Source organism: Maribacter sedimenticola, from assembly GCF_900188415.1.
Taxonomy (GTDB): domain Bacteria; phylum Bacteroidota; class Bacteroidia; order Flavobacteriales; family Flavobacteriaceae; genus Maribacter; species Maribacter sedimenticola.
This window is the reverse complement of the sequence record NZ_FZNV01000001.1, coordinates 230,686-280,836: the sequence shown is the minus strand read 5'-3', so window position 1 is coordinate 280,836 and position 50,151 is coordinate 230,686. Positions and strand designations below refer to the sequence as shown.

The window sequence follows — 50,151 nt, the reverse complement described above, 5'->3', positions numbered from 1 at the left end:
TAGGTTCCTGCAGGGGTGTCCGCAGGTACCGTCAACGTACCGTCGGCAGCTATCGTTACGCCCGTCAGTCCGTCGATATCCGTAATCGTAATGTTGATATCGTTGTCATCGACGACAACTCCGTTCAACGTGTCGTTCGTCGTTACATCGCCTGCAATACCGCCATCCTTGCCGTTTACGGCGGTAAGGTCCGCTGGGGTGGCATCGTCGTTCGCCACTATGGCGGCCGCTTCTACCACTATCGTTGCGATGGCCGTATCACAATTGGATGTGTTCAGCTTTTCACAGATGCTGTATTCTACGTTATAGGTTCCTGCAGGGGTGTCCGCGGGTACCGTCAACGTACCGTCGGCAGCAATCGTAACGCCTGTCAGTCCGCCGATATCCGTGATCGTAATGTTGATATCGTTGTCGTCAACTGCGACTCCGTTCAACGTATCGTTCGTCGTTACATCGCCTGCATCGCCTCCCGTGAATCCGTTTACGGCGGTCAGCTGCGCTGGTGTGGCATCGTCGTTCGCCACAATTGCGGCTGCTTCCACAGTTATCGTTGCGATGGCCGTATCACAATTGGATGTGTTCAGCTTTTCACAGATGCTGTATTCTACATTATAGGTTCCTGCAGGGGTGTCCGCGGGTACCGTCAACGTACCGTCCGTTGCTATCGTTACGCCTGTCAATCCATCGATATCCGTAATCGTAATGTTGATATCGTTATCGTCTACCGCAACTCCGTTAAGAGTATCGTTCGTCGTTACATCTCCTGCATCGCCTCCCGTGAATCCGTTTACGGCGGTCAGCTGCGCTGGTGTGGCATCGTCGTTCGCCACTAGTAGAAGTGTACTTACAGTTACAGTAACTGTAGCTGTAGAAGAATCATTATTGGCATCTGTAATAGTATAGTCAAATGTATCATCACCTACGAAATCTAGTGCAGGTGTGTAGATAATGGAATCGTCTGTAGGGTCTGTTGGCGTGCTATTATCATTTACTGATACCGTACCACCATTTGCTGTAGTAAATAAAGGCAATGTAATCGTACTTGAGTTAGGTCCATCAAGACCGAAATCATCAGCTCCGTTACCATTATCGGCTAAAACATCTAAATCATTATTTGAACTATCTTCATTCGCGGTGAATGCATCATCTTCTGCAGTTGGCAGGTTATTTGGACCAACGGTTATGGTTACAGTTGCAATATCACAATTTGTTGGATTAGAAGCATCACATATTTGATAGTCTATTGTATAAATATTAGGAGCTGTATTGCTGGCTACATCCACCGAGCCATCTCCGTTTACACTCAATGGACCATTGGTTACAGGAGTAATGGTTACACTAGCTGGATTAAGAGCGGCTCCATTAAATTCATCATTATCGTATACATTCAACACATCTGTTGCTCCAAAAAAGCCTTGGACCGCAGTAATTGTTTCATCATCATTAATGGCATCTACCTTGTTGATTACCGTTAATGTAGCCTGTGCTTCTTCTGGACATGCATTGTTGGTTTGTTTGACCAAAACCTTATAAATATTACCATCCATAATAGGGGTAACATCTTGGACGGTTAAGCTAGCATTTGTTGCACCTGAAATATCTGAAAAACTAGCTCCAGAATCTGTACTTACTTGCCATTGGTAAGTTAATTTCGGATTTGCGTTAATATCATAGGAAGGTGTACCACCTATAATGGCAGAAGCCTCTAAAGCAGATGCTACTACCGTAAAAACCGCATCATCACCTACACGTTCCTCTTGGTCTGATGGCGCAGTATCTATAGTGGTTTCTGCCGCAATAGTTACACCGGCGGTTGTTCCCGTATAAGATGTAGTTGCACCTGTAACCCTACCATTTGTACCATAGCCTGTACCATCCACTTCACCATCATTATTATCATCAATATGACCGGCCTCAATGACATCATTACAACCATCGTTATCACTATCCGTATCCAAGTAATCATAAATATCATCATTATCCGTATCCTGTGAATCACAAGCAAAAATTATAAATTCTATACCATCTTGGGTGCCACCCGGTCCAGTAGTTGCCTTAGGCATAGATAAGGTAAAAGTACTTACCGTACCCATTATTTGTAAACTACCCGAAGCAGTACCATCTATATCATTTTGTGAAGATTCCGAAGTATAACCATTTGCTGCAATACCTTCCGTTCTGCCGGCGCCGCCATCCCTAACCGTAGTTAGCGTTGATTGAAAATCATCGGTACCTGCAAGTTGGGTCCAATTTAGCCCTCCTTGTAGCGTAATTTCTGCTGAATTCTGCGTTGTGCCATCAGAGCCACCTATACGATCAAAATGAATTATTGGACTATCAATAAATACCGGATTTCCTAAATCATCTTCAAAACTAACCGTAAGACTTTGACCAAATGTAAAAACACCTTCTATTGAGGTATTTCCTGCCAAATTCTCTGACCAAAAACCTGTACCACTTGCATTAAAACTACCTGTACCTAAGCTATTTGAAGCCGTAGTCATACGAACAATTAAGCCATCTCCATAATCATATGTTCTATCTGATGTAGAACCTACCCAAGTACCTGACTGTTGGGGTGTACATATACCTTCGTTGACATCTAAAATACCATCATTATCGTCGTCGTCGTCACATTCATCAAAAATGCCATCATTATCCGTATCCACTGACCCACATTCATCAAAGGGGTCACGAAAATCTACTTCGGCAGTCGCTGAATTTTGATTGTTGGGTAAGGCAGAAGGAGTATTAATAGTTCCGTTTGCATCTGTATAACCTACCGAAGTATCTATATTTTCATCCAGACCATCGTTATCTGTATCTGTATTCGATAATGACAAGCCTGCTTCTACGGTGTCATTAACGCCATCATTATCACTGTCCAAATCCAAAAAGTCTTCATTATCTACCCCATCATTATTAATTGGAGTAAGTCCGTTTGGATAAGCCGTATCTACCCCATTGGCATCATAAACCCCATTAGGTGCTATATAGCTAAAAGTTGTTTGTGCCTCCACATTATCAGGAATACCGTCCCCATCACTATCAAGGTCCAAATGATTTGGCAAAGCATCCGCATCTGCACTAGCTTCAAAAATATCTGGAACTCCATCAGAATTTGCATCGGTATAATCTGTTTGTGTGCCATCTGCATTATTGATATAGGTAATGGATTCCCCTGTATTATCCGCAGTATCCAAAAAATTTGGTAAACCATCACCGTCATGGTCACCATCCGGGTCATTACCGTTAGCTTCCACAACATCCAAAATTCCGTCATTATCATCATCATCGTCATCAATATCGTTTATTCCGTCACCATCGGTATCTTTTAAGCAAACAGAATATAACGGGGTATTAATAAGCAATTCATCATTTAAGTCAAATATTTTCAAAAATCCGTTATTGGCATAATTAAAAAGTACAACAGAGGAGATATCATTAAATTCTAACATAACCCTACTTGGGGCACCATTACTTTCTGTTTGTGTACCTATTGCAAAAGTGTTTACCCCATCCGTATTTTGAATGTCCAAATTGGTGGGGTCGGCAGTGGCAATAAAACGTAGTCCGGAAGTACATGTAGTACCCAGGGCTTCATTATTTGGTCCATCTATATCGTTAACCTTAAATCTAAAATCAGTAGCAGCTATAGGAGTTAAACCGTCCGATTGCAAAAAAGTAAATTGTATTTGGGAAAGGTTATTTGCAAAACCGGAACCTGCTGCATTTGAAGTAAATTGTATATCATTTCCACTTTGAATAAATTGTCCAGGTTGACCAGCAATTACCTGTGCCCTGACCCTGGTCAATGAAGGTTCAGTTGAAGTAACCGCAAAAAGAGCATTGGAAGTACCTGAACCTGAAATGACACTTTGCACCGCTACGGATTCAAAATTTTGAGCATTGGCCGTGGTATTACCCATCAATACAAATAATAAGGCCACAAAAGAGAATTTCAACCAATTATTTTTATAAATGGATGAAATATTACTAGGGAACAAATGGGAAATTTTTTTTGACATAGACTTTTGGGGGTAAGTACACATCTTTACTTTGGTAATGATGAAATGATAAAATGTATTGGATGAAATCGCCAAATTGGATTTTTTTGCGATTGATTTATTGAATGTTACGTTTTTCATTTAAAAATATTGTTAGAGTTCCCACACTGAAGTATAAAAGTATTGTATGGTGTAGGCAGGAATCACTTTTTTGTTGTGTATCGTCGAAATTTGTATGTCATTCGTCGATTAACCAAAGTAGATGTAGTCTTTTACTTACGTTTTAATTAAGAATTGTATTCTATTTAAAATATCATTTTCTTATTTTACAACTATAAAATAATCATGCAAAATCATACCTATATATTTATTGCCTGCTTACTATAACGTTTGCGTAAATATCAAAATCCAAAAATTTATAATTACCCATAAATTAAGACTCACAGAGAACATACATAAAACACAAAATGACTTTTTAAACCTCTTAATAGCCCTGTATTTTATGTGTATTATCGATGTATAACACGTTTCCATTTTATAGTGATTTCTATAAAAACCAAGAGGATGAAAAATAATATTCTAATATGTCAAGCATTAGTAGCTAATACATTTTACACTCATTTCATCACATGAAAAGTATAATAAAACACAGTAACAGCAGAATAATTATATTATTTTTCCTACTTTAATAACCTTATTGAATAATATATTTAAGATTATTTTAACTAAAAAAAATCAAATTTTTAGCCTTATCTAAAAATTTGATTTTTGTGGTGTAGATTATTAATGAATTATGACCATAATGTATTTTTCAAGAGTCCATAAATTCATAAAATTGTTACCCTAAAATTTCTATACCCATAATTATCCTCTCATCATAAGAATATACAAGGAACAAGTTTTTATTATTGTGGTCCTTTCGCTATATTGTAGCTAGCCAACCAATTACATTTCATGACCACCAAACAAAAAAACTGTTGTATAGGTACACCTAATTTTATTTTCCGTTTTTTTTATAAAAGCCAAAATCCTATAAAGTGTACAATATTTACATGTCTGTTTTCATTCATGTTTATTACCGCTGTAAGTCAGGAAACCAAAACCTTGTCCGGTAATTATAACAATATCCCCTTAGTGCAGCTTTTAATGGATATTGAACGTAAGACCACTTATCAATTCTATTATTTAGACCCATGGATCGAGAATGATTCGGTCACTCTGGCATTTGACGATTTGGACCTACAGAATATTCTTGATTTGGCCCTTAACAAAACCTCATTGAACTATTATATAATTGAAGATGAACAGCGTATCGTACTTTTGGAGAATACAATAATTTATGACGAACTACCTGCAGGTTTTTTCGGAAACAAAACAAATACCGACCAAATTGGTACAAACGAACCAAAAGTTAAGGCTCCACCACCCCCTCCTTTCTATACCACTTCGCAAACCAAAAAAACCTATCCTGTTGCAAAAATTGGCAAAAGTGACTTAAACGACCTTCAAGAACGTTATGTATTAACCGGTAAGGCTATAAATGCCAAGAGCGGAGAACTTATACAGGATTTGACCATACGCGTTAAGGGCACCAATTTAGCTACGGTTACAGATGCTACCGGAACCTATACCTTATTATTACCTGTGGGATATCATATATTAAATATTAGGGCCATGGGTATAGCATCTACGGAAAGGGAGATCATCATGTACAATAATGGTTCTTTAAATTTATTTCTTGAAGAGGGACTGCAGCAATTGGACGAGGTTGTAGTAGAGGCCGATGCATTTAAAAATGTAGAAGAGGCCATTACAGGTAGCGAACAGATAGATTCCGAAACCTCCAAAAATATACCATTGGTACTTGGAGAACGTGATATTTTGCAAGTTGCGAAAGCTTTACCCGGAATTTCATCCGCAGGGGAAGGTGCCACTGGCCTAAACGTACGTGGCGGTAAAACGGACCAAAATCTTGTTCTGCTAGATGATGCCGTCATATATACCCCACAACATTTCTTTGGCATATTCCAAGCTTTAAACCCTTTTACGACGAAAGGTGTAGAAATTTACAAAGGAGCAATCCCGGTAGAATTTGGAGGAAGACTATCATCTGTATTTGATATACGCACTAAAAATGGAAATGTTGAAAAATTTTCAGGAGAAGGTTCCATTGGGCCCGTCACCGGAAATTTAGCATTGGAAATACCCTTAAAGAAAGACCGTTCATCTTTAATCATAGGAGGTAGGGGCGCCTATGCAGATTGGATTTTAAAATCCTTGGACGAGGAATCTTTAAAGAATAGTAATGCATCTTTTTTTGACGGTATAGTAAAATACCATGATAAATTGGACGATAACAATGAAATAAAGGCCACCGCATATTATAGCCGTGATGCCTTCAGTATAACCTCAGACTCTCTTTATAATTATAGTAACCGACTATTTTCCGCCAGATGGGATCACAGAATTAATGACAAGACCACAAATGCTTTAATAATAGCCAATAGTAACTATGGGTTTGGAATTGATTATGAAAGCTCCTCCAATACAGATTTTGATTTGGACTACAGTATAAATGAAACGGAAGTAAAATATAAAATACGCAAGACAGCAAATGATAAACATACATTGGATTACGGTATCTCCGCCAAATATTATGGTGTAAACCCAGGCAGTTTGGAACCTAAGGACAATTCCTCTGCAATATCCCCAATTTATATTGATGAGGAACAAGCTGTAGAGGGCGCCCTTTTTATTGGGGACGAACTTAAAGTTAACGATAAGTTGACCATTAACATGGGAGTAAGACTTGCAGGCTTTGCCGCTCTAGGTTCTGCCACCCAACGTACATATGAAGAGAATTCGCCAAAAAACGAATCTACTGTTCAAGATACCCTTTCATATGGAAGTGCAGAAGCCATTAAAACATATGGTGGACCAGAAGCTCGAATTTCTGCCCGATATCTATTGGCCCCGGATTTTTCGGTAAAGGCTAGTATCAATAATTCATATCAGTTTTTGCACACCCTATCCAACAATACCACAGTTTCGCCAATTGATACCTGGAAGTTATCAGATTTAAATATTTCACCACAAACTGGTTATCAAGCTTCATTAGGTTTTTATAAGAATTTAAAGGACAATATGTTTGAAATTAGTTTGGAAGGCTATTATAAGCGAATGCAGAACGTACTTGATTTTAAAACCGGCGCCAATCTTTTTTTGAATGAAAATGTAGAGACCCAAGTGTTACAAGGTGATGGAAAAGCGTATGGTGTGGAACTTTTATTAAAAAAGAAATCCGGAAACTTAAACGGGTGGTTGGGCTATACGTATTCTAGATCGTTTTATAAATTTGATAGTGATTTTAGCGAAGAACGTATCAATAATGGCAACTACTTTCCATCAAATTTTGATAAGCCCCATGATGTAAGTTTAGTGACCAATTATAAGTTTTCAAGAAGGTATAGTGTATCTGCCAATTTCGTGTACCAAACCGGTAGGCCCATTACTTACCCTATAGGTACATTTAGATATAACAATTCCGATTATGTAGCCTTTAGCGATAGAAATGCTTTTAGAATTCCTGATTTCTACCGGTTGGACCTGGGGGTGAATATTGAGGGAAACCATAAAAAAAATAAGTTGGCGCATAGTTTTGTAACCATTTCGGTTTATAACGTTTTAGGGAGAAATAATCCGTACTCCGTATTTTTTGTTACAGATGATGGTGAAGTCAAAGCATTACAAAGTTCAATTTTTGCAATCCCCATACCATCTATCACCTATAATTTTAAATTTTAAAAATAGCGTTAATAAGTCCCTCTGATATAAACAATATTCAATGAAAAGAATAGCGATCATCATAACCCTTTTTACACTATTGGTTTCCTGCATTGACGAGGTAGACCTAGGAATTGGTTCCAATGACACTACCAATAAAATCCTAATCGTAGAGGCTACGTTGACAAACGAACTCAAAACACATCGTGTGGTCCTGAGCAGAATGGATACCCTAACGGACCTTGGCATAGATTCCATTTACAATCCATATGTTCCTATACGTGATATCAACAGGGATTTGGTCCCTTATGAACGTAATGCCACGGTATCCATAGTAGATGGATCTGGAACCCTATATGGCTTTAATGAAACTAGCCCGGGAATTTATGAAAGCAGTACTGAATTTGCTGCCGATCCTACTAATACCTATGCATTGAACATAGCAACGACAGATGGAGCAACCTATTCATCCAAAGCCATGAAAATTGAAGGAATTTCCACTATTGCAGATGTTTATGCCGCTAAAACCACCAATGCCTCGGGCATTGAAGGCATTGGCATTTTCCTGAACAATTCCGGGGTTGAGGGCAATGTAAAAAACTTACGCTACACCTATGAAGAAACCTATAAGATTATTGCTCCAAACTGGACCCAGAAAGATTTTAAATTAACCAATTACGATCCTTGTGCTTTACCTGTACCAACTTATGACCTAGAAATCGTGGACCGGGTAAACGAACAACAAACCTGTTACGGCTATGCATCGTCCAATACCATTATTCAGACTCAAAATACCAATACGAACAGTAGTGGTATAAATAATTTCATGGTTCACTTTGTAGCCAAGGACAATTACATATTAACCCATAGATATAGTATAGAGGTTACACAGTCCGTCGCAGGTTCAGAATCCTACGGTTTTTACGAACAACTAAATAATTTTAGTCAGTCCGGCAATATTTTTTCACAGGTACAACCGGGATTTTTAGAAGGAAATCTCTCCTTGGATGATGGCAGCCAAGGAACGGTTATTGGATTTTTTGATGTTGTTTCTGTTTCCAAAAAGAGAATGTTCCTTAATTATACGGATTTCTATGAGGGACAACCTTTACCTCCTTATCCTTTTAACTGCGAAGTAAAAACTGCGCCAGAGTCTCACGAATCGTATTGTTATAGTGGTCCTTCTGGGCCCAATCCCTGCCCACAATCCATTATAGAACAGGTAAACCTTGATTTAATCAGTTATGTAGGCCCTAATTCTGATACGGAGCAATGCTTTGGACCTCATCTATTTGTACCAAAGATATGCGGAGATTGTACACTATTAGGGAGTAATATAGTACCCGATTTTTGGGAAGAATAAATTAATGATATGAAAATAAAAACTATAGCCATCTTATTTCTGTTGAGTGTTTTTTATGCTCAAGCCCAATATGTAATAAAGGATGGTGCCGATCTTTTAAAACTTAAAAAAGTACCCCAAGAAAAAGCCTATATTGATCACAATGGACCTATTCTTCTATCTGGTGAATATTTGTATTATAGTGTACACTTTTTCAATGCACAGACCAATAAACTTACAGATGTGAGTAAAATTGGTTACGTGGCATTGGTCAACGAATCCAAGCAATTCATTTTTGAACACAAGATTAAACTGGCAAAAGGCCATGGTGCAGGAGATTTTTTTGTGACCACTGAAATTCCATCTGGTAAATACAAATTATTAGGGTATACACAATGGATGAAAAACGCTGGTCTATCCCAAGTCTTTAAAGATGATATTATTGTTATAAACCCTTATTTAGCGGACCAAACTGCCCTACTTCCCATGTCCAATACGCATTTAGAAAATTATGTGGATGAAAAGGAAACAAAAAAAAGCATAGATTCTGCCACAATAGCCCTTTCTACCAATAAATCTACCTACCAAACAAGGGAAAAAGTAGGGTTGACCATTAAAAATTATAAAGGTCCATTAGGCTATGGAACCTATAGCATAAAAGTCAAGAAAATTGATGAACTTAACAGTACGCCCGCTTTAGAGGCTACCACGTATGCCACAAATTACTTTAATGCCAATAAACAGATTACACAAGCGGTAGGTGATAGTATTTTTTTACCGGAACAGCGTGGTGAACTTTTCTTTGGAAAAGTTGTGGATAAGGAGACTAAGGTACCTGTACCCAATATACCCGTGGTCATCTCAATACCTGGTAAAGAGTTTTTACTGAAGTTTTCACAAACGGACGATAAGGGTAATTTTTATTCCTATTTCATTAAGGACCACAAGCATGCCATGGCTATAGTTCAAATAGAAAATCAAGATAAAAGTTATACGGTTGAAAAATCCAGTACAAGAAAATTGGACCTTACAGGTTTATCATTTTCAGATTTTGTACTCACCGAAAAAATGGCACAATCAATAAAGGACCGTAGCATTGCAAACCAAATAGAAAACCAGTTTTTTACCGCAAAACCAGACTCTATTCTGGCCAGCGATCCCATTGACCCATTTGACGGAGGAATACCAGAGGTAGTTCTTTTAGAAGAGTATACCCGTTTCCCTACTTTTGAGGAAACCCTAAAAGAAGTGGTCGAATACTCCGGTTATAGAAAGAACGACCAGGTTAAGGATTATATAAAGGTTTCCCAAGATTTTAAGGACTATAATGAGCAGTACAACGATTTTCCCGCTATTGTTTTGGTGGATGGCGTATTTATTCCCCAACATAGTGAAATACGAAATATGGATGCCCGAACTATTGAAAAAATTAGTTTGATAAGAGATCAGTTTCGTTTGGGCCAAAAAGACTATCAAGGAATTGTATCTATTGAAACCTTTAAGGGAGATTACGTTGAAGGTTATAGCGCTCCCAATAGTACCGTAGTTCCTTTTGAAAGGCCAGTGTCCAAAAAAAATTATTTTGTACAAAAATATCTAACGGAAGATACCTCTTATGAACGTATACCAGACTATAGAAACTTATTGTTTTGGCAACCGCAATTAAAGATTAACGAAAGTACGTATGAATTTGAATTCTACACTTCTGACCTTGATGGGGATTTTGAAATAACATTAAACGGTTTTACATCATACGGTAAGCCGCTAACCGTATCCAAAAAAATTACGGTAGTGGCACAACAACTAGATTAGTCCGTAATGACCAGTTACCCTTATCTTATTACAGCACAGCATAAAACAAAAAAGCCTTATCAAATTTGATAAGGCTTTCGCTTTTTGCTCCCCCTCTTGGGCTCGAACCAAGGACCCTCTGATTAACAGTCAGATGCTCTAACCAACTGAGCTAAGGAGGAAAATAACCCGTTTTAGTTTCCTAAAGCGGGTGCAAATATAGTAGTTTTTTGAAATTCGCCAAATAAATAATAATTGTTTTTTTATTTAAATAACCATTTATAAACATCGTTACCATTTGCGAACAGTAAAAGTGCTACCAAAATAAAGAAACCCGTTATTTGGGCATACTCCAAAAACTTATCACTAGGCTTTCTACCTGTAACCATTTCATAAAGCAGGAACATCACATGACCACCATCTAGGGCAGGAATAGGAAGTATGTTCATAAACGCCAAGATAATGGATATAAAAGCCGTTGTTCCCCAAAAGGCGGGCCAGTTCCATGTATCTGGAAACATGCCTCCAATCGCCGCAAAACCACCTACTTCTTTATAAGCACCAGTATCAGGATTGAAAATCTTTTTCATCCCCTTAATATAATCGGTCAAGGTTTTTACCCCTTTGTTCCATCCCGCAGGTATAGACTCCAAAAAAGAATAATTTAAGGTCTCCACTTTAAAATATCCCTTTTCACCATATTCTTGATAAGTATCAAATCCTAGACTAACGCCCAATTTTCCTTCATCGGAAACTTTTGCCCGTAAAGGAACCCTGGTTCCGTTTCTATTGACTACAACATCCAAGGTTTTACCTTTATTCGCTTCTAAGTATGGAGATACCTGATCAAGATATTCAACCGGGTTGCCCTCAATTTCAACAAGCGCATCTCCCTTTTCAAAACCTGTTGTAACATTAGGAGATTTTTTAGGGATATTATTAATGATAAAGGGACTTCTTTGGCTTATAAAACGTGCATTCACCTTATTGTCAGAAATTGTTTCAATAAAATCTACCGGAATTTCCTTTTCAATGATAGCACCATCACGTTCAATAGTAATCGTTTCACCATAAACCAATTCAGGAACAATTCTGTTCAGGGCTTTAATTTTATTGCCGTCTACGGCAAGAATCTTATCCCCGGTCTGTACGCCCAAAGCATCTCCTAGAACAGGCTCTGTCACCCAAATACCATCTTTAAGACTATCGTTGGCAATATACTCCTCACCATAGGTAAAGACTAAACCAATAAAGATAAATACCGCCAAGATGAAATTTACGGTAACACCCCCCAACATGATGATTAAACGTTGCCAAGCCGGTTTGCTTCTAAACTCCCATTCTTTCGGCTCCTCTGCCATGGCTTCCTTATCCATGCTCTCATCTATCATCCCGGATATTTTTACATATCCGCCTAAAGGCAACCAACCAATACCATATTCGGTCTCCCCTATTTTCTTTTTGAAAAGCGCAAATTTTACATCAAAGAACAAATAGAATTTCTCTACTCTGGTCTTAAAATATTTTGCTGGGATAAAATGGCCTAACTCATGTAGGACTATAAGCAATGAAAGGCTTAAAAAAAATTGTATTGTCTTAATTATAATGGGACTCATTCTTTCTTCGTGAAAATTAAAATCGGACAAAAGTACATTTTTACGGCCGCTTAAAAAAAGAAACCGTTCACACTCAGCATTTTTTATGAATATTTTGGCAGCCATTAGTCCTAGTTTTCTTGAAATCCTGCATAGGCTAACGTACCTTTACACAAAAAAGATAATGCGTTCTTTTTTCGGTAAATTCAAGCTTTTTGGTGCGGTACTCATTGGAGTCTCTGGAGTGATTATTTACCTATTTTATAATGCTTTGACACCTAAAGAGCTTTTACCGGTGTATACCCCTGCCATGGTCAATGCAGAATTAGTACCACAAGAAATACAACATGTACGTAAATACCATACAATTTCCAATTTTTCCTTGACCAACCAAAATGGTCAGACTATTACACAGGAAAACTATAAGGATAAAATCTATATAGCCGATTTCTTCTTTACCACCTGCCCAACAATTTGCCCTATTATGACCAAGAACATGGCTTTGATACAGCAACGATTAGGAAACGATAATGAGGTATTATTGTTATCACATACCGTTACGCCAGAAATAGATAGCGTAGCACAGCTTAAAAAATATGCAATAGAAAAAGGAGTTGACGATAGTAGATGGAATTTGGTTACCGGAGACAAAAAACAAATCTATGAACTTGCCCGTAAATCCTATTTGGCGGTAAAGACCGATGGGGACGGAGGCCCTTTTGATATGATCCATACCGAGAATTTCATTTTGGTGGATAAGGAAAAAAGAATTAGGGGCTTTTATGATGGTACAAATACTGAGGACATTGATCAACTTATGACAGACCTTGATATATTAAAGGCTTCTTACAAGGACTAAAACAGGGCGGTACTTTATACCATTTGGGGCTATTTATAGGTTATAATAATTTATTAATTGGATTATTTCCGTTACTTTTGCCTTACTTATAATGAATCTAAATAAAGATTGGAAACTACCGTAGCACATTTAAGGAGAGGTCAGAAGGGAATCATTAAGGAATTTACCGAAGATTTGCTGCCCATAAAGTTATTGGAAATGGGTTGCCTGCCCGGAAATATGGTAGAATTGGTACAGGTGGCTCCGTTAAAAGACCCTATTTACATCAACGTTAACGGGTCTCATATTGCCATTAGAAGGGAAATGGCGCTTCATATAGCTTTGGAAATCATTGAAGACAATGTGGTTATATGAGCAAACAAATCAATGTAGCCCTAATAGGGAATCCCAACACAGGTAAAACATCCGTTTTTAACCAATTGACCGGACTAAACCAGAAAGTTGGTAATTATCCCGGTATTACGGTAGAAAAAAAAGAAGGTATTTGTAAGCTTCCCAGAGGGGTAAAGGCCCATATTTTGGACCTGCCCGGCACCTATAGCTTAAATACAACGTCATTGGATGAAAGCGTAGCCGTAGAATTGTTGTTGAATAAAAACGACAAGGACCATCCAGATGTAGCCGTAGTGGTCACAGATGTAGAAAACCTTAAAAGGAACCTACTCCTCTTTACACAAATAAAAGATTTAAAGATACCTGCCATTTTGGTCATCAATATGGCCGATCGTATGTCCAGAAAAGGTATTTCTATTGATATTGAGCTTTTGGAAAAAAAGCTCAACTCCAAAATTGCTTTGGTCAGCACAAGAAAGGGTACGGGTATTGAAACCTTAAAAGTGTTGATTGCAGATTACAAGAACCTGTCAAAGGCACAAAATGTAGATGCATCTGTTATAGACCCAGAATATTTTGAGCGTTTAAGGGCAGCATTTCCCAAAGAAGATGTTTATAAATTATGGTTGGTCATTACCCAAGATGTCAACTTTATGCCTATTGAAAAAACATTGATCAAGGACACTTCTTCGTTTGCTACAAAATCTAAATCTGAACTAAAGCGACTTCAACAAAAAGAGACCATATTAAGATATCAGTTCATAAATGGTATTCTAAAGGAAACGTATAAGGTAGACGTCAATGCGGCAAAAGGTTTTAGGGCAACTTTAGACAAGATATTGACCCATAAAGTTTTTGGGTACCTGATTTTCTTTTTGATATTATTGACCATTTTTCAGGCCATCTATGGTTGGAGCGAATATCCCATGGATTTAATTGATGGCTTTTTTGCCTCTGCCACGGAATGGGTCAAGGAAACCCTACCACCCGGGGTGTTCACCAATTTAATAGCAGAGGGCATATTGGCAGGTATTGGTGGTATTGTCATCTTTATTCCACAGATAGCGTTTCTATTCTTGTTTATAGCTTTACTTGAAGAAACGGGCTACATGAGCAGGGTCGTTTTTTTAATGGACAGAATAATGAGGCCTTTTGGGTTAAGTGGCAAAAGTGTAGTTCCTTTAATATCCGGTACGGCATGTGCCATACCTGCAATTATGGCAACTAGGACCATTGAAAATTGGAAAGAACGGTTGATCACTATTTTAGTGACCCCGTTTACCACTTGCTCTGCAAGATTACCCGTGTATTTAATTATAATTGCCCTGGTCATACCGGAAGGCAGCTTGTTTGGCTTAAGCTACAAAGCCTTGACCTTAATGTTATTGTATTTGTTGGGATTTGGAGCTTCTATTTTAGCGGCCCTAGTGTTGAACAAGGTCATGAATATTAAAAGCAAGTCGTTTTTTGTGGTTGAAATGCCAAACTATAAATTACCGTTATTAAAAAATGTTGGTTATACCGTTTTGGAAAAAACCAAAAGTTTTGTTTTTGGGGCGGGTAAAATCATTTTGGCAATTTCCATTATTTTATGGTTTCTTGGTTCTAACGGATTTTCAGATGAATTTAAAAATGCGGAAAGCATTGTAACCACTCGTGTAAAGGAAGAGGGTTTTACTACATTTAGCGAAGACTACATCAAAAACAAACAGCAAACTCTTAGTACCAACACTGCCGATAATGAGATTCGTGCACAACTTGAACTTGAGGAACTGAAAGAACGGGCCCTTAACCAAGAAATTGCCAGTTATAAACTGGAGCACTCCTATATGGGATATATGGGCAAGGCTATTGAACCTATCGTTAGACCTTTGGGCTATGATTGGAAAATAGGTATTGCGGTACTAACTTCCTTTGCGGCAAGAGAGGTCTTTGTAGGTACCTTGGCAACGATTTATAGTGTTGGCAATGATGAAGAGGAAACCATAAAATATAGAATGGCCGCAGAGGTGGACCCAAGAACGGGCAAACCATTGTTCAATTTGGCTTCGGGTATTTCCTTACTATTGTTCTACGCATTTGCCATGCAGTGTATGAGTACATTGGCAGTGGTGAAAAGAGAGACCAATTCATGGAAATGGCCAGCAGGACAATTGGTAATTATGAGTCTATTTGCTTATATTGTTGCATTCATCGCCTATCAATTATTAAAATAAAATGGATATGCTACAGCACATTTTGGTATATATAACATTGTCGATTTCAATTGTCTATCTCGTCAACAAATTTCTGATTCCTAAATCTTTATGGAATCCCAAAAAAAAGAATAACAAAGCGTGTGGCCAAAATGATTGTGGCTGTCATTAAATGCGCTTGATTTTTCCGCAATTTTATTTAAAAAGTTAAATAAGGCCTAAATAACTCCCAACAGTATGTAAAATAGTAACGTTTGTTGTCTTGGTTCGTTTAGATTGCGAGAGCATAACCCATAACCATGAGCAAAAAACTACTATTTATTCTTCCCGTGTACTTTTTATTGTGCAATAGCGATATAGTTAAAGCACAAAATTTAAGCGCCAATGTACTTGACAGCATAACCAAAGCCCCTATACCTTATGTAACGGTACTATTGAACAATAAAGGCGTAATTACCAATGAAGACGGTAATTTTAATTTCATGTTAGATAAAACCGTTCAAGAAACAGACTCTCTTTTTATCTCCTGTATAGGTTATAAATCCGTAGCCAAACCTTTGTCGCACTTTACCACTAATACCATTTTACTAAGTCCCAAAGCCATAGAACTAAGAGAGGTTATAGTATCTAACAAAAACTACACTGCAGATGAAATTATGGAGTTGGTCAATGACAACCTAAATAGCAATTATAATTTTGATTATACCAAAAAACGCCTTTTTTACAGGAATTCATCGTACAATCGTATGGTAAAGACAGATTTTAAGGTCAAAGAATCCACTATAAAAGCATTAAACCAAAATTTTATAGATAGTATAATTTATACGGTACCCAAATCCAACAGTTATTATACGGAGATCCTTGGTGATCTTTATGGCAGTTTTGAGGAAGATGAACAGAAACTTGAACTTATAAAAGCATCTGAACTTTATGATAAGAGCAAGGAAATGGATATGGAAAAACTTGAGGAGAAGTTTAACGACATAATTAAAAAAAATGTGAGGACAGATTCCTATTTTAAGATTAAATCTGGCCTTTTTGGCACAAAGCTAGATGCGGACGAACTTTTTGAGGCAGATATAGATTCTACGGATATTGCGGCCGTAAATCAAGAAATTGAACGCAAACAAGAAAATAGCAAGAAGCGCAAAATAAATTTTGCCAACTATAGGAAAGGAATCTTGGGCAAATTACTACAGAACTTGCCCATACACGAGGATACCGACTTAAATTTTATCATCAAACCCAGAAAATATACGTACACTCTAAAAGAATTTACCTATTTGGGCAATGATGCTGTTTATGTTCTGGAGTTTCAACCGGATGGTTCCGCAGACTATAGGGGAACATTATATATCAATGCCGATGACTTTGCTTTGTTACGTGCCGATTTTGAGAACATAAAACCCGTTCATTCATTTAAGCTTTTAGGGGTTTCTACCAATACCTACCTTACCAAGGGAAAGGCAATTTTCCATAAACAAACATTGGGAAGATACGCACTGCAATATTTTGAGACAGAGACCGGCACACGAATTGGCGTTAAACGACCTCTTAAGATAATAGAAAAGAATAAAGTCGTTAAGGGAAGAAACAAACAAAATGAACTATCGGGAAAAATGGACCTTGTTTTTACCGATATTGAAAAAAATGAACTAGTGGTATTCGATACGAAACAAATAAACGAAACCCAGTTTAATGCATTTGAGGAAAACCATAATGTGCTACCTACCTATATGCCAAAATACGACCCCAATTTTTGGAAAGGCCATACCATTATGGAACCTAATATGGCCATTAAGGAATTTACTTCTTCTGAATTGGATGATTAAATAAAATTTTTAATGAAGTAGTAACACAAAAAACTCCAACCTAGAACCAGAAATAATCCCCCAATAGGTGTTATAGGACCTAATAGCCTGATTTTTTTTCCTGCGGATGCGCTTATACAGAGGCCATATATACTGAATGAAAATAGGAAAGTGCCTATTATGAAAGAATAGACCATATTTTTTTCCAGGCTGGTATCCAAATTAAGATTAAAACTTAACATCAATAATACCAAAGCATGATACATTTGATATTTCACTCCGTTTTCAAAGCTGTTTAATTGTTCTTCGGTAAACTTTTTCTTTAATAAATGTGCGCCAAAGGCACCGAATATGATAGCTAAAACTCCAAAAATAGCGCCAGCCAATTGTGCTATTAAGACCATAATTTTTTTATAAAGATACCTTCAATTTTCTTGGAATTACATATCCGGTCCTTTGGTCAAAAAATAATTTCGTAAAATGCGTATATTTATTCTTATGGACAAAAGAACATTATATTATCTATTTGTAGTGATGATGACCCTATATTCCTGTAGTTCTTCTCAGAACACCATTACCGAGAAAGGCAATGTAGCAGAAGAATTAGATGAAAAGAACCGTACTAATTTCACCTTGTTGGAACGCATTTCCAAAATGCCGGGTATCGTTAGCAGAAATGGGGTGCCAGTTCTATCAAAAACCTCAAATTCCTTTAGCAACCAAGGCAGGCAAGAACCTCTATATATCTTGGATGGTTATGAAATAGGTACCTCCTTTGCATCTGTAAACGAGGCTGTAGATAGTTTTAACGTAAAAAAAATAAGGATCCTTACAAGTGCAGAGGCAGGTATGTACGGATCTAGAGCTTCTAATGGAGTTATAATTATTACTACCTATAAGTAAGGAAATAATAATGCATTATACTACTCTAAGGTAACGGTCAAGTCAAGATTGGAATCCAGTATAAAGGCACATTCCTTAAATTTAGGCGGTCCAAACATTTTTAGTCTTCCTTTGGTAAACGCCACTTGTTCTTTTGGTATACCCAGCATATTGGTATCCAGTTTTTTGTTAGAATTAGCATCATGAAAAATTGCTACGGCATATTCTCCGTCGGGCAGGTCGTTGATTTCAATTGTGGTCTTACCCTCTTCTGCTTTTTCCATACCGGATTTATACACCTTATCAAATTTTAAGAACGAGCTTTCATTGGTATATACTGCATAACATATGGTACCTTTCTTGGTAGGAACACCTTCTACATTTAATTGAAGTTTATGTTGGGCGTAAACTAAAGGAGATAATGCTAAAAATATTAAAATCAAGATATATTTTCTAAGGTTCATAAGATACATTGAATAGTATAGATTGATTTCAATTTTAATGCCAAAATATAATCCTCATTTGTGCCTTACTCCACATTTGGAATTTTTGCACTTAAGTTATTCATTAATTGTATGGTTTCAACTGAATCCTTTAAGTTAAGGTATATATAAACAGAATCCCTATATACGAGTTTAATCTTCTGATGACCAATATTATCTACAAAAACATGCACTCTTTTATTGGTCAGGGAATCCTTAAACTCCCTAAAAATGCCTTTTTCCTTTTCCAACGCAGAAAAACCGTTTATGCGTTGCATAGGGGGTATTCTATCCACCAATAGTACACTATCCAATTCTTGGTAGGGAACATGAACACGGTAAAATCCTGACCGCAAGTTTAACCCGTCATCATCGGCACCTATCCAATTCTTAAAATGCATGGCCAAAACCATTGCACAAATTATCAAGGTCAATACTAGAATGATGTTCCAAAACCAATTATTCCGTAACAATCGCATAAATTAATACTATAGATATCTTTTAGTCAATCAAGTTAAAGGTTGAAACGTAAAAAACGGCCATAAATTACCAAAGCGGTAAAACAATCCTTTACCATAAATCAATGATCTACAAAACGGCCTTTATCCCAACCCAACATCCAAGGTCATCATAATGATAAAGCCCGCTATGAAACCCATTGTTGCTATGTCAGTATATTTATCTTGTTGGGTTTCCGGAATTACCTCTTCCACAACAACAAAGATCATTGCTCCTGCAGCAAATGAAAGTGCATAAGGCAATATGGGCTGAAAGGTCATTACTGCCCAAGCTCCTAGTACGGCGGCAATAGGCTCCACTATTGCCGATGCCTGACCATATAAAAAACTTTTGGTACGGCTAAGCCCCTGTCGCCTTAATGGCATGGCTACCGCAAAACCTTCAGGAAAATTCTGCAAACCTATCCCTAATGCCAAAGCTACGGCGCCGCCAATGGTAGCACCGTCAAAACCAGCCGCCACACCACCAAATAGGACACCTACGGCCAATCCTTCGGGAATATTGTGCAAGGTTATGGCCAAGGTCAACAAGGTAGTCCTGTGCCATGGGGTCTTTACCCCTTCCGCTTCACTCTCCTTAAAATTAATGTGTAAATGGGGTAGCACCTTGTCCAAACCAAAAATAAAGGCAGAACCCAATAAAAAACCTACAGCGGCGGGTATGACCTTAACAAAACCTTCTCCAGGACTCATCTCAATACCTGGAGCCAAAAGACTCCAAAAACTGGCCGCTACCATTACACCGCCCGTAAATCCTAACATACCATCTAACAAGGCACGGTTCATTCCCTTAAACAAAAAAACCAAAGCCGCTCCTGCGGCCGTAAGTCCCCACGTAAACAAGGTAGCATAAAATGCCGCCAAAACGGGGTCAATAGATTCAAAGTAATTAATTATGTGTTGCATATGTTGTTGGTCTTTACTCCGTATCGGAAATTTCTAAATATAAATTAGACGCTATTTGTTCAGATATTCTAATGGTTCCACTTCTGGTTGATATGGATACTGAACCATCAAACTCCTCACGATCCAAAATTTTGAAGGTATCGCCCAAGGCAATTTTATTTTTGTCCAAAAATTTTAAGAAGGATGCTGAAGAATCATTGACTCCTACGCATACACCTTCGCTTAGCACGGGCAATTCACTGATCAGTTTTTTAATTGATTTTTTAAAAGTGCCGTCCTTGGTAGGAATGGGATCGCCATGGGGGTCTACTTTTGGAAAACCTAAATGGGCGTCCAATTTATCAATCAGTGCATCACTTTTTATATGTTCCAATTGCTCTGCAACCTCATGGACCTCATCCCAGGAAAAATTAAGTTTATCCACCAAAAACACCTCCCATAACCTATGCTTTCTAATAATGGACAGTGCCACCAACCTTCCCTTCTCGGAAAGTGATACGCCTTGGTACTTTTTATAATTGACCAATGACTTTTCCGATAGTTTCTTAACCATATCGGTCACAGATGAAGGTTTGGTCTTCATTTGTTCCGCTATAGCATTGGTAGCCACTGATTTATTATCGATCTGGCTTAAATGATAAATAGCTTTGATATAATCTTCTTCTGATAAGGTCATCTCAAAATATTAGAATGTAAAAATACATTTTTATATGTAAAAACAATTTTTTAGGTTTGCCTAAATTTATTTTTAGATGATTAAAATAGTGTTTGGTTTACTCTTAGGACTTACCCTTACCATGGGGTATGCACAAAATGCTACCATAAAAGGCCAAATAGTAGCAGAGAGTAACACTGTGGCTTTTGCCAATATTTATTTTAAGAATACCCAAATAGGCACTACGTCCAATGAAAATGGAAGGTATATTATCAATGAAATACCTCCTGGTGAATATATGCTCATTGCCTCTAACATTGGCTTTTTTCCCTTTAAAAAAAAATTGTCCCTATCTAAAAACGAGGAACTGGTGATAAATATAGTGCTGGAACCCAATGTGGAGTCGTTGGAGGAAATGGTGGTTACCGGAACCTTAAAACCGGTCAACAGATTGGAAAGTCCGGTGCCCGTTGAAGTATATAAACCAACATTCTTCAAGAAAAACCCCACTGCCAGTATATTTGAGGCATTACAGAACGTAAATGGCGTAAGACCGCAAATTAATTGTAATGTTTGTAATACAGGAGATATCCATATAAACGGCCTTGAAGGTCCGTATACACTGGTCCTAATAGATGGAATGCCTATTGTCAGCGGTTTGGGAACGGTATATGGCTTATCCGGTATACCTAATTCCTTGATCGAGCAAGTTGAAATTATTAAAGGGCCTGCATCTACATTATATGGCAGTGAGGCAGTAGGTGGTCTAATTAATATAATTACTAAAGACAATTTATCCGCACCGCAATTGGTTGTGGATAGTTTTATAACGGATTGGGGAGAATTTAACCTAGATATAGGAACTAAATTTAATCTAGGTGAAAATACCAATGTGCTTTTAGGGATCAATTATTTTAAATATGACAACCCAATTGACAATAACGAAGATAATTTTACGGACCTAACCCTACAGGACCGGATTTCCATTTTTCAAAAATGGAATTTTAAAAGAGACAATGCACGTGTTCTATCCATTGCCGGTAGGTATTTTTATGAGGACCGTTGGGGCGGAGAACTACAATGGACACCTAAATTTAGGGGAGGTGACGAAATTTATGGGGAAAGTATTTATACAAAAAGATGGGAGATTTTGGGCAAATACCAGCTTCCTGTAGAAGAGCAATTAATGCTATCATTTTCATACAATGACCATAGCCAAAATTCAGTTTATGGAAATGTGCCCTACCTAGCGGACCAACGAATTGGTTTTACACAGCTTACATGGGACAAGACCTTTAACACCCATAATCTTCTTGCAGGAACTGCACTGAGATACAACTATTATGATGATAATACTACCGCTACGATGGATCTTAACGGCAACCTGCCCAACGAAGTGCTTATTCCAAGTATTTTTATTCAGGACGAAATTGCCTTTAATAAAAAACATGCGTTGCTTGGCGGTCTTAGATATGATTTTGATAAAAGACATGGTAGCATTTTTACCCCAAGAGGGGCTTACCGTTACAAATTTACCGACAATGACATCTTACGTATAAATGCAGGGACCGGCTTTAGGGTCGTTAATTTATTTACCGAAGAACATGCCGCTTTAACCGGTGCGCGCGATGTTATCATTGCCGAGGAACTTAAACCGGAACGTTCCTTTAATATCAACCTCAACTATCTTAAAAAGATATATAGTGACAATGGTACTTTCGCCGCATTGGATGCGTCTATCTTTTACACAAATTTTAAAAATGCCATTATACCCGATTATGACACCGATCCAAATCAAATTATATATGATAATTTAAGGGGTAAATCCGTTTCCAAGGGCCTGAGTACCAGTTTGGATATTTCTTTCCACAATGGTCCTAAAATAATGTTGGGAGCAACCTTCCAGGATGTTAGCACAACAGAGAACGGGGCTACTACAAGGCAAATTTTAACGGAAAGTTTTGCAGCAAACTGGGGAGTTAGCTACACCGTTAATTCTTGGGATATGACCATAGATTATACGGGAAATCTTTATGGGCCAATGCGCTTACCAACTTTGGGTGCAAATGATCCTAGAAGGGAATATTCTCCCACTTGGAGCATTCAAAACATTCAATTTTCGCATAAAGGCCTTACAAATATTGAGATATACGGTGGCGTAAAAAATATTTTAAACTGGACACCGAATAAAGGCAATCCGTTCATAATAGCGCGCGCAAACGATCCTTTTGATAAAGAAGTAACCTTTGATAACAATGGAAACGCGGTACCTACACAGAACAATCCCTATGGCCTAACTTTTGACCCGTCTTATGTTTATGCGCCAAACCAAGGTATAAGAACATTTTTTGGCTTGCGTTACACAATCAATTAGACTATAAAAGACGTTTGGTATTTTGTATTTTTGAGGTAATAACTAGTATCCGCTACCTACCACTAAATTCATGGATAAATACGATTATATTATTATAGGTGCCGGAGCCTCTGGACTTTTATTGGCCAACGCCATGGCCAATGACTCCTTTTTTAATTCCAAACGAATTTTACTTTTAGATAAAAATGCCAAAAAAACCAATGATCGCACATGGTGCTTTTGGGAAAAAGGTCCCGGTCAATTTGATACAATCGTAAAGAAAGAATGGAACACTGTCCATTTTGAAAGCAAAAAATTATCCCAGCGTACTTTAATAGCTCCCTACACTTATAAAATGATACAGGGAATTGATTTTTACACCCATTACTTAAACAAAATCAACAACAGTCCTGCTATTACATTTATTCAGGAAGAGGTAATAGACCTTGTAGAAAATTCAGAAATAGTAACTGTAAAAACAAGAAATAACAGCTACACAGGTTCTTATATCTTCAATAGTATTTTTAACTTTAGCATGACCAAGAACCAAAAGCGGTATCCTGTTTTACAACAACATTTTACAGGTTGGGTAATACAAACTCAAAAACCGGTTTTTGACCCCAAGGAAATTACTTACATGGATTTCTCAGTTCCTCAAAAAGGGAATACTAGATTTATGTATGTTTTACCCTATTCTACCCATACGGCACTAATTGAATACACACTGTTTTCAGAACATCTATTGGACAAACAGGAATACGAAGAAGAACTGAAAATTTATATAAAAAGCAGGTTTTTATGCGATTCCTTTGAAATCGTGGAAAAAGAATATGGCAGTATTCCCATGACCAGTTATGATTTTAGGGAAAACCATACCAATAGAATACGCTATATAGGAACCGCTGGCGGATGGGCAAAACCTAGTACGGGTTATACCTTAATGAGTACGGCCAAAAAAATACCTTTAGTAATAGAGTTTATTAAAAACGGAAAACCTTTGTCAAAACTTAATTTAAAGAATAAGTTTTGGTTTTACGATCTTTTATTTCTTGATGTGCTATATGCTAAAAATGCAAATGGCCATAAGGTATTTGAATCATTGTTCAGCAAATTGAAACCGCAGAAAGTTTTTAAATTTTTAGATGAAGAAACCAACTTAAAAGAAGATATCACTTTTATAAACGCATGTCCAAAACTACCTTTTATTAAGGCGTTTTTTAACCGGCTATTTTAAACAGTTCTGTTCATTAGGTTTTCACCGAATGTTCTGAGTAATTTCTTTTTTTGTTCTTGAATATCTATCTTTTCAAGGACCTTAAACGCTTTTTCGGTATAATCCGCTATAGCGTTTTGTGTTGCCTCATCCGCTTTGGTCTTTTTAAATATTGATCGCACTGCATTTACCTTTGCTTCCGTTTCAACCGGTTGAATGGAATATAAATGCTCCAACTCTTTAGAAGTGGCCTCTGATCCTGAATTCATGGCCTTAAGATAGAGATACGTTTTTTTATTCTCTATAATGTCACCGCCCACTTGTTTGCCAAAGGTTTTAGGATCACCAAAAACATCTAGATAATCATCCTGCAATTGAAAAGCAATGCCCAAGTTTAATCCAAAGTCATACATATGCTCTTGGTCAGTTGCGGAAGCTCCTGCAACTATTGCACCCATTTTAAGGGCTGCTGCGACCAAGACCGCAGTTTTATATTCGATCATTTTAAGGTATTCGGGTAACATGACATCATCGCGAGTTTCAAAATCAACATCATACTGTTGCCCTTCGCAAACTTCTAAAGCGGTTTTACTAAATAGTTTGGCCAATTCCCTAAACACAAGAGGCTCATAATTTTCAAAAAGTTGGTAGGCAATGATCAACATTGCGTCTCCGGAAAGAATACCGGTATTAATATCCCACTTTTCATGTACGGTAACTTTTCCCCTCCTTACCGGGGCATCATCCATAATATCATCATGAACCAAGGAAAAATTATGAAATACCTCAATAGCAAGTGCGGCATCCAATGCCTTTTTATACTGGGAATTGAATATTTCCGCGGTCATTAAAACAAGTACCGGTCTAAGTCTTTTACCGCCAAGGCTTAAAATATAGCTGATTGGTTCGTATAAATTCCTAGGCTCTTTGGTTAGTTTTTTAGAGTTTAGATATGCCACAAACTCCTCTCGGTATTCACTAATGGAATGCATGCGCTCAATTTTCTTCAAAAATAGAACAAAATGCCTAGTAATAAACCATTTCTATTGAATCACACCATAATTAAGACCATATCCTGCTAAGGTAAAACATGATATAAAATTCACTACTGGTACAAGTACGTATTACAAGGAATTTCTCTTAATTAATGTAGATGGCATTATACATTGGGTTAGGTCATCATTTTTAATATGTCTGGCCGCTTTTTTGGCCATTTCCTTAAAATCGGTTGAGATTGTGGTAATGCCTCCAAATACAATCTCTTTGGCTACATTATCATTCTGTGAAAGTATACCGATATCCTCGCCTATTTTATACTTTTTTCTAACACAGTCCCTTAGAACATGCCATAATATAGTATCCCCTAAAATAAAATACAGATTGCCTTTTGTGGCGGTACCAAAAGAATAATTGGTCTTGACACTACCCTTGATATCGTAGTTTTCCAAAAATCTTTCAAAAGCGTTGCGAATAGATATTGGACTATAATCGCTCTCTTCATTAAAATACAAAATGACCTTATTATACTTTTTTATCTCAGGAAGCAATTGAACCAAAGAACTGTAAATAACCTGTTCAAATTCCTGTGAGATATATGAAAAAGGGGTGCCCAAATCCAAATATCTATCTACCAACAACAATTTTTTTGGCTCTATAGTTTGTAATAGCGGAACTACTTTTGGGTCTTGTATTGGGGCTATAACATACATTCCGTATTTACCGTTAATATTGGTAAGAATGGTTTCAAAGATGGTTAGATTATTATGATGAAAAAAAACATCAATTTGAAAACGCTTGCCCATTTCCTTTCTAAAGGTCTTATAGAATTCCTCTTGATAACTTTGAAAAGCAAACAATAACAAAGCCATCCGTTTTGTAATGTTTGTTTCTTGGCTGATTACAAAATATCCTTTTAATTGCCTAGACTCAATCAACCCTCTATCTTTCAGCTCTTCATAGGCTTTGAAGATGGTTTTCCTTGCATAACCAATTTCATCGACCATATTGTTAATGGATGGTAACTGGTCACCAATGGCCAATTTTCCTTCCTCAATTGATTCTATAACACCTTGTACTAATTGCTCGTGCTTAGAGAGGTTTTTGTTCTGTGTTAATTTTAAAATTTTTCCAACAACGGGCATAAAGAAGAATACAATTATAACGGTCCAATATACAATTTAATACATTATGTCAAAATTGACCTTTATCAATACATACATAATCTGTGCAGTTACAATATGAAATTCCGGTCATGAAAAACAACGGCAAGAATCTAAAAAACAACTAAATATCCTTAATAATCCCCATAATTCATTATCAAGAACCACATTGACATTAACACCTTAAAGCTAGAAAAATAAAGGATTCTATAAGCAGCAGGTAAATATGATATTGATAAAAAAACACAATTATATTAACATATTGAAAATTTATATAATATTAATTTAGATAATTAACATTTTATTATATATTTGTTTACAGTAGCATAGTGTATCATAGTCTTTGTATAAATCAGTGTAACCTTCAAATTGACGGCCGGTACCTTTACTATTTAAATTAACTAACAACTCATTAGAACCTAATTTTATGAATTATCAATTTAAATTCCCTAAGCTTTTCATGATTAGAAATCGTGGAATCTTAACGATGGTTTTATTTTTTGGCGGTATGCTCCTAACGAGTGTATATGCCCAAGAAATAACGGTATCAGGTACGGTTACGTCTGCCTCTGACAACATGCCGCTACCTGGTGTATCTGTTATAGATGCCAATAATCCAACCAAAGGCGTGCAAGCAGATTTTGATGGAAATTTCACAATTACATTAGACGACAATAATACGAGTCTACGGTTTAGCTACATTGGTTTTAAGCCTGCAGTGGTACCCGTAAACAATCAAACTACCATAAACGTAACACTTGAGGAAGATGTTGCAAACTTGGAAGAAGTTGTTGTTGTTGGGTATGGTACCCAAAAGAAGGCTACGGTGACCGGTGCGGTAACGGCAGTTCAAGGACCTGTTTTAGAAAGTTCTCCTGCAATTAGTGTATCTAACTCCTTAGCTGGAAGATTACCTGGTGTAGTCATTGTTCAAACCAGTGGTGAACCAGGGAATGATGAATCTAATATTAGTATTCGTGGTACCAATACCCTTGGCAACAATCAGCCGCTAATCGTAATAGATGGAATTCCTGACAGGGATGGCGGTATTGCAAGAATCAATGCCGATGATATTGCGAACATTTCAGTTCTGAAAGATGCATCCGCGGCAATTTATGGTGCAAGAGCGGCAAACGGGGCGATTATCGTTACCACAAAAACAGGTAGTGTTGGTAAGATGAAAATCAATTACAAAGCAGATTTTGGACTTACAAGGCCCACCAGGGTACCGGAAATGGCCAGTGCCGTGGAATACCAGACCATTATGAATGAATTGGCCATTTACAACAGTAATATTCCTGCCAGTCAGTGGGGTGCCGCAAGTAGTGCTTTTCAATCTACCGGAAGCTACACAATACCGGGAGGTTCAGAAACCGTAAACGCAGCGTTTAGTCCAGAAACCATAAACAATCACAGAACAAATGCAGATCCTTGGTTATATCCGGATACGGATTGGTTTGGCGCTACTTTTCAAGATTGGGCAGAACAGCAAAGACATAATCTATCCATTAGTGGTGGTAGTGAAGATTTAAAATACTATGCCTCTTTGGGCTATTCCGATCAAGGTGCTATCTATAAGAATTCTGCCAACAGATATCAACAGTACAATTTCAGGTTGAATACGGACGCCAAGATCAACGATTACATCTCTACCAAATTAGGTATGGGATACAGAAAGGAATATAGAACTTTCCCTACAGAAGGGGCCGGAGCTATATTTAGAATGTTGATGAGAGGAAGACCTAATGAACCGGCAGTATGGCCAAATGGACTACCAGGTCCTGATATTGAAAACGGACAACAACCAGTGGTTGTAACCACTAATGAAACGGGTTACGACAAACAACCTACGGATTATTTACAGTTTACAGGTTCCGTAGACATTACCAACCCTTGGGTAGATGGTTTAAAGCTAACCTTAATGGCGGGTGTAGACCAAAGCCAGTTACGTAGAAAACTTTGGCAAACGCCTTGGACTTTATATTCATTGGACCGTGCCAATTATATTGCTACCGGCAATCCTGTTTTGAGCGGAGCCATTAGATCTAACTTCACGGATCCTAGATTGTTGCAATCATCCAACAATGTACTGAATACCAACCTAACCGGTTTATTGGCCTATGACAAAACATTTGGCGAAGACCATACAATTGGCTTATTGGCGGGTGTAACCCGTGAAAATTTTCAAGGGGAATTTTTCTCTGCATTCAGAAGAAACTTTTTGTCGACAGCCGTAGACCAATTAGGAGTTGGTGGTGAGATTGCCCAAGAAACGGATGGTTACGCATATAACAGGACCAGATTGGGTTATTACGGCCGTGCTCAATACAATTATAAAGAAAAATATTTGGCAGAGTTTATCTGGAGATATGACGGTTCTTATATTTTCCCGGGAGATGATCGTTTTGGATTCTTCCCTGGTCTATTGGTAGGTTGGAACATTAATAATGAAGATTGGTTTAACGTAGATTCTATCAGCTACCTAAAACTTAGAGGATCCTACGGTGAAATGGGTAACGATCAAGTTTCCTTTGACAGTAATGGCGATGGTGAAATTACGGATGACGAATTACAGGAATATGCATATAAGTCAATTTATGAATTTGGGCAGTATCCAATAAATGGGCAAGTACAGACCATTCTTAACGAGCCTTTATTGGCCAACCCAAGCTTTACATGGGAAAGGGCCAAAAATTTCAACGTTGGTTTGGACGGTATTGTATTAGATGGTAAACTTAGTTTTACATTGGAATATTTCCTGAACAAAAGAGACCAGATATTAATTCAAAAAACAGGTTCCACTCCGGGGTCTTCAGGTATCTCTGATCTATTGCCTCCTGTAAATGCAGGTAAGGTAAATAACGAAGGTTTTGAATTTGCTTTGAATTATTATGGTGGTAGTGTAGAAGGATTTAAATGGGATGTTGGTGTAAATGGTGGTTATGCACAAAATTCGGTAGAATTTTTAGATGAGATTCCTGGCGCACCAAGTTATCAATTACAGGAAGGTAAGCCAATAGGATCATATTTGGTGTACGAATATGACGGAGTCTTTAGGGACGAGGCAGCCATTAGCGCCAATACGTTAGATTATAGCGCGGTAAAACCGGTACTAGAGCCCGGGGACATGAAATTTAAGGATATAAACGGAGATGGTGCCATCAATGACTTAGACCAAGTGAGGTTGTCCAATAGTATTAATCCTAACTTTAACTTTGGTGTAACCTTCAATGCTTCTTACAAAAACTTTGATTTATCCGTATTATTACAAGGTGCCACCGGTGCAAAATTGTTTATACAGACAGAATCAGGGGATATCGGAAATTTCCTAAAATATAGCTTTGATAACAGATGGAGTCCAGATAATCCAAGTAGTGTAGACCCAAGGTTGGCAAGCCGTGGTGACACATATTACACAGGAGGTGATTATGGTAACAATACATATAACCTATTCAGCAAAGATTATATTAGACTTAAGAACGTGCAATTGGCCTATAACTTTCCTAGTTCAATGATAGAACAGTTTGGACTTTCAAATTTTAGAGTGTATATGAGTGGTCTTAACTTGGCCACATGGGCAGCACAAGACATTTATGATCCAGAATCAACGAGTAATAGTGGGCAGTTTTATCCGCAGCAGTCAATTATTAACACAGGTTTTAGTTTAACATTTTAAAAAAAAATTATGAAGAAAAGGAAATTAGTACTCTTAGGTTTATTGACCATTGCGTTGATACCTATATCGTGTAACGAAGACTTTTTGGAAACACAACCTTTAGATTCAATTTCAGCAGATGCCACTTGGGCAGATGGTGCACTTGCTCAAGCTTTTGTTTTCAATGTCTACGCATCCCTTGGCTATGGAGGGTTTGAAGAAGAAGGTTTGGCCTCATTGACAGATGAAGCCATGTTTACGCATTCCGGTAGAGGAATTAATGTAATTACAGAAGGGGCATTATCACCTTCTGGTACCGGTAACGTTAATATTATTCCACAGTGGGACGAATTATATTCAGCCATAAGAAAAGCTAATATTGCTATTCAAGAATTGCCAAATGCCACATTTGACGATCAGGTATTAAAGGACCGTTTACTTGGCGAAGCACATTTTTTAAGAGCTTATTATTACCATCAATTAATGAGATACTACGGTGGCGCTCCCTTAATTGATAGGCCATATGGTCTAGATGAGGATTACTCCATCGCCAGAAGTACATATGCGGAAAATGTCGATTTTGTAGTCGCAGATTTGGATAATGCCATTTCATTATTGGACGGTAAGGAAACTACCCCTGGAAGGGCGTCTCAATTAAGTGCAATGGGTCTAAAATCCAGGGTATTGCTATATGCGGCAAGTGACCTAAGAGATGCAACGACTGCTGCACAAAAATCGGCTACAATAGGAAGCTATGCAAATCAAGACTTAATCGCCTATACTTCTGGAGATAGGGAATCAAGATGGATTTTAGCTAAAAATGCGGCAAAGGCAGTTTTGGACAGTGAGGCCAGCGGATATAAATTGGACTTAACTGAACCTGCTTCTGCAGAAGAAGCAACAGAAACCTACATCTCTATTGCTATGGGAGGTGGAAGTGCTGTTGGTGATGCTGCCGCTAGATCTGAACTTTTATTTGAAAGAACGCATTCACCGCTATTTACCCAAGAAAGTAACTGGCCTTTGGGAGGTATTCACCAAGGAATCAACAATGGTCCAAACGGGTACCACAACTGGGCAGGTAATACACCTATTCAACAATTGGTGGATGATTATCAAATGATGGACGGTTCTGAATTTGACTGGAGCAATCCTGATCATGCCGCCGCACCCTATGAAAACAGGGACCCTAGGTTGGCAGCTACCATTCTATATGATGGCGCCCCATGGAAACCAAGACCTGATGATGTAGCTTCCATTGACCCTTATGATGAAATACAGACCGGTACCTATGATAACGGTAGTGGAGGAATTATCCCTGGTGTGGATATGCGCGATTCTCCAATTGAAAACTGGAACGGAAGTAGAACTGGATATTATGTAAGAAAGTTTATTGATCCGGACCCGTCCTTGGTAGATAATCAGTCCAGTGCACAAGTAGTTCCTTGGCCATTTATTAGATATACTGAAATTGTATTGAACTATGTTGAAGCCTCTATTGCAACCGGTGATGAAGGTGAGGCAAGAAATTGGCTCAACAAAATAAGGTTTAGGGCAGGAATGCCGGCAATTACAGCATCTGGTGACGCTTTATTGGAGGCATATATAAACGAAAGAAGAATAGAATTGGCCTATGAAGAGCATAGATATCATGATGCCAGAAGGTGGATGATAGCCGATCAGACTTTAGGCAGGGGAATCAAGGTTATGAAAGTTTCCGCCAAATTAAAGCCGGGTGCTACGCCAAGAAGCCCTTACCAATACGATCCAGAGGTGTATGACTATACCTATAATGTAGTTGACAACACCGATAATGAAACCAGAATTTGGGATGATAAGATGTATTTCATGCCTTTAAGTAGAGATGAAATTAATCGTAATGAATTATTGATCCAGAACCCTGGCTATTAAGTTAATTTAATTTTGAGTTATTCGAAAAATCTATCCCTTTGTGGGATAGATTTTTTACATTTAAGCAAATGACAAAAAAACAATTTACACTTCTTTCTTTTTGTATTGTTCTATTGATTGGTTGTAATGAAAGGCCAGAAAAGAACCCTGTTGAAGTTGCGGATACCCCTATAAAAAAATCTCACCTTTTTACATTATTGACCCCTGAACAAACGAATATAACATTTGAAAACACCCTGAACGAAGGTTTAAACGCCAATGTACTGGTTTATGAATATTTGTATAATGGTGGCGGTGTGGCGGCAGGAGATTTTAATGGGGATGGTTTAGAGGACCTGTATTTCTCTTCCAACATGGGTAGCAATAAACTATACCTTAACCAAGGTAATCTAAATTTTAAGGATGTAACATCAATAGCCAAAATTAACGGTAGGCCCGGGCCATGGAAAACAGGGGTTTCTTCAGTTGATGTAAACGGTGATGGAAAATTGGATATATACCTTTGTTATTCAGGTGCGTTGCCAGATGCAAAAAGACAAAATCAACTTTTTATCAATCAGGGCAATGATGAGAACAACGTTCCTATATTTAAGGACGAAGCTGCTCAATATGGATTGGCAAGTGCTGCATTTAGCAATCAGGGATATTTTTTTGACTATGACAAGGATGGGGATTTAGATATGTTGTTATTAAACCATAATCCAAAATCCTTACCCGTTCTCAATGAGGTAAGTACAAAACAGTTCCTTAAAAAAGATGACCCACTACAAGGCACCCGACTTTTTGAGCAAAAAAATGGAACCTTTATAGATGTAACCGTTGAAGCCGGTATCAGTGGTTCCGCATTATCATATGGACTAGGTATTGGTATCGGTGACATTAATAATGACGGGTGGCAGGACTTCTATATATCAAACGATTATACCGTTCCAGATTATTTGTATATCAATAATAAAAACGGCACGTTTACAGATCAATTAGGGAAGCAAATGGGACATACCAGCCATTTCTCCATGGGTAATAATGTCATTGATATTAATAATGACGGTTGGCAAGATGTGTTCACCTTGGACATGTTGCCAGAGGATAACAAAAGACAGAAATTGTTATTGTCCCCAGACAACTATGAAAAATTCGACCTGAATATTAGAAGTGGCTTTCATCATCAGTATATGCGCAACATGCTTCAATTAAACAATGGCAACAGTACCTTTAGCGAAGTGGGTCAATTATCCGGTATTTCAAATACGGATTGGAGTTGGGCCCCCCTTTTTGCCGACTTTAATAATGATGGCTTCAAAGATCTATATATCACCAATGGATATTATAGGGACTATACCAATTTGGACTTCATAAATTACATGGAGGATTTTGTGCAGACTAAAGGACGTTTACAACGCCAGGATGTTTTGGAACTCATCAAAGAAATGCCTTCTTCCAATTTAACCAATTACTATTACACAAATGTAAACGGTACAGAATTCACCGATCATACCCAAGAACTTGGAATAGATCATCCTGCCAATAGCAATGGCGCCGTTTATAGTGATTTGGACAATGATGGGGATTTGGATTTAGTAGTTAACAATATTAATAAGCCCGCTTTTATTTATAGGAACGATAGTGATGTTACAACCAATAGATATTTAAAGATTAAATTAAAAGGAGCCAACAAAAATACCATTGGTATTGGTGCTAAAGTAAGTGTATATGCCAAAAACCAATTACAGGTTTTAGAGCAAATGCCAACGCAAGGCTACCTATCTACAGTTTCGTCTATCCTACATTTTGGCATGGGAGATATTCAGGTAATAGACTCGGTTCAAATAGAGTGGAATTCCGGCAAAAAAGAAATACTTACTGCTGTACTTACAAACCAAACGGTGGTTATTGAAGAAGTCAATGCCTCTAAAAAAGTCTCAAAAACAGAGAAGCTTAAACCATTGTTCACCAAAGTGCAATCTCCCGTAAACTATGAACATGCATCAACGGGCTTTAATGATTTTAAAAGGCAATCCTTGTTATTGAAGCAATTTTCGCATAAAAGTCCGGTAATCGTTAAAGCCGATATCGATAATAATGGTTTGGAAGATATACTAATAGGCGGTGGAATAGGACAAGGCGCCTCACTTTATTTACAGACCAAAGCAAACAAATTTTCGCAACGCCCTATAAATGATTTTTTAGAGGATGTCGACTATTTTGATACCGATATTGCCGTGTTTGACGCTAATGCAGATGGAAATTTGGATGTATATATTGCAAGTGGTGGATATCATGACCTAAAACCAAATGATGTTCGTTTACAGGATAGACTGTACATAGGGGACGGAAAGGGTAATTTTTCCAGGATGAAATCCGCATTACCGACCATGCTGACCAATACGGGCAGTATATCTTTTTCAGATATCAATAAGGATTCCTATACAGACCTGTTCATTGGTGGTGACTATATTCCTGGGAGGTATCCAGAATGTTCTAGAAGTTATGTGCTGATAAACAACGGCAAGGGTGAGTTCATTGACCAAACACAACAGGTACAGCCCTCATTACAGATGCCCGGAGCAATAACCGATGCTAAATGGGCAGATATTGATGGTGATTCTATAGATGACCTTGTTACTGTGGGAGATTGGGCACCGGTACGTATATATGTGAACAAAAATGGAAAGTTGGTAGATGAGACCGGTACTTATTTCAACAATGAATTAAATGGCCTTTGGACGACATTGGAACTTGCGGATATTAACAAGGATGGCAATATTGATATACTTGCCGGAAACATAGGCGTAAATACCCAATTTAAGGTAAGTTCCGCCACCCCAGCTACACTTTACTTTACGGATTTTGATCAAAACGGCTCTATAGACCCCATTTTGAATTTTTATGTTGGTAATACCAGTTATCCCTATATAACAAGGGATGAGCTCTTAGGTCAGTTGGCAGGTTTTAGACAACGCTTTACAAGTTATGAGACCTATGCCAATGCAAAACTTACTGATATTTTTAGTGCATCGGAATTAGAAAAAGCTAAAAAATTGACTATTGACCATCAAGAAACGACCTTGTTTTTAAATTTGGGCAAGAAAAACTTAAAACAGGTCATCTTACCGCAACAGGCACAATATGCTCCAACATCTCAACTAATTGCCAAGGATTTTAATAAAGATGGCCATTTAGATATATTGGTTTTAGGTAATGATGATTTTTATAAATTACGAATTGGAAAGTTCGATGCCAATTATGGAACCCTACTGTATGGTGATGGCAATGGCAAATTTAAATACGTACCCCAATCAGAATCTGGTCTTAAAATATTGGGCAGTGAACCTAAAGCAATTCTTCTCAATGGCCACTTAATGATCACTACGTATAGTAAGGAATTACAGACCTATACATTTTCAGAATAAAATTTCAATCTTATGGTGACATTTTATATCAAAAAAATAAAATATAGTGTAACATTTCTCTGCATAATTATGCTTTTTAGTGCGTGCAAAAAAAGCGAAGAACGCCCAATGACAGAAAAAGAAATTGCGTTGGAATGGGCAAATATGACATTATTTATTACAAGGTATACCCCCTCTAACTCCCCCACTTTTGCTTCACGTGCATTTGGATATGTTGGTCTTACCATGTATGAATCCATAGTACCGGGCTTTGGACAATATAATAGCCTAAGCGGACAATTAAGCGGTTTTGATTCCATTCCCCAAATAGATACTGAAAAAGAATATCATTGGCCATTATCATTAAATGCGGGACAGTCAGAAATTTTAAAAAAAATATATGTTCAAACTTCTGAAGAGAACATTCAAAAAATAGATTCGCTGGAAAAAGTGGTTTATGACCAATATAAAAACCAAATAGACCCAGAGACCAGGCAACGATCCGTAGCATATGGCAAGGCAGTGGCCCAATCAATTTTTGAATGGTCCAAAAACGACGGTGGCCATAGGGGGTATCTAGCTAACTTTGATAAAACTTTGGTACATCCTGATCGTCCCGGGGCCTGGAAACCACCGCTGTTCGCGCAATCATTCAGCCACCATCCTTTACATCCGCACTGGGGCAAGAACAGAACCTTTGCAGTATCTAACAAAATGGTAGAGGACCCAACAATAATACCCTATGATACTACGGTGGGGTCTCCATATTACAAACAATTTGAGGCTGTATATCTCAAAGATCTACAGTTGACCAAAAAAGAAAAAGAAGCCGCAATTTGGTGGGGAGACGATCCAGATGTAAGTTTCACCCCACCGGGCCATTCCTATTATTTTGCCGTTTTGGCTGTAGAAGGTCATAATAGTACAATGATAGAAAGTGCAAAAGTATTTGCCCAAATGGGTATGGCCGTGGCAGATGCATTTATTAACTGTTGGAAATGGAAATATCAGTTTTTTACCGAAAGGCCAAATACCTTTATACCAAAATATATTGACGAAGAATGGGAGTCTTTCTGGCCAGACCCACCCTTTCCTTCATTCCCTTCTGGCCATGCTATTCAAGCGGCAGCGGCGGCAACGGTACTTGAATCTAATTTTGGGCCCAAATTCACCTTTACGGACAGGGCACATGAAGGACGTGAAAGGGATGAATTAAAGGATACCGATTTTGTAAGTAGAACTTTTGACACATTTTGGGATGCCGCTTTAGAAACGGCAGACTCTAGATTTTACGGTGGTATACACACAAAACAAGATAATGATGTAGGCTTGGAAAAAGGTGTGGTTATAGCCAAAAACATCACGGCATTAGAATGGAAAAAATAAAATGAAAAATATATCACTCTTCCAAAACTCGGCTATATTCCTGTTGTTTCTCCTTGTTAAAATGAACAGTTTGGCCCAACAAGAATTTACGGATGTTACGGTATCTGCAGGTGTAGACCATCAATATGAAGTATATGAAGGTACATTTGGTGGCGGAGCAACTGTTTTTGATTTTGATAATGATGGCTTCGAAGATTTATATATAACCGGGGGTATGGTATCGGATAGATTATATCATAATAATGGCGACGGTACATTTACAGATGTATTTACAGGTTCCGGTCTAGAACTCACCAACCAATTTGTTACACAAGGTGTAGTTAGTGCAGATGTTGATCGTGATGGGTTTAGAGATATCTTCATTACTACCATTACCACTACAGACGGCAAAAACATTATTCCGAGGGCAAAAAATCTATTATTTCTAAATAATGGTAACGGAACGTTCAGGGATGTTACCACAGATTTTGGCCTAGAGGATTTCAACTCCTTTAGCACAGGCCCAAGTTTTGGAGACATAGATGCAGATGGGTACCCAGATTTGTTCGTAGGCAACTATTTTCAAGAATTTACCGGAAAACTGGGCATTATAAAAGACGCTACTATAGTTAGCGCCAACCAGACCGCCAAAAGCTATTTATTAAAGAATGTCAAAGGCAAGGAATACAAAAATATATATGAAAAATATGGTCTAGGGCACAAAGGATTTGGTTTTGGTGGGGTTTTCACGGATTTTGATAATGACCAAGACCAGGATTTGTTGGTCAACCAAGATTTTGGATATAAAGCGGTACCAAATTTTTTGTACAAAAACGAGTATCCGGATAATCTGTTTGAAGATGCCAGTAAGGAAACCGGAATGGACCTAAAAATTAATGCAATGGGTTCCGCTGTTGGGGATTTCAACAATGATGGTTGGATGGACTATTACATTACCAATATTAAATTCAATTGGTTAATGGAAAACCAAGGCCGCGACCGGCAGTTTATAGATAGGGCAAAAGAATTGGGCACGTACAACCTTGCAATAAGTTGGGGAGCTAATTTTGCGGATTTTGACCATGATGGGGATGTAGACCTTTTTGTATCCAATGGCGATTTAAATCCAAACTGTACCCCAATGGGTAATTTCTATTTTGAAAACAAGGACAGCTCCTTTACGGAAAATGGCAGGGAATATGGTATAAACGATTATGGCATAGGTAGAGGTTCCATAATTTTTGATATGGATAATGATGGCGATATGGATTTATTGGTGGTAAATCAAAAACCAATTTTAAACTATCCTATTCCGTCAAAAACAAAATTATTTAGGAATGATATTAAAAAAGGCAATTGGTTAAAAGTAGCCTTAAAAGGGATTGCATCTGAAACCAATGGCATAGGGTCTCGCGTAACCGTTATTACTAATGGCAAGAAACAAATTAGGGAGATTGATGGTGGCGGATCTAGCCATTTATCACAAAATACGGTCATTGCCCATTTTGGAATAGGCCTACAAACACAAATTGATAGTGTAATTGTTAACTGGACCGGTGGAAACTCCCAAGTGGTAACACATATAGCGGCCAACCAATTATTGGAAATAGTAGAAACCCCTGCTCCAAAGGAAAAAAGAATTTCCAAATGGTATATAAGTGCCGCTTTGGCAATAGTCCTTTTGATATTTTTTATACTTTACAAAAGGAGGTTTACTAATAAATGAAAACCCCTAAAACCTTAAGCATTTAAAAATAATCCCCTAAAAATGCAATAGCCTCCAAAAAATTCGTCTTTATATATGAAGACCACTTGTAAAACCATTGGATGGCATCCAACCAAGAAAATAATAACGACCTGAACAGTTTCTTTGAAGTAGAATATGGCTCCCTTAAACGCTATATTCAGTCTAAAATTAAACAAACCTCAGAGAGTGATGCAGAGGACATCATTCAGGAAGTAGCGTTGCGTATTTTTTCAAGACCCTTAGATGCACTACCCATAAACAATATTGGTGGATTTGTATACGGTGCCATTAGAAACAAAATTACCGACATACTCCGTAGCAAAAAAAGACGTGTTGACCACCAAGAAGAGATAGAACAACTTTGGACAGATTTTACGAACAAATTCTATGATGGATCATCATCTACGTACCCTGAACAAATTAGGGAAAAGCTCAAGATTGCAATTACCAATCTAAAACCAATGTACCGTGATATAATTATTGCTGTTGATTTTGAAGGCTATACCTATAGGGAGATTTCAAGGGAAACGGGCATTTCACCTGGTACATTAATGTCGCGAAGGCACCGGGCTTTATCAATTTTATTAAAAGACATGGAAATTCAAGAACTTAAAAAACTTACTTATGAAAACTAAAACAAATAAAAACATGGAAAAGACCGTAAAATTTTATGTTTATAAGACCTTTAAAATTTTCTTTTACATTTTATTGGGTATAGGCATTGCCTTTTTGGTAGGTTATATTTTTATGCGCCTATGGAATTGGCTCATGCCTTATTTATTTGGCTTACCTGAAGTAGATTATTGGATGGCTTTGGGCATACTGTTGTTATCCAAAATAATTTTTGGATTTGGTGGCGGCAATGGATCTGGTAATTCCAAAAAGAAAAAAAAGAAAGATGGATTCAAGAAAGATTCCTGTTCCAATATGAAATGGGATTTTTCCCAATGGAAACATTATGATGACTTTTGGGCGGAAGAAGGAGAACAATCCTATAAAAATTATATTGAGAAAAAACGTGCAGAAGCGGCTCATAACCCTACAAAACCTTAAGGACATAAGTTTTATCTACTTATTCAAAATTGTAATTAGATGAAAATCAATCTTAAATAAATGTAAAACTTTGGAAACTTTTATTGTTTTTAAAGTTTCCTATTGTACATTTGCAGCCCTTATGAAAGATAAAATTAGAGATACTGCAACACAACTTTTCTTAGAACGTGGTTTTAAGAGCATTACAATGGATGACATTGCCAATGAAATTGGCATGTCCAAAAAGACCATTTATAACGAGTATACCAATAAGACAGAATTGGTGCAGGATTGCATGCTTAACAAATTCAATGAATTAAGTGCTGGAATAGACATCATCATTGCCATGGACAAAAATGCCATTGAAGAACTATATGAGATTAAGAAGTTTGTAATGGCTCATTTAAATGATGAAAAGGCATCGCCACAGTTTCAACTAATGAAATATTACCCTAAAATTTACAAGAATTTAAGGCTCATGCAATTTGACAAAATGCAGGCTTGCGTTCTATCCAATGTAGAAAGAGGGTTGGAACAAGAGCTTTATAGGCCAAATTTAAATGCAGAGTTTGTTTCTAGGATATATTATTCTGGCATGAACAGTATTAAAGATCAAAATCTGTTCCCCTTACAACAATTTCCTATTGGGCAATTAATGGATTCATTTTTAGAGTATCATTTACGTGGTATTGTAACACCTAAGGGTAAAAAGATATTAAACAACATCATCAATTCAAATCAAGAATAAATGCGAAACCAACTAATGATTATTATTGCAGTCCTCTACTTAAATTTTGGATATGCACAGGAACAAACATATAGTTACACACTAGAGGAAGCTGTGCAGTTTGCCCTGGAGAACAATTACGCGGCAATTAATGCGGAAAGGGATATTATAGATGCCCAGAAACAAAAATGGGAAACTATCGCAAGCGGTTTACCTCAAATTAACGGCGCCGTAAGTTATCAAAACCAATTAAAGCAACCTGTTTCCCTGTTGCCTGCAGAATTGGCGGGGGGTGAGGCAGGTACGTTTATTCCGGTTATATTTTCACAGCCCCAATCCGCCACCGCCACCGCAACATTGACCCAACAAATTTTTGATGGTTCTTATATTGTTGGCGTACAGGCTACGAAAGCGTTTTTGAGCTATAGTGCCAATAATAAGGAGAAGACCGCTCTGGATGTTAGGAAGCAAGTAGTAGAGGCTTATGGAAATGTGCTTTTGGCAGAGGAAAGTGTGGATATTTTGGAAAAGAACAAAGCTACGCTTGAAAAAAACCTATACGAGACTTCCAAACTATATGAAAATGGCCTTGGGGATGAAGAAAGTGTAGATCAACTTCAGATTACCCTTTCGTCTATTGAAAACCAACTGCAAAACGCTTTACGGCTTAAGGAAATAACCTTACAGATGTTGAATTTGAGCATGGGCCTAGATTTGGATATACCAACAAAACTTAAGGAAAACCTAGAGGACCTTACCGTTTCTAAAATAGATTTGGGCATAGTGGGCTCAGATTTTAATATCAATGATAATGTAGACTTTAAATTAGCGGAAAATGTAAACCAGCAACGCTATTATGAATGGAAATTGGCCAGAAGCAGGGCGTTGCCTACGTTGAACGCATTTGTAAATTATGGTTCATCTGCATATTCTGATAATTTTGATTTTTTAAGCAGCGATCAGCAATGGTTTGATTCTTCTATATTGGGCTTTGACCTAAGCATTCCTATTTTCAGTTCGTTTAAACGTAGTGCATCTACCCAAAGAGCAAAAATAGCCTTGGAAAAAGCAAAGACCCAGTTGACCGAGGCAGAACAACAGATCCGCTTACAACTGGAAAATGCCAAAAACAGTTATACGCTGGCCATTTCCAACTATGAAACGGCCAAGCAGAATTTAGAACTATCTGAACGTATAGAACAAAAAAACCAGATAAAATATAAAGAGGGACTTGCTACCAGCTTTGAACTTAGACAAGCGCAAACACAATTATATACTACGCAGCAAGAATATTTACAGTCCATGGTAGAAGTGATCAACAAAAAGACCGAATTAGAAATTATACTAAATAAAAAAGCCTAATAATCAATCAATAAATAGATATCATGAAAAAAATTATAGCATTGTTCATAACATCGGTTGGTCTTGTTTCCTGTGGTGGTGGAGACCAAACGGTAGATGAAATCATAGCCCAAGGAGACCTTGAGGCCATACGCGCAAAAAAAACCGAAATCACATCACAACAAAAATTAATTGAATCTCAAATCAAGACTTTGGATTCCGTTATCGGCATATTGGGCAATGAAGAAAAATTACCTTTGGTAAACACATTAACGGCCAAGAACGAGGTATTTAACCACTATTTGGAACTACAAGGAGATGTAAGTACCAAGCAGAATGTACTTATCTATCCTGAAATGTCCGGAACGTTACAAAAAGTTTATGTACAAGAAGGGGACCGTGTATCTAAAGGGCAGCTATTGGCTACCATAGATGATGGGGGCATGTCCAATCAACTGAACCAATTAAAGGCACAAGCAGAATTGGCAAAAACTACTTTTGAACGTCAAGAGCGTTTATGGGAACAAAATATAGGGTCAGAAATACAGTATTTACAGGCCAAGACCAATTATGAAGCTGCTGAAAATATGGTTTCACAAACACAAAGTCAATTGGGCAAGTCAAGTATAAGGGCTCCTTTTTCAGGAATTATTGATAATGTGATCAAGGACCAGGGAACGGTAGTTTCACCGGGCCCTGGATCTGAAGTATTCCGCCTCGTTAATTTATCGGATATGTATATTGAAGTTGAGGTACCTGAAACGTATTTAGGTGCGGTTTCCAAAGGAAAGGAAGCGTTGGTATATTTTCCGGTATTGGGCGACAGTGTCATTGCAAAGATTAGGGAGACGGGTAATTTTATCAATCCTGCAAACCGATCATTCAAGGCAGAGATTCCAGTGGCCAATAAGGAAGGTAAAATAAAGCCAAATTTAACGGCAAAGGTTAGTTTAAACGATTACACCAGTGAAAATGCAATTCTAATACCTACCAGTATAATCTCTGAAAATGCAGAAGGTGAGCAATATGTTTTTGTTGCGGAAAAGCCTAATGAAAATGGGGAATCTATCGTTAAAAGAACAATCATTGAAACAGGAAAAACCCAAGGTGCAAATATTGAGGTTCTGTCAGGTTTGGACAATGGTGACGAAATTGTAAAGGAAGGTGCAAGAAGCGTAAAGGACGGACAAAAAGTTAAAATTCAAAAATAAGGTCAATGAGCAAAGTACAAAAAAACGCTGATAAGGAATTCAGCCTATCGTCTTGGGCCATTGATAACCCATCGGTCATTTATGTAATGATCGGTATATTTCTTTGGTTAGGGTTTAGTGCCTATATGGATATGCCTAGGGAAGATTTTCCGGAAATTGTAGAAACTAAAATTTACATAAGTACACCTTACCCCGGGAATACCGCAGAGGATATTGAAAAATTGATAACAGACCCGTTGGAAGACCGGTTAAAAAATATCAGTAATGTCGTAGAGATTGTCTCAACCTCACAAGAGGATTATGCAATTTTAACCGTGGAGTTTGATGAAGAAATTACGGTAGAACAGGCCAAACAGAAAGTTAAGGATGAAGTAGATAGTGAAAAGGCCAGTGAGGATTGGCCTACGTTCAATGGGGCAAAAGTAGAGCCAAATGTATTTGACCTTAACTTTTCTGAAGAAGTCCCTATTATGAACATCAATTTTACCGGGGATTATCCTGTTGAAAAACTAAAGGAGTTTGCCGAGTATCTGCAGGATGAGATAGAAGATCTTCCAGAAATAAAACAAGCGGATATTAGAGGTGCCCAGGACCTAGAGGTAGAGGTAGCCGTTGACATCTATAAAATGATGGCGGCCAAAATAAGTTTTCAGGATGTCATCAATGCCATTAGCAATGGTAATATGACCTTGTCCGCAGGAAATTTAAAAACATCAGGACAACGCCGTACTATAAGAATATTAGGGGAAATAGAGGACCCCAAGGAGCTGGATAATTTTGTGGTAAAATCTGAAAATGGTGCTGTTTATCTAAAGGACATTGCACAAGTAAATTTCAAGGCCAAGGACAAGACTACCTATGCTCGTGAATACGGCAGTGATGTCGTCATGCTAGATGTAAAGAAGCGGGCCGGTAGAAATGCTATTTCTGCAGCGGACAAGATCAAGGAATTGGTAAAAAAGGAAAAAGAGAATTATTTCCCGCCAGATTTGAACATCTCTATTGCCAATGATTCGTCTACACGAACATTAAACCAAGTAGATGATCTTGTAAACAATATCATATTTGGGATAATTCTGGTAGTTACCGTGTTAATGTTCTTTTTAGGGTTTAGAAATGCATTGTTCGTAGGTTTTGCTATTCCTATGTCCATGTTCATGTCATTCGTAATTCTTTCTTGGTTAGGATATACGTTAAATACAATGATTCTATTTGGAATGATCATGGGGCTTGGAATGTTGGTAGATAATGGTATTGTGGTTGTTGAGAACGTGTATCGTTTAATGGACGAGGGCATGTCACGTGTAGAGGCCGCAAAAAAAGGAATTGGCGAAATTGCCTTTCCTATTATAATTTCTACCGCTACTACAGTAGCAGCGTTTGTTCCATTGGGCTTATGGCCGGGGATATTTGGTCAATTTATGATTTATTTCCCCATTACGCTTTCCGTAGTACTAGGTTCATCCTTGTTTGTTGCCATTTTCATGAACTCCATGCTCGTTTCGCAGTTTATGAGTACAGATGAAAAGGAACTGACTTTAAAACAACTTATTCGGATAAGTGTCATACTAGGTGTACTAGGTGCCCTCATCTTACTATTTGGTGGGGCCATGCGAGGCTTGGGAAGCGTTTTGATTTTGACCGGTATTATGTTCTGGGCCTATAAATATGTTATTAAAGGTAGTGCTCAGAATTTTCAGAAAAAGACCATGGCACGTTTTGAAAACTGGTACGAACGCCGCTTAATGCATGCCTTACGTGGTGGTAACGTGTATTGGTATTTTGGACTTACCTTTATTGCATTGATTGCCGTTTTCATGTTATTTGGTATGTCCGTAGGAAGCGGGCGGACCAAAATTGAATTCTTTCCGGATAACAAACCCAATGAAATTTATGTCTATGTAGAATATCCAGAAGGTACATCCATAGAAAAGACCAATGAAATCACCAAAGAAGTAGAAAATCAAGTCTATGCCATAATGGATGACCCTAAATACAAGAAGAACGGGGAGAATTTCATGATGGCCTCTGCAGTGTCGGTCGTTGGTGAAGGTGCCGGTAACCCGTTAACCGATGGTGGTTCTTCGGCGGAAATGCCCCATAAAGGAAAAGTTACGGTTAACTTTAGTGAATACAAATACAGAGAGGGCCTGAACACTGAAGATATAAGAGCTCGTGTTCAAAATGCATTACAGGGTATATACCCCGGGGTCGCCATATCCGTAGAGAAAGATGCCAATGGTCCGCCAGCAGGTTTTCCGATCAATATTGAGTTAGAGGGTAAGGATTATGATGAATTGATCAATACGGCGGAAGACATTAAGAATTACATCAATACCAAAAATATTGCGGGTATTGAAGAACTAAAGATTGATGTCAATAAGGGAAAACCTTCCATGCAGGTTATCGTTGATCGTGAAAAAGCAGGTGAGTTGGGCGTTGCAGTAGGTCAGGTAGGTAGTCAGTTAAGGCGATCTATATTTGGTGAAAAGGCCGGTGTTTATAAGGAAGATGGTGAGGATTATGATATAAACGTTAGGTTTAATGAAGATTTGCGGTATAATAAAAGTGCTCTTTTCAATCAAAATATCATTTTTAGAGATCCTGCAAACGGACAAATCAAGGAAATTCCAATTTCTGCGGTAGCATCTGAAAAAAATACATCGGGCTTTAGTGCTATAAAGCACAGGGATGGTAAAAGAGTTGTAACTATATATTCTGGATTAAAACCAGGCTTTACAGATGCCGGTGCAATTGTTACTGAAATACAGCGGGAAATGGAAAGTTTTGATGGTACTCCGCCAACCGTTAAAATAGATTACACCGGTCAACTAGAAGAACAAGCGAAACAACAAGCCTTCTTAGTAGGTGCCTTTTTCTCTGGTTTAGGATTGATTATGTTGATATTGATATTCCAATTTGGTGGTATTTCCAAACCATTGATCATTATGATTGCCATTTTTCTAAGTTTTATTGGTGTATTTGGTGGATTAATGTTGACAGGATGGTCATTTGTAATCATGATGACCATGATGGGAATTATTTCACTTGCCGGAATTGTGGTAAACAATGGGGTGGTATTGTTAGACTATACCCAAATATTGGTAGACCGTAAAAAAGTACGATTGGGAATGGATGATAGTGACCTATTGTCCATGGATGATGCCACCGATGCCATGATCGTAGGTGGTAAGGCAAGGTTAAGACCGGTTATCTTAACGGCAATAACAACCGTTTTAGGATTAATTCCACTGGCAATTGGCCTTAACATTGATTTCTTCGCATTATTCTCTGAGTTTAATCCACATATTTACATTGGTGGGGACAATGTTATATTTTGGGGGCCTTTGGCATGGACGGTAATTTTTGGATTGCTCGTAGCCACGTTCTTAACACTTATTATAGTTCCTGTTTTGTTTAATATCGTTTACAGGATCAAGATAAAATTGAGAGGTTTAGGAACTAAGCAAGAACGTCAAGAAAATTTAGGTAACGCTGTTTAACCAAAGTTCCAATTAACAAAAAAGGCCCGTATCTATGATACGGGCCTTTTTTTTATCCTGAATTAAAATTAATTAATTACTACAGGAGATTTTGTTTTGGCATTGTTAACACTTGCAATTCTATTATTATCAAAGTTTACTTCTTTTTGAACATCACCTTCCCAAAATAACCACTTTCCGGTCTTAATTCCATTTTCGTAATTGCCCATGGCAATTTTATCTCCATTTTCATTGAACATCTTCCACTCACCTTCTAACTTTTCATTCAAGAAATAACCTTGTTGTGCAATTTCTCCATTAGCATGAAAATAAGTTGCCTTTACTTTATCGCCTTCTTTCTCAAAAGTAGGATCAACTTGTGCGTATGTTCCAAACGACAGTGCCATTACGGCTATAATCAACAATTTCTTCATAACAATTATATTTTTTGAATTGACTTTTATCTATACTTAACGATATAAAGATACAATTATTTTGCAATTTATCAATGTTTAGCTAACTATTACGTAACATTAAATTAACATTGAAAATATAACCCGCTGTTTATCAATAGTTAATGTATTTTATTTTAACACATTGTCTGTGGCTTTCAATTATGAAAACCCGTTTGCAAATAATGATCTATAATGAAATAGACTTCTTAAATTTGCCCATTCATTAAAGCACATATTATGTATAGAAGCCATTCTTGCGGGGAGTTAAGAAATTCACACATTGGTACAACAGTTACCCTATCTGGTTGGGTTTCCAAAACAAGGGACAAAGGTTTTGTTGTATGGATAGATTTACGTGACCGTTACGGTATAACCCAACTTGTGCTCGATGAAGACCGTACCTCAAAAGAATTATTAGAGCAGGCAAGAAATTTAGGCAGAGAGTTTGTCATACAAATAAAGGGTGAGGTTATAGAAAGAGCTTCAAAAAACGCTAACATTCCAACAGGAGATATTGAGGTTTTGGTTTCTGAATTGAACATTTTAAACGAATCTAAGACTCCGCCGTTCACTATAGAAAACGAAACCGATGGTGGCGAAGACCTTCGTATGAAATACAGGTATTTGGATATCCGTAGAAATCCGGTGAAGAACAACCTTATTTTTAGAAGTAAGGTAACCATGGAAGTTCGTAAATTTTTATCTGGTGAAGGCTTTATAGAAGTGGAAACTCCGTATTTAATAAAATCTACCCCAGAAGGAGCAAGGGATTTTGTAGTACCTAGCCGTATGAACGAAGGTCAATTTTATGCCTTGCCACAATCGCCACAAACCTTTAAACAATTATTGATGGTTGGTGGCATGGATAAATATTTTCAGATCGTAAAATGCTTTAGGGACGAGGACCTGCGTGCCGATAGACAGCCAGAATTTACACAGATAGATTGTGAAATGGCTTTTGTAGAACAGGAGGATATTCTTAATGTATTCGAGAATTTGACCAAATACCTTTTAAAAGAAGTGAATGGTGTTGAAATTGAGTCGTTCCCAAGAATGACCTATGATGAAGCCATGTCTAAATATGGTAATGATAAGCCAGATATTCGTTTTGGAATGGAGTTCGGCGAATTAAACGCTGTAGCACAACATAAAGAATTCGGCGTGTTCAATTCCGCTGAATTAGTTGTGGGTATTGCAGTACCAGGTGCAGCATCTTACACTAGAAAAGAATTAGATGCCTTGGTAAATTGGGTGAAACGCCCACAAGTTGGTGCCAATGGAATGGTGTACGTAAAATGTAACGAAGACGGAAGTTTTAAATCTACCGTTGATAAATTCTACGATCAGGACGATTTGGCAAAATGGGCAGAGGTAACCGGTGCTAAACCAGGTGACCTTATTTGCGTTCTTTCTGGCGATGCCAATAAAACAAGAACACAGTTAAGTGCCCTACGTATGGAAATGGCAACCAGATTAGGGTTGAGAAAACCAAACGAATTTGCACCATTATGGGTTGTAGATTTTCCTTTATTGGAGCTTGATGAAGAAACTGGTCATTACCATGCAATGCACCACCCGTTTACATCACCTAAACCAGGTCAATTAGAATTATTGGATACTGATCCAGGTGCTGTACGTGCCAACGCCTATGATTTGGTATTGAACGGTAACGAAATAGGCGGCGGTTCTATTCGTATTCATGATAAAGAAACACAAGCAACCATGTTTAAGCACTTAGGTTTTACACCTGAAGAAGCAAAGGCACAGTTTGGGTTTTTAATGGATGCCTTCCAATATGGTGCCCCACCACATGGCGGATTGGCATTTGGTCTAGATAGACTTGTAGCTATTTTAGGTGGACAAGAGACCATACGTGATTTCATTGCTTTCCCTAAAAACAATAGCGGCAGGGATGTCATGATCGATGCGCCTGCAGCAATTGACAACGAACAACTGAAAGAATTGAATTTGAAGTTAGATATTCAAGAATAGTTAAACTTGATGGTCAACAGTAACAATGAATAACTTTGCATCAAACTTCAACATTTTTACATATTCCTAGTTCTATATTCTAAACGATAAGTTTGGATTATAAGAAATAAGCGAAAAGGCTATGGTAACGAACCGTAGCCTTTTTGCATTAAAAGCATAGGCATTCCACAACATTCCAAACGTATATAGCGTTACTGTCTCTTAAAACCATTTAAATCAACCATTTTAAATTCATATTATGAAACAGACCTTTACCCTAGCTTTTGCTTTACTACTAACCTTTATGGTACATGCACAAATTCCTAAATTAAAAGAAGTACAAAACGTACAACAATCTGAAGTAATTATTGGATTAACAGGGAACTTGGAATTAGATAAAAACCTTGAGGAAATGGTTAAAAAGTTTTGGACCATATGCCCAATTTCTGATATACTACCCTTAAAGGAAGCAAGAAAAAAAGCTAAAGAGAATGACAATTTGTATGTTATCCATTTTGGGTCTTTACATTCTATGTCTCCTAAAAGATATGTTGGCAACAACTACTACTTTAAAGATATTTCAACAGGTTACTTTATTGGACTGACCACGGGAGCAAAAAAGCCGTTAATGCGAAGTTACATACCCATATTCGATAATGAATTTACTGAAGAAGTACTTTCCCACGGTGTTACGTACATGCAAGAATTATTCACTTTAATGCTTGATAATGAAGTAGGTGCACTTAAAACACTAAAAATAATTAAAGATAATTCTACAGAACTAAAAGATAAGGTACTTTACATTCCGGATTGGTGGATGGATTCAAAACTTACAGAAGCAGATATAACGAAACGATACAAAGGAAAATATGAAATTGTAAGTCATTACGAATGGTCTAGTGCAATATTGAACAAAACACCGGGTATTGCATATAGCATAATTATTCCAGTTCCAATGGGAGGAAAATATGTATATCAACA

33 protein-coding genes and 1 tRNA gene (1 of these 34 only partly in view) are annotated in these 50,151 nt (G+C 37.6%); 23 read left to right on the top strand and 11 right to left on the bottom strand.

Annotated elements, in window-relative coordinates:
* The coding region (locus CHB68_RS18490; RefSeq protein WP_245838735.1) for a beta strand repeat-containing protein at positions 1-4,028 on the bottom strand (4,028 nt) is incomplete at its 3' end.
* 1,047 nt (positions 4,029-5,075) lie between these two features.
* Between CHB68_RS18490 and CHB68_RS01175 the strand changes: the two genes are divergently transcribed.
* Genes CHB68_RS01175 through CHB68_RS01165 form a run of 3 tightly spaced genes read left to right on the top strand, consistent with a single transcriptional unit; the run spans position 5,076 to position 10,944 of the window.
* On the top strand, positions 5,076-7,811 hold the full coding sequence (locus tag CHB68_RS01175; protein ID WP_089258754.1) for a TonB-dependent receptor: 2,736 nt from the start codon (positions 5,076-5,078) through the stop codon (positions 7,809-7,811).
* A 40-nt stretch (positions 7,812-7,851) separates the two neighbouring features.
* Positions 7,852-9,153 carry a DUF4249 family protein gene (locus CHB68_RS01170; RefSeq protein ID WP_089258752.1) on the top strand — a complete coding sequence of 434 codons (1,302 nt, stop codon included), beginning with the start codon at positions 7,852-7,854 and terminating at the stop codon, positions 9,151-9,153.
* 9 nt (positions 9,154-9,162) lie between these two features.
* Positions 9,163-10,944, top strand: coding sequence for a hypothetical protein (locus CHB68_RS01165; protein WP_089258750.1), 1,782 nt, complete (start codon positions 9,163-9,165; stop codon positions 10,942-10,944).
* Positions 10,945-11,031: 87 nt separating this feature from the next.
* Here the strand turns inward: CHB68_RS01165 and CHB68_RS01160 are convergent.
* A tRNA-Asn gene (locus CHB68_RS01160) sits at positions 11,032-11,105 on the bottom strand.
* An 81-nt stretch (positions 11,106-11,186) separates the two neighbouring features.
* Positions 11,187-12,539 (bottom strand): RIP metalloprotease RseP, encoded by a 1,353-nt coding sequence (gene rseP, locus CHB68_RS01155; protein WP_089259733.1) that lies wholly within the window; start codon positions 12,537-12,539, stop codon positions 11,187-11,189.
* Between the two features lie 163 nt (positions 12,540-12,702).
* Between rseP and CHB68_RS01150 the strand changes: the two genes are divergently transcribed.
* The 4 genes from CHB68_RS01150 (at position 12,703) to CHB68_RS01135 (ending at position 17,737) form a co-directional block, all read left to right on the top strand.
* Complete coding sequence (locus tag CHB68_RS01150) at positions 12,703-13,377, top strand: SCO family protein (protein WP_089258748.1); 675 nt, start codon at positions 12,703-12,705, stop codon at positions 13,375-13,377.
* A 108-nt stretch (positions 13,378-13,485) separates the two neighbouring features.
* Complete coding sequence (locus CHB68_RS01145) at positions 13,486-13,731, top strand: FeoA family protein (protein ID WP_089258746.1); 246 nt, start codon at positions 13,486-13,488, stop codon at positions 13,729-13,731.
* Positions 13,728-15,926 (top strand): ferrous iron transport protein B, encoded by a 2,199-nt coding sequence (gene feoB, locus CHB68_RS01140; protein WP_089258744.1) that lies wholly within the window; start codon positions 13,728-13,730, stop codon positions 15,924-15,926. The genes CHB68_RS01145 and feoB overlap by 4 nt, the downstream gene beginning before the upstream one ends.
* 278 nt (positions 15,927-16,204) lie before the next feature.
* A complete protein-coding gene (locus tag CHB68_RS01135) occupies positions 16,205-17,737 on the top strand; it encodes a carboxypeptidase-like regulatory domain-containing protein (protein ID WP_089258742.1) in 1,533 nt (510 codons plus the stop codon).
* Here the strand turns inward: CHB68_RS01135 and CHB68_RS01130 are convergent.
* Positions 17,734-18,120 (bottom strand): DUF423 domain-containing protein, encoded by a 387-nt coding sequence (locus CHB68_RS01130; RefSeq protein WP_089258740.1) that lies wholly within the window; start codon positions 18,118-18,120, stop codon positions 17,734-17,736. The genes CHB68_RS01135 and CHB68_RS01130 overlap by 4 nt on opposite strands.
* A 76-nt stretch (positions 18,121-18,196) precedes the next feature.
* Here CHB68_RS01130 and CHB68_RS01125 point away from each other — a divergent pair, with 76 nt between their 5' ends.
* A complete protein-coding gene (locus CHB68_RS01125) occupies positions 18,197-18,619 on the top strand; it encodes a TonB-dependent receptor (protein WP_089258738.1) in 423 nt (140 codons plus the stop codon).
* A 20-nt stretch (positions 18,620-18,639) separates the two neighbouring features.
* Here CHB68_RS01125 and CHB68_RS01120 read toward each other — a convergent pair whose 3' ends face one another.
* From CHB68_RS01120 to CHB68_RS01105, 4 genes are all read right to left on the bottom strand, one after another.
* A complete protein-coding gene (locus CHB68_RS01120; RefSeq protein WP_089259732.1) occupies positions 18,640-19,062 on the bottom strand; it encodes a DUF2141 domain-containing protein in 423 nt (140 codons plus the stop codon).
* Between the two features lie 65 nt (positions 19,063-19,127).
* Positions 19,128-19,559, bottom strand: a complete 432-nt coding sequence (locus tag CHB68_RS01115) for a hypothetical protein (protein WP_089258736.1) — start codon at positions 19,557-19,559, stop codon at positions 19,128-19,130.
* Positions 19,560-19,682: 123 nt separating this feature from the next.
* Complete coding sequence (locus CHB68_RS01110) at positions 19,683-20,504, bottom strand: ZIP family metal transporter (protein WP_089258734.1); 822 nt, start codon at positions 20,502-20,504, stop codon at positions 19,683-19,685.
* A gap of 13 nt (positions 20,505-20,517) precedes the next feature.
* Positions 20,518-21,180, bottom strand: a complete 663-nt coding sequence (locus CHB68_RS01105) for a metal-dependent transcriptional regulator (RefSeq protein ID WP_089258732.1) — start codon at positions 21,178-21,180, stop codon at positions 20,518-20,520.
* 76 nt (positions 21,181-21,256) lie between these two features.
* On the opposite strand from CHB68_RS01105, the gene CHB68_RS01100 reads away from it, so the two are divergent.
* Both CHB68_RS01100 and CHB68_RS01095 read left to right on the top strand, forming a co-directional pair.
* A complete protein-coding gene (locus CHB68_RS01100; protein ID WP_089258730.1) occupies positions 21,257-23,533 on the top strand; it encodes a TonB-dependent receptor in 2,277 nt (758 codons plus the stop codon).
* Between the two features lie 70 nt (positions 23,534-23,603).
* Positions 23,604-24,746 carry a lycopene cyclase family protein gene (locus CHB68_RS01095; protein WP_089258728.1) on the top strand — a complete coding sequence of 381 codons (1,143 nt, stop codon included), beginning with the start codon at positions 23,604-23,606 and terminating at the stop codon, positions 24,744-24,746.
* Here the strand turns inward: CHB68_RS01095 and CHB68_RS01090 are convergent.
* Positions 24,743-25,717, bottom strand: coding sequence for a polyprenyl synthetase family protein (locus CHB68_RS01090; protein WP_089258726.1), 975 nt, complete (start codon positions 25,715-25,717; stop codon positions 24,743-24,745). The two genes, CHB68_RS01095 and CHB68_RS01090, sit on opposite strands and share 4 nt — an antisense overlap.
* 132 nt (positions 25,718-25,849) lie before the next feature.
* The gene (locus tag CHB68_RS01085; RefSeq protein WP_089258724.1) at positions 25,850-26,866 is read right to left on the bottom strand and encodes a GntR family transcriptional regulator; all 1,017 of its coding nucleotides are present in this window, start codon (positions 26,864-26,866) and stop codon (positions 25,850-25,852) included.
* 478 nt (positions 26,867-27,344) lie between these two features.
* On the opposite strand from CHB68_RS01085, the gene CHB68_RS01080 reads away from it, so the two are divergent.
* From CHB68_RS01080 to CHB68_RS01030, 11 genes are all read left to right on the top strand, one after another.
* On the top strand, positions 27,345-30,560 hold the full coding sequence (locus tag CHB68_RS01080) for a SusC/RagA family TonB-linked outer membrane protein (RefSeq protein WP_089258722.1): 3,216 nt from the start codon (positions 27,345-27,347) through the stop codon (positions 30,558-30,560).
* 9 nt (positions 30,561-30,569) lie between these two features.
* Positions 30,570-32,450 carry a RagB/SusD family nutrient uptake outer membrane protein gene (locus CHB68_RS01075; RefSeq protein ID WP_089258720.1) on the top strand — a complete coding sequence of 627 codons (1,881 nt, stop codon included), beginning with the start codon at positions 30,570-30,572 and terminating at the stop codon, positions 32,448-32,450.
* Between the two features lie 68 nt (positions 32,451-32,518).
* Positions 32,519-35,860 (top strand): VCBS repeat-containing protein, encoded by a 3,342-nt coding sequence (locus CHB68_RS01070; protein WP_089258718.1) that lies wholly within the window; start codon positions 32,519-32,521, stop codon positions 35,858-35,860.
* A 108-nt stretch (positions 35,861-35,968) separates the two neighbouring features.
* Positions 35,969-37,225, top strand: coding sequence for a phosphatase PAP2 family protein (locus CHB68_RS01065; RefSeq protein WP_245838733.1), 1,257 nt, complete (start codon positions 35,969-35,971; stop codon positions 37,223-37,225).
* A 1-nt stretch (position 37,226) separates the two neighbouring features.
* Positions 37,227-38,930 (top strand): CRTAC1 family protein, encoded by a 1,704-nt coding sequence (locus tag CHB68_RS01060; RefSeq protein ID WP_245838730.1) that lies wholly within the window; start codon positions 37,227-37,229, stop codon positions 38,928-38,930.
* Between the two features lie 101 nt (positions 38,931-39,031).
* Positions 39,032-39,586, top strand: a complete 555-nt coding sequence (locus CHB68_RS01055) for an RNA polymerase sigma factor (protein WP_089258714.1) — start codon at positions 39,032-39,034, stop codon at positions 39,584-39,586.
* Positions 39,576-40,004, top strand: coding sequence for a hypothetical protein (locus CHB68_RS01050; RefSeq protein WP_089258712.1), 429 nt, complete (start codon positions 39,576-39,578; stop codon positions 40,002-40,004). The genes CHB68_RS01055 and CHB68_RS01050 overlap by 11 nt, the downstream gene beginning before the upstream one ends.
* Before the next feature lie 121 nt (positions 40,005-40,125).
* Positions 40,126-40,731, top strand: coding sequence for a TetR/AcrR family transcriptional regulator (locus CHB68_RS01045; RefSeq protein WP_089258710.1), 606 nt, complete (start codon positions 40,126-40,128; stop codon positions 40,729-40,731).
* Complete coding sequence (locus CHB68_RS01040; protein WP_089258708.1) at positions 40,732-42,072, top strand: TolC family protein; 1,341 nt, start codon at positions 40,732-40,734, stop codon at positions 42,070-42,072.
* Positions 42,073-42,095: 23 nt separating this feature from the next.
* On the top strand, positions 42,096-43,262 hold the full coding sequence (locus tag CHB68_RS01035) for an efflux RND transporter periplasmic adaptor subunit (protein ID WP_089258706.1): 1,167 nt from the start codon (positions 42,096-42,098) through the stop codon (positions 43,260-43,262).
* A gap of 5 nt (positions 43,263-43,267) precedes the next feature.
* The gene (locus tag CHB68_RS01030; RefSeq protein ID WP_089258704.1) at positions 43,268-46,765 is read left to right on the top strand and encodes an efflux RND transporter permease subunit; all 3,498 of its coding nucleotides are present in this window, start codon (positions 43,268-43,270) and stop codon (positions 46,763-46,765) included.
* Between the two features lie 68 nt (positions 46,766-46,833).
* Here CHB68_RS01030 and CHB68_RS01025 read toward each other — a convergent pair whose 3' ends face one another.
* The gene (locus CHB68_RS01025) at positions 46,834-47,178 is read right to left on the bottom strand and encodes a toxin-antitoxin system YwqK family antitoxin (protein WP_089258702.1); all 345 of its coding nucleotides are present in this window, start codon (positions 47,176-47,178) and stop codon (positions 46,834-46,836) included.
* A 258-nt stretch (positions 47,179-47,436) separates the two neighbouring features.
* Here CHB68_RS01025 and aspS point away from each other — a divergent pair, with 258 nt between their 5' ends.
* Positions 47,437-49,191 carry an aspartate--tRNA ligase gene (gene aspS / locus CHB68_RS01020; protein WP_089258700.1) on the top strand — a complete coding sequence of 585 codons (1,755 nt, stop codon included), beginning with the start codon at positions 47,437-47,439 and terminating at the stop codon, positions 49,189-49,191.
* Between the two features lie 238 nt (positions 49,192-49,429).
* On the top strand, positions 49,430-50,151 hold the 5' portion of the coding sequence (locus CHB68_RS01015) for a hypothetical protein (protein WP_089258698.1). The gene runs 157 nt beyond the window's last position; only the first 722 of its 879 coding nucleotides appear in the window; the start codon lies at positions 49,430-49,432; its stop codon lies off the right edge, out of view.

Excerpts from the sequence above, each read along its gene's own strand:
- CHB68_RS01080 (WP_089258722.1), top strand. The coding sequence starts at position 27,345 with ATGATTAGAAATCGTGGAATCTTAACGATGGTTTTATTTTTTGGCGGT.
- CHB68_RS01050 (WP_089258712.1), top strand. The coding sequence starts at position 39,576 with ATGAAAACTAAAACAAATAAAAACATGGAAAAGACCGTAAAATTTTAT.
- CHB68_RS01095 (WP_089258728.1), top strand. The coding sequence starts at position 23,604 with ATGGATAAATACGATTATATTATTATAGGTGCCGGAGCCTCTGGACTT.
- CHB68_RS01105 (WP_089258732.1), bottom strand. The coding sequence starts at position 21,180 with ATGACCTTATCAGAAGAAGATTATATCAAAGCTATTTATCATTTAAGC.
- CHB68_RS01125 (WP_089258738.1), top strand. The coding sequence starts at position 18,197 with ATGCGTATATTTATTCTTATGGACAAAAGAACATTATATTATCTATTT.
- aspS (WP_089258700.1), top strand. The coding sequence starts at position 47,437 with ATGTATAGAAGCCATTCTTGCGGGGAGTTAAGAAATTCACACATTGGT.
- CHB68_RS01060 (WP_245838730.1), top strand. The coding sequence starts at position 37,227 with ATGAAAAATATATCACTCTTCCAAAACTCGGCTATATTCCTGTTGTTT.
- CHB68_RS01100 (WP_089258730.1), top strand. The coding sequence starts at position 21,257 with ATGATTAAAATAGTGTTTGGTTTACTCTTAGGACTTACCCTTACCATG.
- CHB68_RS01135 (WP_089258742.1), top strand. The coding sequence starts at position 16,205 with ATGAGCAAAAAACTACTATTTATTCTTCCCGTGTACTTTTTATTGTGC.
- CHB68_RS01085 (WP_089258724.1), bottom strand. The coding sequence starts at position 26,866 with ATGCCCGTTGTTGGAAAAATTTTAAAATTAACACAGAACAAAAACCTC.
- CHB68_RS01070 (WP_089258718.1), top strand. The coding sequence starts at position 32,519 with ATGACAAAAAAACAATTTACACTTCTTTCTTTTTGTATTGTTCTATTG.
- CHB68_RS01170 (WP_089258752.1), top strand. The coding sequence starts at position 7,852 with ATGAAAAGAATAGCGATCATCATAACCCTTTTTACACTATTGGTTTCC.
- CHB68_RS01165 (WP_089258750.1), top strand. The coding sequence starts at position 9,163 with ATGAAAATAAAAACTATAGCCATCTTATTTCTGTTGAGTGTTTTTTAT.
- CHB68_RS01040 (WP_089258708.1), top strand. The coding sequence starts at position 40,732 with ATGCGAAACCAACTAATGATTATTATTGCAGTCCTCTACTTAAATTTT.
- CHB68_RS01175 (WP_089258754.1), top strand. The coding sequence starts at position 5,076 with ATGTTTATTACCGCTGTAAGTCAGGAAACCAAAACCTTGTCCGGTAAT.
- CHB68_RS01035 (WP_089258706.1), top strand. The coding sequence starts at position 42,096 with ATGAAAAAAATTATAGCATTGTTCATAACATCGGTTGGTCTTGTTTCC.
- CHB68_RS01045 (WP_089258710.1), top strand. The coding sequence starts at position 40,126 with ATGAAAGATAAAATTAGAGATACTGCAACACAACTTTTCTTAGAACGT.
- CHB68_RS01120 (WP_089259732.1), bottom strand. The coding sequence starts at position 19,062 with ATGAACCTTAGAAAATATATCTTGATTTTAATATTTTTAGCATTATCT.
- CHB68_RS01150 (WP_089258748.1), top strand. The coding sequence starts at position 12,703 with ATGCGTTCTTTTTTCGGTAAATTCAAGCTTTTTGGTGCGGTACTCATT.
- CHB68_RS01090 (WP_089258726.1), bottom strand. The coding sequence starts at position 25,717 with ATGCATTCCATTAGTGAATACCGAGAGGAGTTTGTGGCATATCTAAAC.
- rseP (WP_089259733.1), bottom strand. The coding sequence starts at position 12,539 with ATGAGTCCCATTATAATTAAGACAATACAATTTTTTTTAAGCCTTTCA.
- CHB68_RS01075 (WP_089258720.1), top strand. The coding sequence starts at position 30,570 with ATGAAGAAAAGGAAATTAGTACTCTTAGGTTTATTGACCATTGCGTTG.
- CHB68_RS01110 (WP_089258734.1), bottom strand. The coding sequence starts at position 20,504 with ATGCAACACATAATTAATTACTTTGAATCTATTGACCCCGTTTTGGCG.
- CHB68_RS01130 (WP_089258740.1), bottom strand. The coding sequence starts at position 18,120 with ATGGTCTTAATAGCACAATTGGCTGGCGCTATTTTTGGAGTTTTAGCT.
- CHB68_RS01030 (WP_089258704.1), top strand. The coding sequence starts at position 43,268 with ATGAGCAAAGTACAAAAAAACGCTGATAAGGAATTCAGCCTATCGTCT.
- CHB68_RS01115 (WP_089258736.1), bottom strand. The coding sequence starts at position 19,559 with ATGCGATTGTTACGGAATAATTGGTTTTGGAACATCATTCTAGTATTG.
- CHB68_RS01025 (WP_089258702.1), bottom strand. The coding sequence starts at position 47,178 with ATGAAGAAATTGTTGATTATAGCCGTAATGGCACTGTCGTTTGGAACA.
- CHB68_RS01055 (WP_089258714.1), top strand. The coding sequence starts at position 39,032 with ATGGCATCCAACCAAGAAAATAATAACGACCTGAACAGTTTCTTTGAA.
- feoB (WP_089258744.1), top strand. The coding sequence starts at position 13,728 with ATGAGCAAACAAATCAATGTAGCCCTAATAGGGAATCCCAACACAGGT.
- CHB68_RS01065 (WP_245838733.1), top strand. The coding sequence starts at position 35,969 with ATGACAGAAAAAGAAATTGCGTTGGAATGGGCAAATATGACATTATTT.